The organism is Paraburkholderia nemoris (assembly GCF_905221015.1).
Lineage (GTDB): Bacteria > Pseudomonadota > Gammaproteobacteria > Burkholderiales > Burkholderiaceae > Paraburkholderia > Paraburkholderia nemoris.
Genome location: NZ_CAJNBO010000019.1, coordinates 110,959 through 167,139, shown reverse-complemented (window position 1 = coordinate 167,139; position 56,181 = coordinate 110,959). Strand labels below are relative to the sequence as shown.

Genomic DNA, 56,181 nt, shown 5'->3' with positions numbered 1-56,181 from the left:
TCCGGCGACAAGCTGATGCTCGTCGCGGGCGTATTGTTGGTCTTGGCCGGGTTCGTGGGGTTCTTCTGGCTCAGTGGCCAGGAATGGTACGTCCGCGGAGCCGCCTTGGCTGTTGGCGCTATCGCGGGTGTTGCAGTCGGTCTTCTCTCCGCGCCTGGCAAGGGTTTCATCGCTTTCGCCAAAGACTCGTACAAAGAAGTTCGCAAGGTTGTCTGGCCGACTCGTAAAGAGGCCACCCAGACAACGCTCGTAGTGTTCGGCTTCGTGTTCGTCATGGCGATCTTTCTTTGGATTAGCGATAAATCCATCGAATGGGCGATTTTCTCGGTGATTCTGGGTTGGAAATGATATGAGTGATACTCCGGCATCCCCGAGCGGCAAACGTTGGTACGTGGTGCACGCCTACTCCGGCATGGAGAAGAGCGTGCAACGTGCGCTTCAAGAGCGCATCGAACGTGCTGGCATGCAAGACCAGTTTGGTCAAATCCTCGTTCCGACTGAAGAAGTGGTCGAGGTGAAAGGCGGTCACAAATCGGTGACCGAACGTCGTTTCTTCCCGGGCTACGTCCTTGTGGAAATGGAAATGACAGACGAAACGTGGCACCTCGTGAAGAACACGGCAAAGGTGACGGGTTTCGTAGGCGGTGCGCGTAATCGTCCGAGCCCGATTTCCCCGCGGGAAGTCGAGAAGATCATGTCGCAAATGCAGGAAGGCGTGGAAAAGCCGCGTCCGAAGACCCTGTTCGAAGTAGGCGAGATGGTGCGGGTGAAGGACGGTCCGTTCACGGATTTCAACGGCAGCGTCGAAGAAGTGAATTACGAAAAGTCGCGCGTCCGTGTTTCCGTTACAATCTTCGGCCGCGCAACGCCGGTCGAGCTGGAATTCGGCCAGGTCGAAAAGTTGTAATCCAGAATTCTACGGGGCGCACCAGTCGGTGCGTTCCGTATTTCGCGCTTACGGTCCGCGTAATGGCCGTTGAGGAGCGTAAGTAGTCTGTTTTTCGGCGAACGCGCGCTACTACTCACTGAATGTCCGCTTGCACTAGGGCGGCGTTCCTAAGAGGTTTTCAAAATGGCAAAGAAAATCATCGGCTTTATCAAGCTGCAGATTCCTGCAGGTAAAGCCAACCCGTCGCCGCCGGTCGGTCCGGCACTGGGCCAACGCGGCCTGAACATCATGGAGTTCTGCAAGGCGTTCAACGCGCAGACTCAAGCTATGGAACCGGGTCTGCCGATTCCGGTCGTGATCACCGCGTTTGCGGACAAGAGCTTCACGTTCGTTCTGAAGACGCCGCCGGCTACGGTTCTGATCAAGAAGGCAGCGAAGATCGACAAGGGTTCGGCCAAGCCGCATACCGACAAGGTCGGCAAGATCACCCGCGCTCAAGCTGAAGACATCGCCAAGACCAAGATGCCCGATCTGACGGCAGCTGATCTGGACGCAGCGGTTCGTACGATCGCTGGTAGCGCCCGCTCGATGGGCATCACCGTGGAGGGCGTGTAAATGGCTAAGCTTTCAAAACGTCTGCAAGCATTTGCAGCCAAGGTTGATCGTCAAAAGCTGTACGCGATCGACGAAGCTCTGTCGCTCGTGAAGGAATGCGCAAGCGCGAAGTTCGACGAGTCGATCGACGTTGCAGTGCAACTCGGCATCGACGCGAAGAAGTCGGACCAAGTGGTTCGTGGCTCGGTCGTGCTGCCGGCAGGTACCGGTAAGTCGGTTCGCGTGGCTGTGTTCGCACAAGGCGAAAAGGCTGAGCAAGCTCGCGCAGCCGGCGCAGAAGTCGTCGGTATGGAAGACCTGGCTGAACAAGTCAAGGCCGGCAAGCTGGACTTCGACATCGTGATCGCTTCGCCGGACACGATGCGCGTTGTCGGTACGCTCGGTCAGATCCTCGGCCCGCGCGGCCTGATGCCGAACCCGAAGGTTGGCACGGTTACGCCGGACGTCGCGACTGCAGTCAAGAACGCCAAGGCTGGTCAGGTGCAATTCCGTGTCGACAAGGCCGGTATCATCCACGCCACGATTGGCCGTGCTTCGTTCGAGCCGACGGCTCTGCGTAGCAATCTGAACGCTCTCGTCGACGCGCTGCAAAAGGCGAAGCCGGCAACGAGCAAGGGTGTGTACCTGCGTAAGGTTGCACTGTCGAGCACGATGGGCGTTGGCGTTCGCGTCGACCAGGCATCGCTCGCAGCACAGTAATAAATTTCATCGCCTCGATGTGAGTCGAGGCGGTTTTATGGGCTTTGGGCGGTCGCAAGATGGCAGTCTGCATCGAGCGGCCGGTTGTCAAAGACCGTTGGCGGGAACGCAGCAGGTGGGCGAACCCTTAATGCAAAAGCCAACGCAGATGGCGAACCCGAAAAGGTTTTGTAGTGATGAAGCCGGTTGAAGTCCGCAGCAATGTGGGGTTCAGGCGGTCGAAATACTCCTGACTGGTCGGACGCCGTTATTGAACGCGGTACACAAGGCGCACGCTGCGTGTATCGAATCTGGAGGTTAACCGTGCCACTCAATAAAGAAAGCAAGCAGGCCGTCGTCGCTGAGGTTGCCGCGCAAGTCGCGAAAGCTCAGACCGTGGTTCTGGCTGAGTATCGTGGGATCACGGTTGGCGATCTGACCAAGCTGCGCGCGAAAGCGCGTGAGCAACAGGTTTACCTTCGCGTGTTGAAAAACACGCTGGCGCGTCGCGCTGTTGAAGGTACCCCGTTTGCTTCTTTGGCAGAGCAGATGACCGGTCCCCTGATCTACGGCATCTCGGAAGATGCCATTGCCGCTGCTAAGGTCGTCAACGACTTCGGCAAGAGCAATGACAAGTTGATCATCAAGGCTGGTTCCTACGAAGGCAAGGTGATGGACAAGGCTGGCGTGCAAGCGCTGGCAAACATCCCGAGCCGCGAAGAACTGCTCTCCAAGCTGTTGTACGTTATGCAAGCACCTGTTTCCGGCTTTGCGCGCGCTCTGGCCGCGCTGGCAGAAAAGAAACAAGGCGAAGAAGCTGCTGCGTAACGCACTTCAGTCGAGCGTGATTGATCGCTGGCTGTATCCGAATTCAATTTAGGAGTATTTCAAATGGCAATCGCAAAAGATGACATCCTCGAGGCAGTAAGCTCGATGTCGGTTCTGGAACTGAACGAGCTGGTCAAGGCGTTCGAAGAAAAGTTTGGCGTGTCGGCAGCTGCTGTTGCAGTGGCAGGCCCGGCAGGCGGCGGCGCTGCTGCTGCTGCTGAAGAGCAAACCGAATTCACGGTCAACCTGACGGAAGTCGGCGCGAACAAGGTTTCGGTCATTAAGGCTGTTCGTGAACTGACGGGTCTCGGCCTGAAGGAAGCGAAGGACCTGGTCGACGGTGCACCGAAGCCTGTTAAGGAATCGGTACCGAAGGCTGCTGCTGAAGAAGCCAAGAAGAAGTTGGAAGAAGCCGGCGCGAAGGCTGAAATCAAGTAAGTTTCGGCGCGTTGTGCGAAGGCTGGCGGTTTTCCACCGCCGGCCTTTTTGTGCTTTGTGGGAACCATGTTTTTGTCAGCCGGTTTCGGCAAGAACAGGGATCCCAGAAGCCAAAGAAAATCGCCTATCGGCAATATTGACCGGCGCTTCTCTTTGTCTTCTGAAGCGACTGCAGAAGGCAAGTTTGGTCGGGTAGCGGGCAACATAGGCATCCGCTGCCGTCAGCCAGCGGTTGGTAGCGGCCAACCACCAAGCTTCTAGGCTCGTTCAAGCCATCGGACGGCCATCGGGTCTCAGTCGGTGAACACTCGGGTTGTCTCATCAAGGTATCCTGCCTCGACAACAATGCCCGCCGTGATTCGGAGATCGTATGCAATATTCCTTCACCGAGAAGAAGCGCATTCGCAAGAGTTTTGCGAAGCGCCCCATCGTTCACCAAGTACCTTTCCTGCTGGCTACCCAGCTTGAATCATTCAGCACGTTTCTGCAAGCAGACACGTCATCCACGCAGCGCAAGCCGGAAGGCCTGCAGGCTGCGTTTACATCCGTTTTTCCGATCGTTTCGCACAACGGCTTCGCGCGTCTCGAGTTCGTCAGCTACATGCTGTCGCCGCCGGCATTCAACATCAAGGAATGTCAGCAGCGCGGTTTGACGTACTGCTCAGCACTGCGCGCGAAAGTACGCCTGGTGCTGCTCGACAAGGAATCGCCGAGCAAGCCGGTCGTCAAGGAAGTGAAGGAACAGGAAGTGTACATGGGCGAAATTCCGCTCATGACGCCGACGGGTTCGTTCGTCATCAACGGCACGGAACGTGTGATCGTTTCGCAGCTGCATCGTTCGCCGGGCGTGTTCTTCGAACACGACAAGGGCAAGACGCACAGCTCGGGCAAGCTCCTGTTTTCGGCACGTATCATTCCTTACCGCGGTTCGTGGCTCGACTTCGAATTCGATCCGAAGGACGTGCTGTACTTCCGCGTTGACCGCCGTCGCAAGATGCCGGTCACGATCCTGCTGAAGGCAATTGGCCTGACGCCGGAACAGATCCTCGCAAACTTTTTCGTGTTCGACAATTTCACGCTGATGCCGGAAGGCGCGCAGATGGAATTCGTGCCGGAGCGTCTGCGTGGTGAAGTCGCACGTTTCGACATCACGGACCGTGATGGCAACGTGATCGTCCAGAAGGACAAGCGGATCAACGCCAAGCACATTCGCGATCTCGACAACGCGAAGACGAAGTTCATCTCGGTGCCGGAAGACTATCTGCTCGGCCGCGTGCTCGCGAAGAACGTCGTCGACGGCGACACGGGTGAAGTCATCGCTAACGCGAACGACGAAATCACCGAAACCGTTCTCGAAAAGCTCCGCGAATCGAAGATCAAAGACATCCAGACGCTTTACACGAACGATCTGGATCAAGGTCCGTACATCTCGTCGACGTTGCGTATCGACGAAACCGCGGACAAGATGGCTGCACGCATTGCGATCTACCGCATGATGCGTCCGGGCGAACCGCCGACCGAAGAAGCGGTCGAGGCGCTGTTCAACCGTCTGTTCTACAGCGAAGACGCATACGACCTGTCCAAGGTGGGTCGTATGAAGTTCAACCGCCGTGTCGGTCGCGACGAAATCGTCGGTCCGATGACGCTGCAAGACGACGACATCCTCGCCACGATCAAGATCCTGGTCGAACTGCGTAACGGCAAGGGCGAAGTGGACGACATCGACCACTTGGGCAATCGTCGTGTGCGTTGCGTCGGCGAACTGGCGGAAAACCAGTTCCGCGCAGGTCTCGTGCGTGTCGAACGTGCTGTGAAGGAACGCCTCGGCCAGGCCGAAAGCGAAAACCTGATGCCGCACGACCTGATCAACTCGAAGCCGATTTCGTCGGCGATTCGCGAGTTCTTCGGTTCGTCGCAGCTGTCGCAGTTTATGGACCAGACCAACCCGCTGTCGGAAATCACCCACAAGCGCCGTGTTTCGGCACTTGGCCCGGGCGGTTTGACGCGTGAGCGCGCTGGCTTTGAAGTCCGCGACGTGCACCCGACCCACTATGGCCGTGTGTGCCCGATTGAAACGCCGGAAGGTCCGAACATCGGCCTGATCAACTCGCTGGCACTGTACGCGCACCTGAACGAATATGGCTTCCTCGAAACGCCGTATCGCAAGGTGGTGGACAGCAAGGTGACCGATCAGATCGACTATCTGTCGGCGATCGAAGAAGGCCGTTACGTGATCGCTCAGGCGAACGCGGCGGTTGCTGCTGACGGCTCGCTGACCGACGAACTGGTGTCGTCGCGTGAAGCAGGCGAAACGCTGATGGTTACGCCGGACCGCATCCAGTACATGGACGTAGCGCCGTCGCAGATCGTCTCGGTGGCAGCTTCGCTGATTCCGTTCCTCGAGCACGATGACGCGAACCGCGCATTGATGGGTTCGAACATGCAGCGTCAGGCTGTGCCGTGTCTGCGTCCTGAAAAGGCCGTGGTCGGTACGGGTATCGAACGCACGGTGGCAGTCGACTCGGGTACGACGGTTCAGGCATTCCGCGGTGGTGTGGTCGATTACGTCGACGCAGGCCGTATGGTGATCCGCGTGAACGACGATGAAGCCGTTGCTGGCGACGTCGGCGTGGACATTTACAACCTGATCAAGTACACGCGTTCGAATCAGAACACGAACATCAACCAGCGCCCGATCGTGAAGGTCGGCGACATCGTGTCGCGTGGCGACGTGCTGGCTGACGGCGCATCGACCGACCTCGGCGAACTGGCTCTCGGCCAGAACATGCTGGTCGCGTTCATGCCGTGGAACGGCTACAACTTCGAAGATTCGATCTTGATCTCGGAGAAGGTGGTTGCTGACGACCGTTACACGTCGATCCACATCGAAGAACTGAACGTCGTAGCTCGCGATACGAAGCTCGGACCGGAAGAAATCACGCGCGACATCTCGAACCTGGCTGAAGTGCAACTCGGCCGTCTCGATGAGTCGGGCATCGTCTACATCGGCGCTGAAGTCGAAGCAGGCGACGTGCTGGTCGGTAAGGTCACGCCGAAGGGCGAAACCCAGCTGACGCCGGAAGAAAAGCTGCTGCGCGCGATCTTCGGTGAAAAGGCTTCGGACGTGAAGGACACGTCGCTGCGCGTGCCGTCGGGCATGAGCGGTACGGTCATCGACGTGCAAGTGTTCACGCGTGAAGGTATTCAGCGCGACAAGCGTGCGCAACAGATCATCGACGATGAACTGAAGCGTTATCGCCTCGACCTGAACGACCAGCTACGTATCGTGGAAGGCGATGCATTCCAGCGTCTCGCACGTATGTTGACCGGCAAGGTCGCAAACGGTGGTCCGAAGAAGCTCGCGAAGGGTACGAAGATCGAACAGGCTTACCTGGAAGATCTCGACCACTACCACTGGTTCGACATCCGCCTTGCGGACGAAGAAGCAGCGGCACAGCTCGAAGCTATCAAGGACTCGATCGAACAGAAGCGTCATCAGTTCGATCTGGCGTTCGAAGAAAAGCGCAAGAAGCTTACGCAAGGCGACGAACTGCCGCCGGGCGTGCTGAAGATGGTCAAGGTGTATCTGGCTGTGAAGCGTCGTCTGCAGCCTGGCGACAAGATGGCCGGCCGTCACGGTAACAAGGGTGTGGTGTCGAAGATCGTTCCGATCGAAGACATGCCGTACATGGCCGATGGCCGTCCGGCTGACGTCGTTCTGAACCCGCTCGGCGTGCCGTCGCGGATGAACGTGGGTCAGGTTCTCGAAGTGCATCTGGGTTGGGCCGCGAAGGGTCTCGGCTGGCGTATTGCAGAAATGCTGCAACGTCAGGCGAAGATCGCTGAACTGCGCGAATTCCTGACCAAGATCTACAACGAGTCGGGCCGCGCTGAAGAGCTGGACAGCTTCACGGACGACGAAATCGTCGAACTGGCGAAGAACCTGCGCGAAGGCGTTCCGTTTGCCACGCCGGTGTTCGACGGTGCGACGGAAGAAGAAATGTCGCGCGCGCTGGATCTGGCATTCCCGGACGACATCGCGAAGAACCTCGGCATGACGCCGTCGAAGAACCAGGTGCGTCTGTATGACGGCCGCACGGGTGAGATGTTCGAACGTACGGTGACTGTCGGCTATATGCACTACCTGAAGCTGCACCACTTGGTCGACGACAAGATGCACGCGCGTTCCACGGGCCCGTACTCGCTCGTGACGCAGCAGCCGTTGGGCGGTAAGGCGCAGTTCGGTGGCCAGCGTTTCGGTGAAATGGAAGTGTGGGCGCTCGAAGCGTACGGCGCATCGTACGTGTTGCAAGAAATGCTGACGGTGAAGTCGGATGACGTGGCGGGCCGGACTAAGGTGTATGAGAACCTGGTCAAGGGCGATCACGTAATCGACGCCGGCATGCCGGAATCCTTCAACGTGCTCGTGAAGGAAATCCGCTCGCTCGGTATCGATATCGACCTCGACCGCAACTAATCGGACTACGGAGAGAAAGCAATGAAAGCTCTGCTCGATCTATTCAAGCAAGTCCAACAGCCTGAAGTTTTTGACGCGATCAAGATCGGTCTGGCCTCGCCAGACAAGATCCGTTCGTGGTCGTTCGGTGAAGTCAAGAAGCCGGAAACCATCAACTACCGGACGTTCAAGCCGGAACGTGATGGTCTGTTCTGCGCGAAGATTTTCGGGCCGATCAAAGACTACGAATGCCTTTGCGGCAAGTACAAGCGCCTGAAGCACCGTGGCGTGATCTGTGAAAAGTGCGGCGTCGAAGTGACGCTCGCGAAGGTGCGTCGCGAACGGATGGGCCACATTGAGCTGGCCTCGCCGGTCGCTCACATCTGGTTCCTGAAGTCGCTGCCGTCGCGTCTGGGCATGGTGCTCGATATGACGCTGCGCGACATCGAACGCGTGCTGTACTTCGAAGCATACGTGGTGATCGATCCGGGCATGACGCCGCTGAAAGCGCGGCAGATCATGACGGAAGAGGATTACTACAACAAGGTCGAAGAGTACGGTGACGAATTCCGTGCCGAGATGGGCGCGGAAGGCGTTCGCGAACTGCTGCGCGCGATCAACATCGACGAACAGGTCGAGATGCTGCGCACCGAACTCAAGAACACGGGTTCGGAAGCGAAGATCAAGAAGTATGCGAAGCGCCTGAAGGTGCTCGAGGCTTTCCAACGTTCGGGCATCAAGCCTGACTGGATGGTGCTCGAAGTGCTGCCGGTGCTGCCGCCGGAACTGCGTCCGCTGGTGCCGCTGGATGGCGGCCGCTTCGCGACGTCGGACCTGAACGACCTGTATCGCCGCGTGATCAACCGTAACAACCGGTTGAAGCGTCTGCTCGAACTGAAGGCGCCTGAAATCATCGTCCGCAACGAAAAGCGGATGCTGCAGGAAGCCGTCGATTCGCTGCTCGACAACGGTCGTCGCGGTAAGGCAATGACCGGCGCGAACAAGCGTCCGCTGAAGTCGCTCGCTGACATGATCAAGGGTAAGGGCGGTCGTTTCCGTCAGAACTTGCTCGGTAAGCGCGTTGACTACTCGGGCCGTTCGGTGATCGTGGTCGGCCCGACGCTCAAGCTGCATCAGTGCGGTCTGCCGAAGCTGATGGCGCTCGAACTGTTCAAGCCGTTCATCTTCAACAAGCTCGAAGTGATGGGTGTCGCTACCACCATCAAGGCAGCGAAGAAGGAAGTCGAGAATCAGACGCCGGTGGTGTGGGACATCTTGGAAGAGGTGATCCGCGAACATCCGGTCATGCTGAACCGTGCGCCTACGCTTCATCGTCTTGGCATTCAGGCTTTCGAGCCGGTGCTGATCGAAGGTAAGGCTATCCAGCTGCACCCGCTCGTTTGCGCGGCGTTCAACGCCGACTTCGACGGTGACCAGATGGCTGTGCACGTGCCGCTGTCGCTCGAAGCGCAGATGGAAGCGCGTACGCTGATGCTGGCGTCGAACAACATCCTGTTCCCGGCCAACGGCGATCCGTCGATCGTGCCGTCGCAGGATATCGTGCTCGGCCTGTACTACGCGACGCGTGAAGCAGTGAACGCCAAGGGCGAAGGCCTGACGTTCACCGGCGTGTCGGAAGCACTGCGTGCTTACGAGAACAAGGAAGTCGAGCTGGCCTCGCGCGTCAACGTGCGGATCACGGAAATGGTCCACAACGAAGACAAGTCGGAAGGTGCGCCGGCATTCGTGCCGAAGATCACGCTGTACGCGACGACCGTCGGCCGTTCGATCCTGTCGGAGATTCTGCCGCCGGGTCTGCCGTTCTCGGTGCTGAATAAGCCGCTGAAGAAGAAGGAAATCTCGCGTCTGATCAACACCGCATTCCGCAAGTGCGGTCTGCGCGAAACGGTGATTTTCGCCGACCAGTTGATGCAGTCGGGTTTCCGTCTGGCAACGCGCGCCGGTATTTCGATTTGCGTCGACGACATGCTCGTGCCGCCGCAGAAAGAACAGATCGTCGGCGATGCAGCCAAGAAGGTGAAGGAATACGACCGTCAGTACATGTCGGGTCTCGTCACGTCGCAAGAGCGCTACAACAACGTGGTCGACATCTGGTCGGCAACGTCGGAAGCGGTCGGCAAGGCGATGATGGAACAGCTGTCGACGGAACCGGTGGTCGATCGCGACGGCAACGAAACGCGTCAGGAGTCGTTCAACTCCATCTACATGATGGCTGACTCGGGTGCTCGTGGTTCCGCAGTTCAGATTCGTCAACTGGCCGGTATGCGTGGCCTGATGGCGAAGCCGGACGGCTCGATCATCGAAACGCCGATTACGGCGAACTTCCGTGAAGGCCTGAACGTGTTGCAGTACTTCATCTCGACCCACGGTGCACGTAAGGGGCTGGCTGATACGGCACTGAAGACGGCAAACTCGGGTTACCTGACGCGTCGTCTCGTCGACGTGACGCAGGATCTGGTGGTGGTCGAGGACGATTGCGGTACGTCCAACGGCGTCGCCATGAAGGCGTTGGTCGAAGGCGGTGAAGTCGTCGAAGCGTTGCGTGACCGTATCCTCGGTCGCGTGACGGTGGCTGACGTCGTCAATCCGGAAACGCAGGAAACGCTGTACGAAACGGGCACGTTGCTCGACGAAGACGCGGTCGAAGAAATCGAACGCCTCGGCATCGACGAAGTGCGCGTGCGTACGCCGCTGACTTGCGAAACGCGTTACGGCCTGTGCGCAGCCTGCTATGGCCGCGACCTGGGTCGTGGCTCGTCGGTCAACGTCGGTGAAGCAGTTGGCGTGATCGCTGCTCAGTCGATCGGTGAACCGGGCACTCAGCTGACGATGCGTACGTTCCACATCGGTGGTGCGGCATCGCGTGCAGCAGTGGCTTCGTCGGTTGAAGCCAAGTCGAACGGTACGGTGCGTTTCACGGCGACCATGCGTTACGTCACCAACGCGAAGGGCGAGCAGATCGTCATCTCGCGTTCGGGCGAAGCGATGATCACCGACGACCACGGCCGTGAGCGCGAACGTCACAAGGTGCCGTACGGCGCGACGCTGTTGCAACTGGACGGCGCGCAGATCAAGGCCGGCACGCAACTGGCGACGTGGGATCCGATGACGCGTCCGATCATCACCGAGTATGGTGGTACGGTGAAGTTCGAAAACGTCGAAGAAGGCGTGACGGTTGCCAAGCAGATCGACGATGTGACGGGTCTCTCGACGCTGGTCGTGATCGACGTGAAGCGCCGCGGTTCGCAAGCGTCGAAGACGGTCCGTCCGCAGGTCAAGCTGCTCGACGCGAACGGCGAAGAAGTCAAGATCCCGAACACCGAGCACTCGGTGCAGATCGGCTTCCAGGTCGGCGCTCTGATCACCGTGAAGGACGGTCAGCAAGTGCAGGTCGGTGAAGTGCTGGCACGTATCCCGGTTGAATCGCAGAAAACGCGTGACATTACCGGTGGTCTGCCGCGTGTGGCCGAACTGTTCGAAGCGCGCTCGCCGAAGGACGCCGGTATTCTGGCGGAAGTCACGGGCACGACGTCGTTCGGTAAGGACACGAAGGGCAAGCAACGTCTCGTTATCACGGACCTCGAAGGCAATCAGCACGAGTTCCTGATCGCGAAGGAAAAGCAGGTTCTGGTGCACGATGGTCAGGTCGTCAACAAGGGCGAAATGATTGTCGACGGGCCGGCTGATCCGCACGACATTCTGCGTTTGCAGGGCGTCGAAGCGCTGGCGCGCTACATCGTTGACGAAGTGCAGGACGTGTATCGTCTGCAGGGCGTGAAGATCAATGACAAGCACATTGAAGTGATCGTCCGTCAGATGCTGCGCCGCGTGCAGATCGTCGATAACGGTGACACGCGCTTCATCATGGGCGAACAGGTCGAGCGCTCGGATATGCTCGACGAGAACGACCGGATGGCTGCGGAAGGCAAGATCCCGGCAACCTACGACAACGTGCTGCTCGGTATTACGAAGGCATCGCTGTCGACCGATTCGTTCATCTCGGCGGCGTCGTTCCAGGAAACGACCCGTGTGCTGACCGAAGCGGCGATCATGGGCAAGCGCGACGATTTGCGCGGGCTGAAGGAAAACGTGATCGTTGGTCGTCTGATTCCGGCTGGTACGGGTCTCGCGTTCCACAAGGCACGCAAGAGCAAGGAACTGTCCGACCGCGAGCGTTTCGATCAGATCGCAGCGGAAGAGTCGTTCGAATTCGGTACGCCGGAAACCCCGGCCGCCGAACAGCAGCACTCAGGCGAGTAAGTCCGGGCGGCGCAAGCCGCTTGGGCTCACCAGCCAGCGAAGCCGCTCAGTTTCGACTGAGCGGTTTTTTTTTGCCGACAGGAGTTAGTGCTTTAGCACTTACTCCTCTCCCACGCACCGCGGGTGTCTCATTTTTGTGCGTTTTTTGTGGATTCGTAGGCCGAACGGCTAACGTTGTCGCAAAGCGCGGGCGCAGCACGAATGCGTTGGTAAAATTCGTGTCACCGGCATCACGCTGCTTCTCTCCAATTCATGTCCCGTTCGCTCGAAATCCTCAACGAAGTTTTTGGCTACCCCGCATTCCGAGGACAGCAGGGCGAAATTGTCGAACACGTCGCCGGCGGCGGCGATTGTCTCGTGCTGATGCCAACGGGCGGCGGCAAATCGTTGTGCTATCAGATCCCGTCGCTGGTGCGGCGCGAAGCGGGCTGCGGAGCGGGGATCGTCGTGTCCCCGCTGATCGCATTGATGCAGGACCAGGTCGCTGCGCTGAAGGAAGTGGGCGTTAGGGCCGCGTATCTGAATTCGACGCTGTCGAGTGCCGAAGCGATGGCCACAGAGCGCGCGCTGCGCGAGGGCGAAATCGATCTACTGTACGTGGCGCCGGAACGGTTGATGACGCCCCGTTTCCAGGAATTGCTCGAGCGTACGCGCATTGGCCTCTTCGCCATCGACGAAGCGCATTGCGTGTCGCAATGGGGTCACGATTTCCGTCCTGAGTATATTCAGCTGTCGGTGCTGCACGAGCGCTTTCCGAACGTGCCGCGTATCGCGCTCACCGCGACCGCCGACGCGATCACGCGCGACGAAATCATTCACCGTCTTGCGCTCGATGACGCGCGCATCTTCGTATCAAGCTTCGATCGCCCGAACATCCGCTATCGCATCGTCGAAAAGGACAATGCGCGCACGCAATTGCTCGACTTTATTCGCGCTGAACACTCGAAACCGGACGGTACGACAGACGCCGGCGTTGTCTATTGCCTGTCGCGTCGCAAGGTCGAAGAAACGGCTGAATGGCTGAAAGAGAAGGGGATGCGCGCGTTGCCGTACCACGCCGGCATGGAGTTCGAAATTCGCCAGAAGCATCAGGAGATGTTCCAGCGCGAGGAGGGCATCGTGATGTGCGCGACGATCGCGTTCGGCATGGGGATCGACAAGCCGGACGTACGCTTCGTGGCTCACCTTGATTTGCCGAAGAGTGTCGAAGGTTACTACCAGGAAACCGGGCGTGCCGGTCGCGACGGCATGCCGGCGAACGCCTGGATGGCGTACGGTCTGGGCGACGTCGTGCAGCAGCGCAAGATGATTGACGAGTCCGACGCTGACGACGCGCATAAACGCGTGCAGACCGGCAAACTCGACGCGTTGCTCGGGCTGTGCGAAGCGGCGACCTGTCGCCGGGTGCGGCTGCTCGCATATTTCGGCGAATCGAGCAAGCCGTGCGGCAACTGCGATAACTGCATCGAACCGCCCGACACCTGGAACGCGACGCGCGAAGCACAGATGGCGCTGTCATGTGTGTTCCGCGCGCAGCGGGCAAGTGGATTTCACTTCGGCGCCGGACATCTGATCGATATTCTGCGTGGCAACCGCAGCGAGAAAATCCTGCAACGCGGCCACGAGAAGCTCACCACCTTTGGGATCGGGGCGGCGCTCGGCGAGCCGGAGTGGCGCGCCATTTTTCGCCAACTCGTCGCTTTCGGCTACCTCGCTGTCGACCACGAAGGCTTCGGCTCGCTGGTGCTGACCGAAGCTGCCAAAGCAGTGTTGAAGAGCGAGCAGAACGTAACAATGCGCCGCTACGTGAAGCCGACGCGTACCCGCCAGTCTTCCAGCCGCACCAGCGAACGCGCCGACCCGACGATCGGCATGGGCCCACGCGAGCGAGCTCGCTGGGAGCGCCTGCGCGCCTGGCGCACGGAGACTGCGAAAAGCGACGGCGTGCCGGCCTACGTCATCTTCCACGACGCCACGTTGGCCGAAATTGCCCGCAACGGCCCTGATTCCATTGAGGATTTGCGCGGCATTCCAGGCATGGGCGCCCGCAAGCTGGACCGTTTCGGCGACGAGTTGCTGGAAGTCGTCGGCGCCGACTGAGCGCCGGCGAGCGCAGTTTCAGGTCGACAGGCATGCGAAACATCGCAACCTGTTGACTCCCTTAGCATTTTCGGAATATTATGCTAGGTTCCGGTTCTTGGAATGCCTGTGCGCGAAGTCAATTCGTGCGCAGATCCCTCGGTCCGGAAGTTCGATGCGCAATAGTTTCTGCTTTGCCCGGAAACAGATGCGTCGATTTTGTTCAATTTCAGGAATAAACAATGCCAACCATCAATCAACTGGTTCGCAAAGGCCGCGCGTCGGAAACGACGAAGAGCAAGAGCCCGGCTTTGCAGGACTGCCCCCAGCGTCGCGGCGTGTGCACCCGTGTGTACACCACGACGCCGAAGAAGCCTAACTCGGCACTCCGTAAGGTTGCCAAGGTTCGTCTGACGAACGGCTTCGAAGTTATTTCGTACATCGGTGGTGAAGGCCACAACCTGCAGGAACACTCGGTCGTGCTGATTCGCGGCGGCCGTGTTAAGGACTTGCCGGGTGTGCGTTACCACATGGTTCGTGGCTCGCTGGATACCCAGGGCGTCAAGGATCGTAAGCAGGCTCGCTCGAAGTACGGTGCAAAGCGTGCCAAGGCTGGCAAGTAATTAGCCGGTCAGTGTAGTTTCAGGTCGCCTTTAAAGGCGGTAATAGCGGTGGTGCCGGAATTGCCGGTGCTGTCGAGTAAGTGGTCACCCGACCAGGCTGGTAAGTCGTTAGAGATGAATCGGGTTAGTTGGTGGCCGCGGGGCTAAAAAATAGCTCCAACTGAAAAGTTAAAGGAAGAAACATGCCGCGTCGTCGCGAAGTCCCCAAGCGGGAAGTGTTGCCGGATCCGAAGTTCGGTAACGTAGATGTAGCTAAGTTCATGAACGTGCTGATGCTCTCCGGCAAGAAGTCGGTTGCTGAGCGCATCGTGTACGGCGCTTTCGAACAGATCCAGACCAAGGGTGGCAAGGACCCGCTGGAAGTGTTCACGGTAGCGCTCAACAACGTCAAGCCGGTGGTCGAAGTTAAGAGCCGCCGCGTTGGTGGTGCGAACTATCAGGTTCCGGTCGAAGTGCGTCCGTCGCGTCGTATGGCATTGGCGATGCGTTGGTTGCGTGAAGCCGCGAAGAAGCGCAGCGAGAAGTCGATGGCCCTGCGTCTGGCAGGTGAACTCTCCGAAGCGGCTGAAGGCCGTGGCGGCGCGATGAAGAAGCGCGACGAAGTTCACCGGATGGCAGAAGCCAACAAGGCGTTCTCGCACTTCCGTTTCTAAGCTTCCCGAACCCGGGTTTAGCAGAAAAAACGGAAAGAAATTCCGGGCGGGTGCGCTTACAAAGCGCCTCGCCCGTTTGTATTACAGCGCGATGGGTATTTTCTCGCATCGCGTCATCCCAATAGAGGATCAAAGTGGCTCGCAAGACACCTATCGAGCGCTACCGTAACATCGGTATTAGCGCTCACATCGACGCCGGCAAAACGACGACGACCGAGCGCATCCTGTTTTACACCGGCGTGAACCACAAGATTGGTGAAGTTCACGACGGCGCTGCCACCATGGACTGGATGGAGCAGGAGCAGGAACGCGGCATCACGATCACGTCCGCTGCTACCACGGCATTCTGGAAAGGCATGGCCGGCGACCGCGCTGAGCACCGCATCAACATCATCGACACCCCGGGCCACGTTGACTTCACGATTGAAGTTGAGCGCTCGATGCGCGTGCTCGACGGCGCATGCATGGTGTACTGCGCAGTGGGCGGCGTGCAGCCCCAGTCGGAAACCGTGTGGCGTCAGGCCAACAAGTACAAGGTTCCCCGTCTGGCGTTCATCAACAAGATGGACCGTACCGGCGCGAACTTCTTCAAGGTCTACGACCAGCTCAAGCTGCGTTTGAAGGCGAACCCGGTTCCGGTCGTGGTGCCTATCGGCGCTGAAGAATCGTTCACGGGCGTGGTCGATCTGCTGAAGATGAAAGCGATCATTTGGGACGAAGCGTCCCAAGGCACCAAGTTCTCGTACGAAGAAATCCCGGCAGAACTCGTCGACACGTGCAATGAATGGCGCGAGAAGATGGTTGAAGCTGCGGCTGAATCGAGCGAAGACTTGATGAACAAGTACCTCGAAGAAGGCGAGTTGACGGAAGCAGAAATCGTCAAGGGTCTGCGCGACCGTACGATCGCTTGCGAAATCCAGCCGATGCTGTGCGGTACCGCGTTCAAGAACAAGGGCGTGCAACGCATGCTCGACGCCGTGCTCGACTTCCTGCCGTCGCCGATCGACATTCCGCCGGTTACGGGCGAACTCGAAAACGGTGAAAAAGCTGAGCGTCGCGCGGCTGACGACGAGAAGTTCTCGTCCCTCGCATTCAAGATCATGACCGACCCGTTTGTCGGCCAGCTCATCTTCTTCCGTGTGTACTCGGGCACGACGAAGTCGGGCGACACGCTGCTGAACGCGACCAAGGACAAGAAGGAACGTCTGGGTCGTATTCTGCTGATGCACGCAAACCAGCGTGAAGAAATCAAGGAAGTGCACGCAGGCGACATCGCTGCGGCTGTTGGCCTGAAAGATGCAACGACGGGCGACACGCTGTGCGATCCGCTGCACCCGATCGTGCTCGAACGCATGATTTTCCCGGAGCCGGTGATTTCGCAGGCTGTTGAGCCGAAGACGAAGCCGGACCAGGAAAAGATGGGTTTGGCCCTGAACCGTCTGGCTCAGGAAGATCCGTCGTTCCGCGTTCAAACGGACGAAGAATCGGGTCAAACCATTATTTCGGGCATGGGCGAGCTCCACCTGGAAATTCTGGTCGACCGGATGAAGCGTGAATTCGGCGTCGAAGCAACCGTCGGCAAGCCGCAAGTGGCGTATCGTGAAACGATCCGCGGCAAGGCGGAAGACGTTGACGGTAAGTTCGTCAAGCAGTCGGGTGGTCGCGGCCAGTACGGTCACGCGGTCATTACGCTCGAGCCGAATGAGCAGGGCAAGGGCTACGAGTTCCTGGACGAGATCAAGGGCGGTGTGATTCCGCGTGAATACATTCCGGCAGTCGACAAGGGTATCCAGGAAACGCTGAAGGCTGGCGTGCTGGCAGGCTTCCCGGTCGTTGACGTGAAGGTTCACCTGACGTTCGGTTCGTACCACGACGTCGACTCGAACGAAAATGCGTTCCGCATGGCCGGTTCGATGGCGTTCAAGGAAGCAATGCGCAAGGCTCAACCAGTCATCCTCGAACCGATGATGGCTGTGGAAGTCGAAACGCCTGAAGATTACATGGGCAACGTGATGGGCGATCTGTCGGGTCGTCGCGGCATCGTTCAGGGCATGGACGACATGGTTGGCGGCGGCAAGATCGTTCGCGCCGAAGTCCCGCTGTCGGAAATGTTCGGTTACTCGACCTCGCTGCGTTCGCTGACCCAAGGTCGTGCAACGTACACGATGGAGTTCAAGCACTACTCCGAAGCACCGCGTAACGTGTCGGAAGCGATCATCAACGCCAAGTCGAAGTAATCGCGCGGCAAGTCATTCAACGATTAACTTTTTGAAAGAAGAGAAACATGGCTAAAGGTAAATTCGAACGGACCAAGCCGCACGTGAACGTCGGCACGATCGGTCACGTTGACCACGGCAAGACCACGCTGACGGCAGCGATCACGACGGTGCTGACCAAGAAGTTTGGCGGCGAAGCGAAGGCATACGACCAGATCGACGCGGCGCCGGAAGAAAAGGCACGTGGTATCACGATCAACACGGCACACGTCGAGTACGAAACGGCTAACCGCCACTACGCCCACGTCGACTGCCCGGGCCACGCTGACTATGTGAAGAACATGATCACGGGCGCAGCGCAGATGGACGGCGCGATCCTGGTGTGCTCGGCTGCAGACGGCCCGATGCCGCAAACGCGTGAGCACATCCTGCTGGCGCGTCAGGTTGGCGTTCCGTACATCATCGTGTTCCTGAACAAGTGCGACATGGTGGACGACGCTGAGCTGCTGGAACTCGTCGAGATGGAGGTTCGCGAACTTCTGTCGAAGTACGACTTCCCGGGCGACGACACGCCGATCATCAAGGGTTCGGCCAAGCTGGCGCTGGAAGGCGACACGGGCGAGCTGGGCGAAGTGGCGATCATGAACCTGGCCGACGCGCTGGACACGTACATCCCGACGCCGGAGCGCGCAGTTGACGGTGCGTTCCTGATGCCGGTGGAAGACGTGTTCTCGATCTCGGGTCGCGGCACGGTGGTGACGGGTCGCGTTGAGCGCGGCGTGGTGAAGGTTGGCGAGGAAATCGAAATCGTCGGTATCAAGCCGACGGTGAAGACGACCTGCACGGGCGTGGAAATGTTCCGCAAGCTGCTCGACCAGGGTCAGGCAGGCGACAACGTGGGTATCCTGCTGCGCGGCACGAAGCGTGAAGACGTGGAGCGTGGCCAGGTTCTGGCGAAGCCGGGTTCGATCAACCCGCACACGCATTTCACGGCTGAAGTGTACGTGCTGAGCAAGGACGAAGGCGGCCGCCACACGCCGTTCTTCAACAACTATCGTCCGCAGTTCTACTTCCGTACGACGGACGTGACGGGCTCGATCGAGTTGCCGAAGGACAAGGAAATGGTCATGCCGGGCGACAACGTGTCGATCACGGTGAAGCTGATCAACCCGATCGCGATGGAAGAAGGTCTGCGCTTCGCAATCCGCGAAGGTGGCCGTACGGTCGGCGCAGGTGTGGTTGCTAAGATTCTCGAGTAAAATCGAGGGCTGAAGTTGCAGTAAGTGGTGCCCGGAGCCGGGCACCAGCACCACAGCAGGTGCCCGGCTCTACGTTCTTTTACTATCTGGCGGCGCAATACCGCCTCGCTCTTTCCAAGGAATTGTCATGCAGAACCAGAAAATCCGCATTCGCCTGAAGGCTTTCGACTATCGCCTGATCGATCAATCGGCAGCTGAAATCGTCGACACGGCAAAGCGGACTGGCGCAATCGTTCGTGGTCCGGTGCCCCTGCCGACCCGCATTCAACGTTTCGACATCCTGCGTTCGCCGCACGTCAACAAGACGTCGCGCGATCAGCTCGAAATCCGTACGCACCAACGTCTGATGGACATCGTCGATCCGACGGACAAGACCGTCGACGCACTGATGAAGCTGGACCTGCCGGCTGGCGTGGACGTGGAAATCAAGCTCCAATAAGGCGTGTAGCGGTTGCCTGGCGTGCCGGGCAGCGCTAAGTCATTGATTGCTTGCGGAAAACGAAAAGCCTCGCTATAATAGTGGGCTTTTCGCGCATTTGCGCAAAAAAGTCGGTGTGCTGCAGCGTGGCTTCATCCGAAGCGCACGCCCGAAACGGCACCGGCATTTTGTAAATTAGCCCCGACCAATCGCAGTCGGGAATGGAGAAAACGATGAGCCTTGGACTCGTAGGTCGCAAGGTTGGCATGACCCGTATCTTCACGGCAGAAGGGGATTCGATTCCCGTTACCGTGCTGGACGTGTCCGACAACCGTGTGACGCAGATCAAGACTGTTGAAACCGACGGCTACACCGCCGTGCAGGTTGCATTCGGTACGCGCCGTGCATCGCGTGTGACGAAGCCGTTGGCCGGTCATCTTGCCAAAGCCGGTGTTCAAGCCGGTGAAATCCTCAAAGAATTCCAGATCGATGCTGCCAAGGCTGCCGAGTTGTCGAACGGCACCGTGGTCGGTCCCGACCTGTTCGAAGTAGGCCAGAAGGTCGACGTGCAAGGCGTGTCGATCGGTAAGGGCTACGCCGGTACCATCAAGCGTTACAACTTCGCATCCGGCCGTGCATCGCACGGTAACTCGCGCTCGCACAACGTGCCGGGTTCGATCGGTATGGCGCAGGATCCGGGTCGTGTTTTCCCGGGTAAGCGCATGACCGGTCACATGGGTGACGATACGGTAACCGTGCAAAACCTCGAAATCGCTCGTATCGACGCTGACCGCAAGCTGTTGCTGGTCAAGGGCGCCGTTCCGGGTGCGAAGGGTGGCAAGGTATTCGTTACGCCGGCCGTGAAGACGCGTGCCGTGAAAGGAGCGAAATAATGGAACTTAAGCTCCTGAATGCCAATGGTCAGGAAGGTGCAGGCGTTAGCGCGTCGGACGTAGTGTTCGGTCGCGATTACAACGAAGCCCTGATTCACCAGGTAGTGGTGGCGTATCAAGCGAATGCCCGTAGCGGTAACCGCGCGCAGAAGGACCGTGAGCAAGTCAAGCACACGACCAAGAAGCCGTGGCGCCAGAAGGGTACGGGCCGCGCCCGTGCCGGTATGTCGTCGAGCCCGTTGTGGCGCGGCGGTGGCCGGATCTTCCCGAATTCGCCGGAAGAAAACTTTTCGCACAAGGTTAACAAGAAGATGCATCGCGCAGGCCTCTGCTCGATCTTCTCGCAGCTGGCCCGCGAAGGCCGCATCTCGGTGGTCGACGAGCTGACGCTCGAAGCGCCGAAGACGAAGCTGCTGGCCGAAAAATTCAAGGCGATGGGTCTCGACTCCGTGCTGGTGATTACCGACACGGTTGACGAAAACCTGTACCTCGCGTCGCGCAACCTCGCCCATGTGGCAGTTGTCGAGCCGCGTTACGCCGACCCGCTGTCGCTGATCTACTTCAAGAAGATCCTGATCACGAAGGCTGCGGTCGCCCAGATCGAGGAGTTGCTGTCATGAGCGAGATTCGCAAGAACGATCATCGTTTGATGCAGGTCCTGCTCGCGCCGGTGATCTCCGAAAAGGCGACGCTGGTGGCCGACAAGAACGAGCAAGTTGTGTTCGAAGTCGCGCCCGATGCCACGAAGCAGGAAGTGAAAGCTGCAGTCGAGCTGCTGTTCAAGGTGGAAGTCAATTCCGTCAACGTGCTGGTCTCGAAGGGCAAAGCCAAGCGCTTTGGCCGCTTCATGGGCAAGCGCAAGGACGTGAAGAAGGCGTACGTCTGCCTGAAGCCCGGCCAGGAAATCAACTTTGAAGCGGAGGCCAAGTAATCATGGCAATCGTTAAAGTTAAGCCGACTTCGCCGGGTCGCCGTGCGATGGTCAAGGTGGTCAACAAGGATCTGCATAAGGGCAAGCCGTTCGCACCGCTGCTCGACTCGCAATCCACGACCGCCGGCCGTAATAACAACGGTCACATCACCACGCGTCATAAGGGTGGTGGTCACAAGCATCATTACCGTGTCGTCGATTTCCGTCGCAACAAGGACGGCATTCCGGCAAAGGTCGAACGTCTTGAGTACGATCCGAACCGTAGCGCGAACATCGCGCTGGTTCTGTACGCAGACGGCGAGCGCAAGTACATCATCGCTCCGAAGGGTGTGACGGTTGGCCAGCAACTGATATCGGGTTCGGAAGCTCCGATCCGCGCAGGTAACGCGCTGCCGATCCGCAACATTCCGGTCGGTACGACGATCCACTGCATCGAAATGCTGCCGGGCAAGGGCGCGCAAATGGCGCGTTCGGCTGGTACGTCGGCGATGTTGCTGGCTCGTGAAGGCATCTACGCACAGGTCCGCCTGCGCTCTGGTGAAATCCGCCGCGTTCACGTTGAATGCCGCGCGACGATTGGTGAAGTTGGCAACGAAGAGCACAGCCTCCGTCAAATCGGTAAGGCTGGCGCGAACCGCTGGCGCGGTATCCGCCCGACGGTGCGTGGCGTTGCAATGAACCCGGTCGATCACCCGCACGGTGGTGGTGAAGGCAAGACGGCTGCAGGTCGCGATCCGGTGAGCCCGTGGGGCACGCCTGCTAAGGGTTATCGCACCCGCAGCAACAAGCGCACGACGAGCATGATCGTCCAGCGCCGTCACAAGCGTTAAGGAGTAGGCAATGGCACGTTCTGTAAAAAAAGGTCCGTTCTGCGACGCCCATTTGCTGAAGAAAGTTGAGTCGGCAGCCGCTGCGCGTGACAAGAAGCCGATCAAAACCTGGTCGCGTCGTTCGACGATTCTGCCGGATTTCATCGGTTTGACGATTGCTGTGCACAACGGCCGTCAACACGTTCCGGTGTACATCTCGGAAAACATGGTCGGCCACAAGCTTGGCGAGTTTGCATTGACCCGGACGTTCAAGGGTCACGCAGCCGACAAGAAGGCTAAGAAATAAGGGGCTCATGATGGAAGTGAAAGCAATTCATCGCGGTGCCCGCATCTCGGCGCAGAAAACGCGCCTTGTGGCTGACCAGATCCGCGGTTTGCCGGTCGACAAGGCGCTGAACGTTCTGACGTTCTCGCCGAAGAAGGCTGCGGGAATCGTGAAAAAGGTCGTGCTGTCGGCGATCGCGAATGCGGAGCATAACGAAGGCGCCGATATCGACGAGCTCAAGGTAACGAGCATCATGGTCGACAAGGCTGCATCGCTCAAGCGTTTTACTGCGCGCGCTAAAGGCCGCGGTAACCGCATCGAGAAGCAATCCTGTCACATCACTGTGACGGTCGGGAATTAAGGGGTCATACGATGGGACAGAAAATTCATCCGACTGGCTTCCGTTTGGCCGTCAGCCGCAATTGGGCGTCGCGTTGGTACGCGAACAACAACAATTTCGCGGCGATGTTGCAGGAAGACATCGGTGTTCGTGAATACCTGAAGAAGAAGCTGAAAAACGCTTCGGTTGGTCGCGTCGTTATTGAGCGTCCGGCGAAAAACGCGCGCATCACGATTTATAGCTCGCGTCCGGGTGTCGTCATCGGTAAGAAGGGCGAGGATATCGAGCTGCTGAAGTCGGAACTGCAACGCCGCATGGGCGTTCCGGTCCACGTCAACATCGAAGAAATCCGCAAGCCGGAAACCGATGCGCAACTGATCGCTGACTCGATCACGCAACAACTCGAGCGTCGGATTATGTTCCGCCGCGCGATGAAGCGTGCGATGCAAAACGCAATGCGTCTGGGTGCTCAAGGCATCAAGATCATGAGCGCTGGCCGCCTGAACGGTATCGAAATCGCTCGTACGGAATGGTATCGCGAAGGTCGCGTGCCCCTTCATACGCTGCGTGCTGATATCGACTACGCAACTTCGGAAGCGAAGACGACGTACGGCATCATCGGCGTGAAGGTGTGGGTCTACAAGGGCGACACGCTCGGCCGCAACGACGCACCGGTGGTTGAAGAAGTCGCCGAAGAAAAGCGTCCGCGCCGTAACGCACGTCCGGGTGGCGATCGCCGTCCGCGTCGCGATGGTGAAGGTGGTGGCCCGGCAGGTGCACGCCGTGGCGCTCCTCGTCGTGCTGGCGGTGCCGGCGACGGCGGGAAGACTGGAGAATAACGATGCTGCAACCGAAACGCAGAAAGTATCGCAAAGAGCAGAAGGGTCGTAACACCGGTATCGCTACCCGCGGCAACGCGGTGTCGTTCGGTGAGTTCGGCCTGAAGGCTATCGGTCGTGGTCGTCTGACCGCGCGCCAGATTGAAGCGGCACGTCGTGCAATGACGCGTCACATCAAGCGTGGTGGCCGCATCTGGATCCGCATCTTCCCGGACAAGCCGATCTCGCACAAGCCGGCTGAAGTACGTATGGGTAACGGTAAAGGTAACCCTGAGTACTACGTCGCAGAGATTCAACCGGGCAAGATGCTGTACGAAATGGACGGCGTAACCGAAGAGCTGGCACGCGAAGCGTTCCGTCTGGCTGCAGCTAAGCTGCCGCTCAAGACGACGTTTATCGTGCGTCAGCTCGGCGCCTAAGGAGCAAATGATGAAGGCTTCCGAACTTCACCAGAAAGATCAGGCCGCGCTCAACAAGGAGCTGTCGGACCTGTTGAAGGCGCAATTCGGCCTGCGCATGCAACTCGCGACCCAGCAACTCACGAACACGAGCCAGCTGAAGAAGGTTCGTCGCGACATCGCACGTGTGCGGACCGTCCTGACTGAGAAGGCGAACCAGAAATGAACGATAGCGTAAAAACCTCGCTCAAGCGGACGCTGGTCGGCAAGGTCGTCAGCAACAAGATGGACAAGACGGTCACCGTGCTGGTTGAGCACCGCGTGAAGCACCCGATCTACGGCAAGTACGTTGTGCGTTCGAAGAAGTACCACGCGCACGACGATGCGAACACGTACAACGAGGGTGACCTCGTTGAAATCCAGGAAACGCGTCCGATTTCGAAGACGAAAGCTTGGGTTGTGGCTCGCCTGGTCGAGGCTGCTCGCGTCATCTGACGCCGCAAAGTTGTAGAAGTAATTGAAATCGCAGTAAGTTTCGCTTGCAAGACCGAGATTATTTGTTATAATCTCGGTCTTCCCTCTTTTATGGGAGCCCCGTCGCGGGCGAAGTTGGTGGGGGAAGCGGTTCAGGCGCCAGTCTGTTCCGAAGGATTCACCGGATTGCGATGGCGGGTTTCGTTTGCCGTCGCTGCTGTTCATACCCAAGCAGCCGATTGGCTGACGGGACCAAGACTGACCGGGTACGCCATGGTGGTGTGACCGGATTAAGTTGGGATAGATAAACCATGATCCAGACCGAAACTCGGCTTGAAGTGGCCGACAACACCGGTGCGCGTGAAGTCATGTGCATCAAGGTTCTCGGCGGCTCGAAGCGTCGTTATGCCAGCATTGGCGACATCATCAAGGTGACCGTCAAAGAAGCAACGCCGCGCGGGCGCGTGAAGAAAGGCGAAATTTACAACGCCGTGGTGGTTCGCACCGCCAAGGGCGTGCGCCGTCAGGACGGCTCGCTGATCAAGTTCGATGGCAATGCTGCAGTGCTGTTGAATGCCAAGCTCGAACCTATTGGCACCCGTATTTTCGGGCCTGTTACGCGCGAGTTGCGCAGCGAACGATTCATGAAGATCGTTTCGTTGGCACCTGAAGTGCTGTAAGGAGTCGCGATGAACAAGATTCGCAAAGGTGACGAAGTTATCGTCATCACCGGCAAAGATAAAGGCAAGCGCGGCGTCGTGCTGTCCGTTGGCGAAGACAAGGTAATTGTCGAGGGTATCAACCTCGTCAAGAAGCACGTCAAGCCGAACCCGATGAAGGGTACGACGGGTGGCGTGGAAGCCAAGACGATGCCGCTGCAAATTTCGAACGTCGCATTGGTCGACGCGAATGGCAAGGCGTCGCGTGTAGGCATCAAGGTCGAGGGAGACAAGAAAGTCCGTTTCCTTAAGACGACCGGTGCCGTGCTGAGCGCCTGACGCTGCGGAGTAAAAAAATGGCTCGTTTGCAAGAGTTTTACAAAGAGAAGGTTGTACCCGGCCTCATCGAGAAGTTCGGTTACAAGTCCGTGATGGAAGTGCCGCGCATCACCAAGATCACCCTGAACATGGGCCTTGGCGAAGCGGTTGCTGATAAGAAGATCATCGAAAACGCCGTCGGCGACCTGACGAAGATCGCAGGCCAGAAGCCGGTGATCACGAAGGCACGCAAGGCAATCGCTGGCTTCAAGATCCGTCAGGGCTATCCGATCGGTGCAATGGTCACGTTGCGTGGTCAGGCAATGTACGAATTTCTGGACCGTTTCGTGACGGTTGCGCTCCCCCGTGTGCGCGACTTCCGTGGCGTGTCGGGTCGTGCGTTCGATGGTCGCGGCAACTACAACATCGGTGTGAAAGAGCAGATCATTTTCCCCGAAATCGACTACGACAAGATCGACGCACTGCGTGGGCTGAACATCAGCATCACGACAACTGCGAAGACCGACGACGAAGCAAAGGCTCTGCTCGCCAGCTTCAAGTTCCCGTTCAGAAACTGAGGTTACCGTGGCTAAACTGGCACTGATCGAACGTGAAAAGAAGCGTGCTCGCCTGGCCGCTAAGTACGCTCCCAAGCGTGCTGAGCTGAAAGCGATTATCGGCGATATGAGCAAGTCGGACGAAGAGCATTACGCAGCACGTCTGGAACTGCAACAACTGCCGCGCAACTCTAACCCGACCCGTAAGCGCAATCGTTGCGCAATTACCGGTCGCCCGCGTGGCACGTTCCGTAAATTCGGGCTGGCGCGTAACAAGATTCGCGAAATCGCGTTCCGCGGCGAGATCCCTGGCCTGACCAAGGCGAGCTGGTAATAGGAGAAACGTAAATGAGCATGAGTGATCCTATCGCCGATATGCTGACTCGCATCCGCAATGCGCAGATGGTTGAGAAAGTTTCGGTGACAATGCCCTCGTCGAAAGTCAAGGTTGCGATTGCGCAGGTCCTGAAGGACGAAGGCTATATCGATGATTTCGCAGTGAAGTCCGAAGGTGCGAAGTCTGAATTGAACATCGTGTTGAAGTACTACGCTGGCCGTCCGGTGATCGAGCGCATTGAACGCGTTTCGAAGCCTGGTCTGCGTGTGTACCGCGGCCGTAACGACATCCCCGTGGTCATGAATGGCCTCGGCGTGGCAATCGTGTCGACGCCGAAGGGCGTGATGACGGACCGCAAGGCGCGTGCAACGGGCGTTGGCGGCGAAGTCATCTGCTACGTCGCTTAAGGCCGAAAGGAGAGAAACATGTCTCGAGTAGGTAAAAGCCCGATCGCGCTGCAAGGCGCAGAAGTGGCCCTGAGCGACGAACGCATTACCGTCAAGGGCCCGCTGGGTACGATTTCGCAGGCTGCAAACAGCCTCGTGAAGGTGGTGAACGACAACGGCACGCTGAAATTCGAGCCGGTGGACGAGAGCCGCGAAGCGAATGCGATGTCGGGCACGATGCGCGCACTGGTTGCGAACATGGTGAACGGCGTGACGAAGGGTTTCGAGCGCAAGCTGACGCTGGTTGGCGTCGGTTACCGCGCACAGGCGCAAGGCGACAAGCTGAACCTGTCGCTGGGTTTCTCGCACCCCGTGGTGCACCAGATGCCGGAAGGCGTCAAGGCTGAAACCCCGACGCAAACCGAAATCGTGATCAAGGGGATCAATAAGCAACAAGTTGGCCAGGTCGCTGCAGAAGTGCGCGGCTATCGCCCGCCGGAGCCCTACAAGGGCAAGGGTGTGCGTTACGCCAACGAGGTTGTGATCCTCAAAGAAACGAAGAAGAAGTAAGGGTGCGCAATCATGGATAAGACTCAATCTCGCCTGCGCCGCGCTCGTCAGACGCGTATCAAGATCGCTGAGCTGCAGGTCGCGCGTCTCGCCGTGCATCGCACGAACACGCACATCTATGCGCAAGTGTTCTCGCCGTGCGGCACCAAGGTGCTCGCCAGCGCGTCGACGCTCGAAGCCGAAGTGCGTGCGCAACTGGCTGATCAGACTGGCAAGGGCGGCAACGTCGCCGCTGCGACCCTGATCGGTAAGCGCATTGCAGAAAAGGCTAAGGCTGCCGGCATCGAATCCGTCGCCTTCGACCGTTCGGGTTTCCGTTACCACGGCCGCGTGAAAGCGCTGGCTGATGCGGCGCGCGAAGCCGGACTCAAGTTCTAAGGGAAGAATTCGTCATGGCAAAGATGCAAGCGAAAGTTCAGGCTGACGAACGCGACGACGGCCTGCGCGAAAAGATGATTTCGGTCAACCGCGTGACCAAGGTTGTGAAGGGCGGCCGGATTCTCGGTTTTGCCGCACTGACCGTGGTCGGCGACGGTGATGGCCGCGTCGGTATGGGCAAGGGCAAGGCGAAGGAAGTGCCGGTCGCTGTTCAGAAGGCGATGGAACAGGCTCGCCGCAACATGTTCAAGGTGCCGCTTAAGAACGGTACCCTGCAACACGAAGTGCACGGTAAGCACGGCGCATCGATGGTCCTCCTGGCTCCGGCCAAGGACGGTACCGGTGTGATCGCTGGCGGCCCGATGCGCGCAGTGTTCGACGTGATGGGCGTGCAGAACGTTGTGGCCAAGAGCCACGGTTCGACGAACCCGTACAACCTCGTTCGTGCAACGCTCGACGGTCTGCGCAAGCAGTCGACGCCGGGTGATATCGCGGCGAAGCGCGGCAAGTCCGTCGAAGATATTCTGGGCTAAGGTGGACACCATGTCTGATAAAACTGTCAAGGTCCAGCTCGTCAAGAGCCTGATCGGCACCCGTGAAACGCACCGTGCAACGGTGCGTGGCTTGGGCCTGCGCCGACTCAACTCGGTTAGCGAGTTGCAGGACACGCCGGCTGTGCGCGGCATGATCAACAAGGTTTCGTACCTCGTTAAGGTCATCAGCTAAGCGGCTGACCAGGACTCAAGGAGTTGATAATGGAATTGAATAACCTGAAGCCGGCTGAAGGTTCGAAGCACGCTAAGCGTCGCGTCGGCCGTGGCATCGGCTCCGGTCTGGGCAAGACGGCTGGCCGCGGTCACAAGGGTCAGAAGTCGCGTTCGGGCGGCTTTCACAAGGTTGGCTTCGAAGGCGGTCAAATGCCGCTGCAACGTCGCCTGCCGAAGCGTGGCTTCACCTCGCTGACGAAGGAATTCGTCGGTGAAGTGCGTCTCTCTGATCTGGAAAAGCTGCCGGTCGACGAAATCGATCTGTTGGCTCTGAAGCAAGCCGGCCTGCTCGGCGAGCTGATCAAGAGCGCCAAGATCATCGCGACGGGCGAGCTTAAGCGCAAGATCGTTGTGAAGGGTCTGGGTGCGACGAAGGGTGCGCGCGCTGCTATTGAAGCAGCCGGCGGCTCTTTTGCCGAGTAACGCGCAAGTTATTTGCCGTCACTAGCATTTGCATCGGAGAAGGTACTTGGCTAACAGTCCGAGTCTCGCAAAACCCGGTCGCAGCGCGGCGAAGTTCGGCGATCTGCGTCGGCGTGCAGTATTCCTGCTGCTGGCGTTGATCGTCTACCGAATCGGCGCGCACATTCCGGTGCCGGGTATTGACCCGGACCAGCTGGCAAAGTTGTTCCAAAGCCAGTCGGGCGGCATCCTTGGCATGTTCAACATGTTCTCGGGTGGTGCACTTTCGCGGTTCACGATTTTTGCGCTGGGGATCATGCCGTACATTTCGGCGTCGATCATCATGCAGTTGCTGGCGATTGTCTCGCCGCAGCTGGAAGCGTTGAAAAAGGAAGGGCAGGCGGGTCAACGGAAGATTACGCAGTACACGCGTATCTTTACGGTCCTGCTGGCGACATTCCAGGCGTTCGGCATTGCCGTCGCACTGGAAAATCAGCCAGGCCTGGTGATCGATCCGGGGATGGTATTTCGGCTGACGACGGTCGTGACGCTGGTGACCGGCACGATGTTCCTGATGTGGCTGGGTGAGCAGATCACGGAACGCGGGCTTGGTAACGGTATCTCGATCATCATTTTCGGCGGTATTGCGGCGGGTTTCCCGAACGCAATCGGTGGTCTTTTTGAACTGGTGCGAACCGGCTCGATGAGCATCATCTCGGCGATTATCGTGGTCGCGCTGATTGCCGGTGTGACGTATCTGGTGGTGTTCATCGAACGCGGCCAGCGCAAGATTCTTGTGAATTACGCCAAGCGGCAGGTCGGTAACAAGATTTACGGCGGACAGTCTTCACATCTGCCGCTGAAGTTGAATATGTCGGGCGTGATTCCGCCGATCTTTGCATCGTCGATCATTCTCTTCCCGGCAACCATCCTGAACTGGTTTAGTTCGGGGTCGCGTACCAGCTGGTTCGCAGACACGTTGCACAACGTGGCCGAAGCCCTTAAGCCCGGTCAACCCGTGTACGTGTTGCTGTACGCGTTGGCGATCGTCTTCTTCTGCTTCTTCTACACCGCACTGGTGTTCAACAGCAGAGAAACGGCCGACAACCTGAAAAAGAGTGGCGCTTTCGTCCCAGGCATCCGCCCGGGCGATCAAACGGCGCGATACATCGACCGTATCCTGACGCGTCTGACGCTGGCTGGTGCGATCTACATCGTGTTTGTTTGTCTGCTGCCTGAATTTTTGGTACTGCGCTGGAACGTGCCGTTTTATTTTGGTGGAACGTCGCTGCTGATCATTGTCGTCGTCACAATGGATTTCATGGCGCAGGTGCAGTCGTACGTTATGTCGCAACAGTATGAATCGCTGCTGAAGAAAGCTAATTTCAAAGGCGGCGGCGTCCCGATGCGTTGAAAGGACTTATGGCCAAAGACGATGTTATCCAGATGCAGGGTGAAGTCATCGAAAACCTGCCTAACGCTACCTTTAGGGTGAAGCTGGAAAACGGCCATGTCGTATTGGGACACATATCCGGCAAGATGCGGATGCACTACATCCGAATCTTGCCGGGCGACAAGGTAACGGTTGAATTGACGCCTTACGATCTGTCGCGTGCGCGGATCGTGTTCCGGGCGAAGTGATTTGAAAAAAGGGTAATATCATGAAAGTGATGGCATCGGTTAAGCGCATTTGCCGCAATTGCAAGATCATCAAGCGCAAAGGCGTTGTGCGCGTGATTTGCAGCTCTGATCCGCGCCACAAACAGCGTCAAGGCTGAACGCCGCGCTTTTTGCTGCGCTTTTTGTTTGAGGAAAAACAATGGCTCGTATCGCAGGGGTTAACATCCCGAATCACCAGCATACCGAAATCGGCCTGACGGCAATTTACGGTATCGGCCGCACGCGCTCGCGCGACATCTGCGTCGCTGCTGGTGTGGCATTTTCGAAGAAGGTCAAGGACCTGAACGACGCAGACCTCGAAAAGCTGCGTGAAGAAGTCGGCAAGTTCATCGTTGAAGGCGATCTGCGCCGTGAAACGACGATGAACATCAAGCGCCTGATGGATCTCGGCTGCTACCGTGGCGTGCGTCATCGCAAGGGCCTGCCCCTGCGTGGCCAACGCACGCGTACGAATGCCCGTACGCGCAAGGGTCCGCGTCGTGCAGCGCAATCGCTGAAGAAGTAAGCGGAACTGACAGTTACAGGAAAACGTAATGGCTAAGGCTTCGAACAACTCCGCGGCGCAACGCGTTCGCAAGAAGGTCAAGAAGAACGTCGCCGAGGGCGTGGTTCACGTTCACGCGTCGTTCAACAACACCATCATCACGATCACCGATCGTCAAGGCAATGCACTTGCCTGGGCAACGTCGGGTGGTCAGGGCTTCAAGGGTTCGCGTAAATCGACCCCGTTTGCAGCCCAGGTGGCAGCTGAATCGGCTGGCCGCGTGGCGATGGAATACGGCGTGAAGAACCTCGAAGTGCGTATCAAGGGCCCCGGTCCTGGCCGCGAATCGGCGGTGCGCGCGTTGCATGGTCTTGGCATCAAGATCACCGCGATCTCCGACGTGACGCCGGTCCCGCACAACGGCTGCCGTCCGCCGAAGCGTCGTCGTATCTAAGACGCTGTTTTCGCTAGCGCCTGTTGCCGCCGGTGTTCAAGCCGGCGACCACAGGCTGCTTGCGCTATTGAATTGACTAAGCCCACCGTTCGACCCAAAGGGTTCGGACTAGCGCGAGTGCATGCATTCGTGTGATCAATCATAGAAGGAATCAACGTGGCACGTTATATCGGCCCTAAGGCCAAGCTGTCCCGCCGTGAAGGCACTGACCTCTTCCTGAAGAGCGCCCGTCGTTCGCTCGCTGACAAGTGCAAGCTTGACAGCAAGCCTGGCCAACACGGCCGCACGTCGGGTGCACGTACGTCCGACTACGGCACGCAGCTGCGCGAAAAGCAAAAAGTGAAGCGCATCTACGGTGTCCTCGAGCGTCAATTCCGCCGTTACTTCGCTGAAGCCGACCGCCTGAAGGGCAACACGGGTGAAAACCTGCTGCAATTGCTCGAATCGCGTCTCGACAACGTCGTGTATCGCATGGGCTTCGGCTCGACGCGCGCTGAAGCGCGTCAGCTCGTGAGCCACAAGGCGATCACGGTGAACGGCGTGGTGTCGAACATCCCGTCGATGCAAGTGAAGGCAGGCGACGTCGTCGCAGTCCGCGAACAAAAGAAGAAGCAGGCGCGTATTCTCGAAGCGCTGTCGCTGGCCGAGCAAGGCGGTCTGCCGAGCTGGGTCGCTGTCGATTCGAAGAAGTTCGAAGGCACGTTCAAGAGCAAGCCGGAACGCAGCGACATCGCTGGCGATATCAACGAAAGCCTGATCGTCGAATTGTATTCGCGGTAATCGGATTAACGGCCGGGGCACCCCGATTGCGTTGCGCAAGGGGGCGTCTCGGCTGTTTATTTTCAGGTTGTTACCGGTCAGCCTTATCGGTGTAACGAGCCGAGGGTATTGAAAAGGAAAACCTATGCAAACCAGTTTGTTGAAGCCCAAGATCATCGCTGTTGAATCGCTTGGTGAGAGCCACGCGAAAGTGGTCATGGAACCGTTTGAACGCGGTTACGGCCACACCTTGGGTAACGCGCTTCGGCGCGTGTTGCTGTCGTCGATGATCGGCTACGCGCCGACCGAAGTGACGATCGCAGGCGTCGTACATGAGTATTCGACGCTCGACGGTGTGCAAGAGGATGTGGTCAACCTGTTGTTGAACCTGAAGGGCGTAGTGTTCAAGCTGCATAACCGTGACGAAGTGACGGTTACGCTGCGCAAGGAAGGCGAAGGCGTTGTCACCGCTGGCGACATCGAACTCGCGCACGATTGCGAAGTGATCAACCCGGATCACGTGATTGCGCATCTGTCGAAGGGCGGTAAGCTCGACGTGCAGATCAAGGTCGAAAAGGGCCGTGGCTATGTGCCGGGCAATGTGCGTCGTTACGGCGAAGAGTCGGCCAAGATCATCGGCCGTATCGTGCTGGACGCGTCGTTCTCGCCGGTTCGCCGCGTGAGCTACGCCGTTGAAAGCGCGCGCGTCGAACAGCGTACCGACCTCGACAAGCTCGTGATGAACATCGAGACCAACGGTGTGATCTCGCCGGAAGAAGCGATCCGTCAATCGGCTCGTATTCTGGTTGATCAGCTGTCGGTGTTCGCTGCACTGGAAGGCACCGAAGCAACGGCGGAAGCGCCGTCGCGTGCGCCGCAGATCGATCCGATCCTGCTGCGTCCAGTTGATGATCTCGAACTGACGGTTCGTTCCGCGAACTGCCTGAAGGCCGAGAACATTTACTACATCGGCGACCTGATCCAGCGCACGGAAAACGAGTTGCTCAAGACCCCGAATCTGGGTCGCAAGTCGTTGAACGAAATCAAGGAAGTACTGGCGTCGCGTGGTTTGACGCTCGGCATGAAACTCGAAAACTGGCCGCCGGCAGGTTTGGACAAGTAAATCGAGTAGTAGTCTCGGGATAAGACCCGCCGCTGCACTGGCAAAGACGCGGATTTTCCTTTAAAATCCGCGTCTTGTCTTTTTTCACTACCGGCCCGTGCACTCGTCACCGTTGGGAAACCGAGGGTAGACCGAGCGCGATAGAAGAGCTGGACCAAAACTTTGAATCAAAGGAATTAACATGCGTCACCGTCATGGTTTGCGGAAACTGAACCGCACGAGCAGCCACCGTCTGGCAATGCTCCGTAACATGTCCAACTCGTTGATCGAGCACGAAGTCATCAAGACGACGCTGCCGAAGGCGAAAGAACTCCGTAAAGTCGTCGAGCCGCTGATCACGCTCGGCAAGAAGCCGTCGCTGGCAAATCGTCGTCTGGCGTTCAACCGCCTGCGCGATCGTGACTCGGTCACGAAGCTGTTCGAAGTCCTCGGCCCGCGTTACGCCACCCGTCCGGGCGGCTACCTGCGCGTCCTGAAGTTCGGTTTCCGCGTCGGCGACAACGCACCGATGGCACTGGTCGAATTGCTGGACCGTCCGGAAGTCGAAGAAGTTGAAGTGCAAGAAGCTGAGTAAGCTTTTTAGCATCGAAGAAAAAGCCAGGCGCCAAGCCTGGCTTTTTTGTTTATAGCGGCGAATTTCACTGCGGCATGTCGATCGCGGCGGCCAAATGCCGCATGCTTGCTGCGTGGGCGTCTGCGGCGCCGCAAGGCTAGGTGATACGATATTGGCACTTGAATTGTGCCTGTCTGGAGCCTTCGTGAGCGTGAGCTTGAATGTGACCTTGATTCTGACCACGGTACCGGATGCCGCCGTTGCTCAGAAGCTCGCCGCAGATGCGTTGGCCGCGCGGCTATGCGCCTGTGTCACGCAATTGGGCACGGTGCAGTCCAGCTATCACTGGCAGGGCGCGGTCGAAACGGCGCAAGAGATCCAGTTGCTGTTCAAGACCAGCGCGGCACGCGCGCTCGAGCTCGAGCAGTACATTCAGGCGCACCATCCCTACGACACGCCGGAAATTCTCTCCTGGCAAGCCACGGCATCGGTCGCGTACGGCCAGTGGATCACTGCTGAAACCAAACGTCCTCTCCATGTCTAACGGTCTCAATCGACGTGCGCGCCATGCGTTGCGCGCGGTCTTCTTCCTGTTCGGCTGCCTGATCTTCGCGCAGTTCAGCACGCTTGCGCGCGCTGCGGACGACTTCCTCGATCCCGCCGTCGCCTTCAAATTCAGCGCGAGCGAGAAGCCTGGCGAAGTCGACGTCACGTACAAGATCGCGGAAGGTTACTACATGTACCGTGAGCGTTTCGCGTTTGCGACCCGCAACGGCACGACTATGATTGGCGAGCCCCAATTGCCGGCCGGGCATGTCAAGTTCGATCAGACCTTCAACAAGAACGTCGAGACGTATCGCAATGAGCTGACGATCCGCATTCCGGTAAAGCAAGCCCAGGGGCCGTTTGACCTGGCCGTCACGTCTCAGGGCTGTGCCGATGCCGGCATTTGCTATCCGCCGATGGAGCGCGTGTACCACGTGAGCGGCGAGGCTTTGCAGCCGGCCGGTAGCGCCGCGGCGACTACCGCCGCCACACAGCAATCCGCAGCTGCCGGCGCGCCGTGGTATGAGCGCGCCACCAGCGCCGACTATGCGCAATCGCTGCTGCAAGGCGGCGGTTTCTTCGCGATCATCGGGCTCTATTTCGTGGCCGGCGCCGTGCTCAGCTTGCTGCCGTGCTCCTATCCGATGATCCCGATCCTGTCGGCAATCATCATCGGCGAAGGGGCACGCGTGACGCGTGCCCGCGGCTTTGCTTTGTCGCTGGCCTATGTGATCGGCATGGCGCTCGTGTACACGGCGCTTGGTATTGCGGCCGCGCTCGTTGGGCAGAGCCTTGGCGCGTGGCTGCAGAACCCGTGGGTGCTCGGTACATTCGGTGTATTGCTGACCGTTTTCGCCGTGACGCTGATCGCGGGCTTCGACATCGCGTTGCCGCAGCGCTGGCAGGATGGCGTGTCGCGCGCGTCGACTGGACGTTCCGGCGGCAAGTTTGCCGCTGTCGCTGTTATGGGGGCGTTGTCCGCGCTGGTGGTCGGGGCCTGCATGACGGCGCCGCTTTTTGCCGTGCTGGCATTTATTGCGCATACGGGCGACGCGTTGCTCGGTGGCGCGGCGCTATTCTCGATGGGGCTAGGGCTCGGCGTGCCGCTCCTGATCATCGGTCTTGGCGCCGGCACTTTGCTGCCGCGCGCTGGCGCATGGATGGACGGCGTTAAGGTGTTTTTCGGCGTGGTGCTGCTTGCGGCGGCCCTCTGGATCGTCTGGCCGGTGCTCGGTGCGACCGCGACCATGCTGTTGAGCGCGTTGTGGCTGCTGATTGCCGCAGCCGGGCTTGGTCTTTTCTCGGCCCCAGCCGCGGGCGCTTCGGTGTGGCGTCGGCTCGGTCGTGGTATTGGCGCAGCGCTGGCAATCTGGGCCGCGGTGCTGCTGGTCGGCCTGGCAGCAGGCTCGTCCGATCCTCTGCGTCCGCTAGCGGTCCTGGCCGCGCGTGGCAGTGAAGACGCAAGCGTGGCAAACGCCTCCAGCAAGCCCAATACAGCGTCACAGAGCGATCTGACGTTCGCCTCGGTTCGTTCCTCGACCGAGCTCGACGAGGCCGTCAAAACGGCTGCGCAGCCCGCTATGCTCGATTTTTACGCAGACTGGTGCGTGAGCTGCAAGGAGATGGAGAAGTTCACGTTCAGCGATCCGCGCGTTCAGGCGAAGTTGAAGCAGATGAACCTGCTGCGCGCCGACGTCACCGCGAATAACGCCGACGATCAGATGCTGCTCAAGCGCTTCAGCCTGTTCGGCCCGCCGGGCATTATCTTTTTCGACCAGGGCGGCAAGGAAGTGCTGCGCGTCGTCGGCTACGAGTCCGCGGACAAGTTTTTGCGTACCCTCGATCGCGCGAGTGCGCCCGGGGCGTAACGCAAAGCAGCTAGGCTGCCCGAGAGCGCAAAGAAACCCGCACCCCCGACGCGCCCGCAAAAAGGCGCACGCCAGAACATGCATAAAAAAACGGAGGCACGACTTAAAGTCGGCCTCCGTTTTTTTTGCGCGCTGTCAGAAGACTAGCGTCGCCGGTAAAGCAACACGTCAAATCACTTCTGCGAGCGCAAAATCCGCGCGGCATCCAGCGCGAAGTAGGTCAGCACGCCATCCGCGCCTGCCCGCTTGAACGCCAGCAGCGATTCCATCATCGCCTTGTCGTGATCGAGCCAGCCATTTTGCGCGGCCGCCTTCAGCATCGCGTATTCGCCGCTGACCTGATACACGTAGGTCGGGAACTTGAACTCGTCCTTCACACGACGCACGATGTCCAGATACGGCATGCCCGGCTTGACCATCACCATATCCGCGCCTTCTTCGATGTCCGCCTGCACTTCGCGCAGTGCTTCATCCGAGTTGGCCGGGTCCATCTGGTAGGTCATTTTGTTGCCCTTGCCGAGGTTCGTCGCGGAACCGACGGCATCGCGGAACGGGCCGTAAAACGCCGACGCGAACTTGGCTGCATAAGCCATGATGCGCGTGTGGATATGTCCCTCGCTCTCGAGCATTTCGCGGATCGCGCCGATACGTCCGTCCATCATGTCCGAGGGCGCGACGATATCGACGCCCGCTTCAGCTTGCACACGCGCCTGTTCCACGAGGATCTCGACGGTCTCGTCGTTGATCACGTAGCCCGCTTCGTCCAGAACGCCGTCCTGGCCGTGGCTCGTGTACGGATCGAGCGCGACGTCGGTCAGCACACCGAGGTCGGGAAAATTCTTTTTCAGTTCGCGAACCGCGCGCGGAATCAGGCCAGCCGGGTTGGTCGCCTCGCGGCCATCAGGCGTCTTCAAGGAAGGGTCGATGGCCGGAAAGAGCGCCAGTACCGGCACGCCCAGCTCGACGCATTGCTCGGCCACGCCCATCAGCAGATCCACCGACACACGTTCGACGCCTGGCATTGACGGTACGGCTTGCCGCACGTTGGCGCCTTCGACGATAAATACGGGGTAGATCAGATCGTTGGTGGTGAGGATGTTTTCTCGCATCAGGCGGCGCGAGAAGTCGTCACGGCGCATGCGGCGCGGACGGTAGTGCGGAAAGAAGCTCATAACCGAATCGAGGAAACGTGGATGTGTGGAGTGGGCGAGTAACGCGTGCCTCCGCTCCCGGAAACTTTTCGAGACAATGGTATATCATACCGATCGAGCAAGGCGCCCTGCGCTGACCTCCCCGCTTCTCCTCCCTGAGCGGGTGCCTGTCGTTTTTTCGATTAGGCTGTTTGACCCGCCGTTAAAGCGGCGGGTTTTTTTATGGGCGGCCGGAATGGCGTTTTTTGCCTGGGTTCGTACCCGCCGCGCGATTACTGCGGCGCGTCCGTTTCGCCCTTCGCCTCGGGGATCAGCCAGCCTTCGATCAGTTCGTGCGCTTCGTCGATTCCGACGCGCTTGAGCGCCGAGAACAGCTGCGCGGTCAGTTCGCCTTGGTAGCCAGCGGCGCGATATTCGGCCAAACCTTTCTGCGTCGCGCGCAAGGCGTTGACGCTTTCCTGACGCGTCAATTTGTCGCACTTCGTCAGCAGCGTGTGGATCGGCTTGCCGGTCGGCGCGAACCACTCGATCATGCGTCGGTCCAGGTCAGTCAACGGGCGGCGCGAGTCCATCATCAGGATCATGCCGCGCAGTTGCGAGCGCGATTGCAGGTAGGTGGAGAGCAGCGCTTCCCAGTGGGCCTTGGCTGCGCCCGGCACTTCCGCATAACCGTAGCCCGGCAGGTCGACCAGATGCGCAGTCGGCTCGTCCTCCTTGCCCACCGAGAAATAATTGATGTGCTGGGTGCGGCCAGGCGTCTTACTGGCGAACGCCAAACGCTTCTGATTGCACAGAATATTGATGGCCGTGGACTTGCCCGCATTCGAGCGTCCCGCAAAGCAGATCTCGGGTTGCGCGGTGGCCGGCAGATCACGCAAGTGATTGACGGTCGTGAAAAAGCGGGATTGGTGGAGCAGGAAGGACATGATCAGGCCGGTATTCGAGACGCCGGGGAACCCGGAGTGGGGACGGGTCAAGCCCGACTGGCGTCTTAGCGATTAGCGAGTTATTGTACAATACGATGGTTTACTGAAAACCTGAGGGGGCCAGCCCGCGTGCCTTGGCGGCTCTTTGCGGTCACTCAGTCGCTGTCGTATCTTGCAAAACCTCTAAAATCCCACAAGACGAGACAGGGTGTGCGAATGAATCGACTGTGCAAGACTCTGATGGTGCTTCAAGTAGCGGCAGGTCTTTCAGGTTTGGCAATTCAGGCACGAGCAGCAGATCCGGCAAAGCCGGACGTCAATCGGGGGCAGGCAATCGCAGTGCAGGTTTGCGCGACATGTCACGGTGCAGACGGCAACAGTGCTGGCGGTGCGTATCCAAAACTGGCAGGTCAGCATCCCGAGTATCTCGTCAAGCAGCTGATGGATTTCAAAACGCAGCCGGGCGCCAAGCAGCCCGCGCGCAACAATGCGATCATGGCGGGCATGGCCGCGGCGCTGTCCGATCAGGACGTGGTCAACGTGGCTGCTTATTTTTCGACGCAGACCCCGAAGCCAGGCTACGCGCATAACAAGGACACCGTCCCGCTCGGCCAGAAGATTTACCGCGGCGGTATCGCGGACAAGGGAGTACCGGCGTGCGCAAGCTGCCACGGGCCGACCGGTCAGGGAATTCCGTCGCAGTATCCGCGTCTGTCGGGCCAGTGGGCCGAATACACGGTGGCGCAGTTGACCGCGTTCACGCAGGGCCCGGGCGCACGTAACAACAATGAGGCGATGCACGCTATTGCATCGCGTCTGTCGGACAGCGAGATCAAGGCTGTAGCCGATTACATCGCGGGCTTGCACTAAGAAGTCCGCACGCAAGCAACCGGCCCGGCGAGGCCGGTACAAAACAAGAAAAGGGTGAGGGCGTCGTGTCTACGACAGCCCTTCACCCTTTTTTGCTGTTCAGTCGGAGTATGAATGAGCGTCACCACGTCGGGTTTGCAGTCGAAGTCGGGCAATCGCATCACGCGCAGCATCATCGAAGTATTGAGTTCGATGCGTTTCGCCATTGCGCTGCTCGTGATCCTGTCGATCGCCAGCATCATCGGCACCGTCCTCACGCAGGACGATCCGTATCCCAACTACGTCAATCAGTTCGGCCCGTTCTGGGCGGACATCTTCCGCTCGCTGAGCCTGTACACGGTGTACAGCTCGTGGTGGTTCATGCTGATTCTCGGCTTCCTGATGGTGTCGGTGTCGCTGTGCGTGATCCGCAACGCGCCGAAGATGCTCGCGGACGCGAAGAGCTGGAAGGACAAGGTCCGCGAAGGCAGCCTGCGCGCGTTTCACCATAAGGGCGAGTTCGCGGTGCACGGCACGCGCGCGCAGACCTCGGCGGTGCTCGCCAGACTCTCGGCCAAGCTCGGCTACAAGTTCGTCACGCGCGAGTCGGACGGCGCAACGCTGATCGCCGCGAAGCGCGGCGCGCTGACCAAGTTCGGCTACATCTCGGCGCACATTGCGATTGTGGTGATCTGTCTGGGCGGCCTGCTCGACAGCAATCTGCCGATCAAGCTGCAAATGTGGCTGTTCGACAAGTCGCCGATCCGCGCCAATACGGTGATCAACGACATTCCGCCGGAACATCGCCTGTCGCAATCGAACCCGACTTTCCGCGGCTATGCGTGGGTGCCGGAAGGACAGCATGTGTCGACGGCGATCCTTAACCAGCCGGACGGCTCGCTGATCCAGGACCTGCCGTTCTCGATCGAGCTGAACAAATTCATCGTCGATTACTACTCGACGGGCATGCCGAAGCTGTTCGCGAGCGATATCGTCGTGGTCGACCATAAAACGGGCGCACGCGTGCCGGCACGCGTCGAAGTGAACAAGCCGTTCACCTACGACGGCGTGTCGATCTACCAGTCGAGCTTCCAGGACGGCGGCTCGCAGATGCAGATGACCGCGTACCCGATGTCCGGTGCGAGCGCGAAGACCGCGCCGTTCGGCGGCACGATCGGCGGCAATGCGCCGTTGAGCATGGCCACGCCGTTGGCTGACGGCCAGACCGTCGAATTCACCGATTTTCGCGCGATCAACGTCGAAAACGTCTCCAATGGCAGCGGCCAGAACGATGCACGTGGCGTCGCTGCGCATCGATCGCTGAAAGAAGCGTTCGATGAGCGTCTCGGCTCCGGCGCCAAGAGTTCGAAGCCGCTCGATCTGCATAACGTCGGTCCGTCGGTGCAGTACAAGGTGCGCGACAAGGACGGCCAGGCGCGCGAGTACAACAACTACATGCTGCCGGTGGATGTCGCGGGCGAAAAGATGTTCCTCGCCGGCATGCGCCTGAATCCGGACGATCCCTTCCGCTACCTGCGGATTCCCGCCGACACCGGTGGGACCGTCAAGGAATGGATGAATTTGCGAGCCACGCTTGAAGATCCGGCCATGCGCGCGGCGGCCGCTCACCGTTTCGCGCTGCGCTCGGTGCCGGGTTCGAATACCGAACTGCAACAGCACCTGGAAGAAAGCGCATTGCGCGTCCTGACCCTGTTTGCCGGTGCGGACAACAGTATCAAGATGCCGAACGGCCAGACGGTTGGCGGCTTCCAGGCGGTCGCCGGTTTCATCGACCATTCCGTGCCGAAGGGTGAGCAGGAAAAAGCCGCCGGCCTGCTGCTGCGCATGCTGGAAGGCGCGACGTGGGACCTGTGGCAACTGTCGCGTGAGCAGCTGGGCGAGCCGGATGCACAGCCCAATGCGGACGCCAGCCGCTTCGTCCAGAGCTCGATCAACGCAATATCCGACAGCTTTTTGTATGGTTCGCCGGTCTATTTACAGCTCGACTCATTCAAGCAGGTGCAAGCTTCGGTATTTCAGTTGACGCGCGCGCCGGGCAAAAAAGTCGTGTATCTTGGCAGCCTGCTCCTCGTATTGGGCATCTTTTCGATGTTCTACGTCCGCGAACGGCGCCTCTGGTTCTGGCTCAAAGACACCGATCACGGCACGAATGTCGTGATGGCGATGTCGAGCGCACGCAAAACGCTCGATTTCGAAAAGGAGTTCGTTCAAACGCGCGACGCTGTCGGCGCCGCGTTGGGCGCCAAACTCACTGAAGCATCCGATGCCGCCGGCGCCTCCGACAAACCCGGCCTGGCCGGCGCGCCGTCCGCACGCTCACAAGATTCGACCCGGTAAGATCATGGACTTGACTCAGGTTTCCTCATCCTCCTCTTCAGCCTCGCGGCCGCAGAAGTCGTTCGCGAACGAGGCACTCAACGTTGCCCAGTACGACGAGCGGCCGTTTCTGAAACGGCTCGGCGTCGTCGACTGGCTGTTCGCCGTCGTGATGGTCGCGGGCGCGGGGTTTGCGCTGTCGCGCTATCACCCGTTCATGAATTACTACGACAAACTGGTGCTGTGCCTCGCGGTGCCGGTGTTCGTCGTACTCGGCTGGCGCTGGAAGCCGGTGCGTCCGCTGATGGTGGGCATCGCCGCGCTGTCGCTGCTGGCGATCCAGATCTATCACGGCGATCTGACGCGTGCGGATAACGCGTTCTTCCTCAAATACTTCCTGTCGAGCCAATCCGCGATTCTGTGGATGAGCGCGCTCTTCGTCTTCGCGACCGTTTTCTACTGGATCGGCCTGCTGTCGCGTTCACCGACCGGCGCCGCGATCGGTTCGAAAATGACGTGGGCTGCGGTGGTGATGGGCTTCGTCGGCCTGATGGTGCGCTGGTACGAGTCGTATCTGATCGGCGCGGACGTCGGTCATATTCCAATCTCGAACCTGTACGAAGTGTTCGTGCTGTTCAGCCTGATTACGGCGCTGTTCTATCTGTACTACGAGCAGCACTACAACACGCGTGCGCTCGGCGCATTCGTGCTCCTGGTGATCAGCGCGGCGGTCGGCTTCCTGATGTGGTACTCGGTCGCGCGTGACGCCCAGCAGATCCAGCCGCTCGTGCCGGCGCTGCAGAGCTGGTGGATGAAGATCCACGTGCCGGCTAACTTCATCGGCTATGGCAGCTTCGCGCTGTCGGCCATGGTCGGCGTCGCGTATCTGGCGAAAGAGCGCGGCGTGCTGGCAGACCGCCTGCCGCCGCTCGATGTGCTCGACGACCTGATGTACAAGTCGATCGCCGTCGGCTTCGCGTTCTTCACGATTGCGACGATTCTGGGCGCGCTGTGGGCCGCGGAAGCATGGGGCGGTTACTGGAGCTGGGACCCGAAGGAAACGTGGGCGCTGATTGTGTGGCTGAACTACGCGGCCTGGCTGCATATGCGCCTGATGAAGGGCCTGCGCGGTGCGGTGGCGGCATGGTGGGCGCTGACCGGCCTGCTGGTGACGACCTTCGCGTTCCTCGGCGTCAACATGTTCCTGTCGGGGCTGCATAGCTACGGCAAGCTGTAAGATCTGCCGTTCTGAGCCGACTAAAAACCGCCGCGTGTTTCGCACCGGCGGTTTTTTTACGTCCGGCGGAATATTTGCTGCATCCAGTGTGTTTGTTAGATCAGCACCCAAGGATGGCTGGGCGAGTGGCTAAACGAGCCGATCATCAATATGGCCCCGTAAGATAGACAACCCGATGGGCCGGCAAGGAGCAGCACGATGTGGATCAAGCGAAACGACAGAACTCAACTCGTCGGCGATGACATCGCACGCAGCGAAATCACGCCTCAGCATGTCTTCGAGAACCGGCGGCGCGTGCTGCAGGCTGCGGGCGCGTTGGCGCTCGGCAGTCTGATTGGCGTGAATGGCGAGGCGCTGGCCGCGTATTCGTCGCCGGATCCGAAGGCGCAGAAGCTCGCGGCGAAGACCAACCCGAAGTTCGTCGCGCCCGACAAGATCACGCCGTACAAGGACATCACCACGTACAACAACTACTACGAGTTCGGCACTGACAAGGCGGATCCCGCGCACAACGCCGGTACGTTGCGTCCGCACCCGTGGAAGGTGAGCGTCGAGGGCGAAATCAAGAATCCGAAGGTGTACGACATCGACGAATTGCTGAAACTCGCGCCGCTCGAGGAACGCGTGTACCGGTTGCGTTGTGTCGAAGGCTGGTCGATGGTGATTCCGTGGATCGGCGTGCCGCTCGCGGAGTTGATCAAGCGCGTGCAGCCGACCGGCAACGCCAAATACGTGCAATTCATCACGCTCGCCGATCCGTCGCAAATGCCTGGCCTGTCGACGCCGGTACTCGACTGGCCGTACACCGAAGGTCTGCGAATGGACGAAGCAATGAACCCGCTGACGTTCCTGACAATGGGTCTCTACGGGCAGGTGTTGCCGAATCAGAACGGCGCGCCGATCCGTGTGGTGGTGCCGTGGAAGTATGGCTTCAAGAGCGCGAAGTCGCTGGTGAAAATCCGCTTCCTCGACAAGCAGCCGCCGACCAGCTGGAACACGTATGCTTCGAACGAATACGGTTTCTATTCGAACGTGAATCCGAACGTCGATCACCCGCGCTGGAGCCAGGCCACCGAGCGGCGCATCGGCGAAGATGGTTTCTTCACGCCCAAGCGCAAGACGTTGATGTTCAACGGCTACGGCGATCAGGTCGCGTCGCTGTATCAGGGCATGGACCTGAAGAAGAACTTTTGAGCGGCGTCATCATGGCTTCCTCCGATACGCAACCTGTTGCCGAAACTCCACGCGCAACGCCGCATCCCAAGGCGCCGATGTCGGCGACGACGCGGCGCCCCGCAAGCGGCGCACGCTGGATCGTGCCGACCAAGATTCTGGTATTTATCGCGGCGTGGTATCCGCTTGCGCGCATCGTGCTGTTCGGCATGACAGATCGGCTGGGCGCGAATCCGATCGAGTTCATCACGCGCTCGACGGGCCTGTGGACGCTCGTCTTTCTTTGCATCACGCTGGCGGTGACGCCGTTGCGTCGACTGACCGGCATCACTGCATTGGCCAGGTTCCGCCGGATGCTAGGTCTCTATGCATTCTTCTACGCGACGCTGCACTTCACGACGTACCTGTGGTTCGACAAGTGGTTCGACGTTGCCGCGATTCTCAAGGACATCGGCAAACGGCCTTTCATCACTGTGGGTTTCGCGGCGTTCGTGCTGCTGATTGCATTGGCCGTTACATCGCCGCGCGCGATGGTGCGCAAACTTGGACGCCGCTGGCAGACATTGCATCGCGCGATCTATGCGATCGGCGGGCTCGCGATCCTGCACTTCTGGTGGATGAAGGCGGGCAAGCACGATCTGATCTTGCCGAAGATCTACGGCGCGATCATGGTCGCGTTGCTGGGGTGGCGTTTGCTCGTATGGCTGCGCGAGCGGAGGGTAAAGGCACGCTGACCATCAGGTACAAGCGCGCAAATAAAAAGGCGATGCCGCAGTGGCATCGCCTTTCTTATTGAGGGGTTTTAAGCTCTGACGTTTACGCCGGCAAGATCGTCTCACCCGCAAATAGCTGCTTCACTTCTTCACGAGCGCGGACCACATACGCTTGTGTACCATCAACCATCACCTCGGCCGCACGCGGACGGGTGTTGTAGTTCGAGCTCATCACAAAGCCATAGGCGCCAGCCGAGCGAATCGCCAGCAGATCGCCCGGTTCGACCGCTAGCAAACGCTCGCGACCCAGCCAATCGCCGCTTTCGCAAACCGGGCCAACCACGTCGTACACGTGGGCGGGCACGTCGCGCTTAACGACAGGCTCGATCGCGTGATACGCCTCGTACATCGCTGGGCGCGCGAGATCGGTCATTGCCGCATCGACGATGGCGAAGTTCTTTTCCGCGCCGGGCTTCAAAAACTCGACGCGCGTGAGCAGTACACCGGCATTGCCGACCAGCGAGCGGCCCGGCTCGAAATACACTTCACGATGCCCATGACCGCGCGCTTCGATGCGATCGAGCACCGTGCGCACGAAGTCGCCGATTTCCGGCGGGGTTTCGTCGTCGTACGTGATACCGAGACCGCCGCCTACGTCGATGTGGCGAATCTTCACGCCGTCCTGTTCGATCTGTTCGACCAGTTCGAGAACCTTGTCGACTGCGTCCAGATACGGTGCGACTTCAGTGATCTGCGAGCCGATATGGCAGTCGATGCCGACCACGTCGAGATGCGTCATCGCCGCGGCGGCGCGATACGTAGCGCGTGCATCTTCGAACGCGACACCGAATTTGTTCGACTTCAGGCCGGTGGAAATATACGGATGCGTTTTCGCGTCGACGTCCGGATTCACGCGCAACGAGACGGGGGCCTTTTTGCCCATTTCCGCCGCCACCGCATTCAGACGGTCGAGTTCGGGAATCGATTCGACGTTGAAGCATTTGACGCCGGCTGCGAGCGCTTGACGCATCTCGTCCGCATGCTTGCCGACGCCGGAGAACACGGTGTTTTCCGCTTTGCCGCCGGCGGCCAGCACACGCGCCAGCTCACCGCCCGACACGATGTCGAAGCCCGCGCCGAGACGCGCGAACACGTTCAGCACCGCGAGATTGCTATTGGCCTTGACGGCGACGTGCACGGTCGCACGGCGGCCGGCACAAGCGCCGGCGTAGGCATTCCACGCTTCGGTCAGCGCGGCGCGCGAATAGACGTACAGCGGCGTGCCGAACTGTTCGGCGAGTGAGGCGGCGGACACGCCCTCGGCGTGCAACACGCCGTCGACGTAGTCAAATGCGGATCGAGTCATGCGAAAGTCTTATTGAGCGGGGGTGACGGCGGAGGCAGCTTGCGCAGGCGTAGCAGCAGATGCGGGCGGCGCGGAGAGTTCGCTTTCCGGCGCCAACGAGAGCGGCGCGCCGGAAGTATCCGGTACTTCACCCATCGTGGAGGGGGTTGCCGCGCCCGATTTCACTGTATCCGGCGACGGCGGTTGCGTGCGATCGATCGGCTTGGCCGGCAGCGGCGGCACGGTGGGCAAATAGAGCGAACCGCGTTGCCCGCAGCCGGCAAGTGCACAACCTGCGAGAATGGCTAAACCCGCTACAATCGCGCGGCCGGGCGCCGCCGCGCGCATCCGAGATACGACTCGCATGACTGTCCCTGAATAAATAATCGATGGAGTTTAGCATGTCCGATAGTGATTACCTGACCCGCGCGGAAGCCGCGCTAGCCGCCATCGAACGCGCGCTCGACGACACGGAAGCCGACATCGAACTCGAGCGCAGCGGCAATGTCCTGACCCTCGAATTCGAGAACCGCACGAAGATCATCGTCAACCTGCAGCCGCCGATGAGCGAGATCTGGATCGCCGCGAAAGCGGGTGGTTTCCACTTCCGTTTCATCGACGGTGAATGGCGCGATACGCGCAGCGGCACGGAGTTTTTCGCCGCGCTGTCGGAGTACGCGACGCAGCAGGCCGGCGAGCCGGTTCACTTCGAAGCGTAAAGCGTTTGGTAAAAACCGCCGCGCATCGAGCGCGGCGGTTTTTTCTGGCGAACGTTGCCACCTCTTCTGAGCGCGTCTTTAGTGCCCGCGGAACAGATTCATGATGTCCTGCTTTTCCTGTTCGCCGACCTGCTCTGGCGCAGCCGCGGACGCGCCGCTCGCCTCGGCATCCAGCGCTGCTTGACTGATACCGACCGTCGAGACGAAACCGTGGCCCGGCGTGAAGTCGTCGAAATACAGTTCTGAGCCGAGCTCGGTCACACCGTCGGGCATCGGCATCTTGTAGTCCGGCACGCCTTTGAGCGCTCGCGCCATGTATTCGATCCATACCGGCAGCGCAAGGCCGCCGCCTGTTTCCTTATCGCCGAGACTGCGCGGGTTGTCGTAACCGATCCACGCAATCGCCGTGAGCGTGTGCTGATAGCCGGCGAACCACGCATCGCGCGAGTCGTTGGTCGTGCCGGTCTTGCCGCCGAGATCGGTACGTTTCAGCACGTTGCTCTTCGCGCCCGTGCCCCGTTGCGCGACGCTTTGCAGCAGGCTGTTCATCACATACGCATTGCGCGGTTCGATCGCGTGCGGCGCGCTCTGCTCGGCGACCAGCGGTTGCGCGTGCGCCACGACGATGCCGCGCTGATCGGTGACTTCCGCGATCAGATACGGGTTGATGCGATAGCCGCCGTTAGCAAACACCGAGAACGCGCCGGCCATCTGCAAGGGCGTAACGAGTCCCGCGCCGAGCGCCATCGGCAGATAAGCCGGGTGACGATCCGCGTCGAAGCCGAAACGCGTGATGTATTGCTGCGCGTACTTGGTGCCGATGTGGTTCAGGATGCGAATCGACACGAGGTTCTTCGACTTCTGCAGCGCGGTGCGCATGGTCATCGGACCATCGAAACCACCGCCGTAGTTCTTTGGCTCCCACGCCTGGCCGCCCGTCTCCGCAGCGCTGAAAAAGAGCGGCGCATCGTTGATCACCGTAGCCGGTCCGAGCCCCTTTTCGAGCGAGGCCGAATAGATGAACGGCTTGAAGCTCGAACCCGGCTGACGCCACGCCTGGGTCACGTGGTTGAACTTGTTCTTGTTGAAGTCGAAACCGCCGACCAGCGCGCGAATCGCGCCATCCTGCGGCACCACCGAAACGAATGCGCCTTCCACTTGCGGCAACTGCGTGATCGACCAGTTGCCGTCGTCATCCTTCACGACGCGAATGATCGCGCCAGGCCGCACGCGTTGATTCGGCTGTGCGCGCGTGCCGAGCGCGAACTGCGCGAAGCGCAGGCCGTCGCCCTGAATGGTCGCGACGTTGCCGTCGATGAAGGTGGCCTGCACCTGCTTCGGGCTCGCCGCCGTGACCACCGCGGCGATGATTTCACCGTTGTCGGGATGTTCGAGCAACGCGTCGTCGATAGCCTGTTCGCGGTCGTCCGCATCGGACGGCAAATCGATGAACGCTTCCGGCCCGCGATAGCCGTGGCGCCGTTCGTAGTCCATCAGACCTTTGCGCAGCGCCCGGTAAGCAACGTCCTGATCGGCCGAGTCGATGGTGGTTACCACGTTCAGGCCGCGTGTATACGCCTCTTCGCGATACTGCGCGTACATCATCTGCCGCACCATTTCCGCGACGTATTCCGCGTGCACGCTGAATTCCTTGCCCGCGCCCTTGACGATCAGCGGCTGCCTGCTTGCCTCGTCGTATTGTTCCTGAGTGATGTAGTGCAGTTCGTACATGCGCTGCAGGATGTACTCCTGGCGGATCTTCGCGCGCTTCGGATTGACCACCGGGTTATACGCGGACGGCGCCTTCGGCAAACCCGCCAGCATGGCGGATTCCGCCAGGGTCAGGTCCTTCAGATCTTTGCCGAAGTACACCCGTGCCGCGCTCGCGAAGCCATACGCACGCTGACCGAGGTAGATCTGATTCATGTACACCTCGAGAATCTGATCTTTCGACAGCTTCGACTCGATCTTGTACGCGAGCAGCATCTCGTAGATCTTGCGCGTGTAGGTCTTTTCACTCGACAGGAAGAAGTTGCGCGCCACCTGCATGGTGATGGTGCTGGCGCCTTGCGTGGCGTGGCCGTTGGTCAGTGCGACGAAGCCGGCTCGCGCAATGCCTGTGAGGTCGACGCCGCCGTGATCGTAGAAGCGCGCGTCTTCGATTGCCAGCACGGCTTTCTTCAGGCTGTCGGGCACGTCCTGGATATGGACGATGTCGCGCCGCTCTTCACCGAATTCGCCGATCAGCACGTGGTCGGCCGTATAGATGCGCAATGGCACCTTCGGCCGGTAGTCGGTCAGCGCATCGAGCGACGGCAGGTTCGGCGTTGCTACCACCAGCGCATAACCGAGCACCAGCAGCACGCACAGGATGCCTGCGACGATCAGACCCACCAGCCCGATGATGAGCTTGAGCCACAGGGGGCGTTTGCGCTTCTGCGGCGCGGGCGGCGGAGACGTGGGAGACGTGGATTGCATATGGGCACCAAAAAACAGTCCCGCGATTATAGCCGCCTCGCTTTTCAGCTTTCGGCATGCTTACTGACAGTTCTTGACAAGTCTGCGCGCCGCACGCGGGAATGACTTCACTGTAGACGCTTTGATGGCCGGGAGGGCGCGCGTCGCGCAACGTTAGCCATTCGGCTGAGTGTCGCGCGGCGGCGCGGCTAAGCACAATCCTCACTCGTTTCTCGCGTTCGAATGGTTCGTCGCGTGAGTCTGAGGGAGGGCGTGATGACGTTCAAAAGTTCGTGGCTTCAAGGTGTGCAACTCGGCGCGCAGCGTTTTGCCGCGGGAATCGATGTGGGTTCGCAGGCGGTGCGGCTGGTCGTGGTGAGTCAGCATTCGCGCGCACGTGCCGCGCTGCATATCGAACATGCGATCTCCGTGCCGCTCGGCGCAGGCGCCATGGCCGGCACGGAGATCGCCGACCGGCATGCGGTGGCGCGTGCGTTGCGCGACGCATTCGCGGGGCTGCCGCGCGCGTGTGCGACGCATGCATTGCGCTGCGCGATGGCGCTGCCCGCCTCGGCCACGTTGACTACTACCGTGCCGCTCACACGGCTCGCCGCGCTCGCCGGTTGCGTGGCAGACGGCGGGCATGAACTCGCCGAACTCGAACCGGCGGTGATGAGCGAAGTCGAGCGCATCGCAGGCCTCGAGCGGCACGCGTTGGCGGTCGACTGGTTCGTCGACGAAACGCGTTCGCCAATCCGTTCGGTGACGATCGCCGCAACCGCACGCCAGCATCTCGAAGCGCGTATCGAATGCGCTGCGACCGCCGGCATCTCGCTCACCGCGATCGATGGCGAGCCGCATGCGGCTTTGCGCGCCATGCGCTACGCGGCGAGTCACGAACTCGATCCGCACGAGCCCTATGTCGCGCTCTGGATCGGCACGGACGGCGTATACGGCTGGCGCATCGTCGACGACTGCCTGGTCGGTGAAATGCGCTACCCGGCGCCCGAACACGCCGATCTCGCCGACGCGTTGCGTGATCTTGTCCATGGCCCCGTACTCGATTGTGCGTTGTTGAGCGGCGAAGTCGATCTGCTCAACAGCGTGGGTTTCTCGATCGCGGATATCGCCGACGTGTTGGGCTGCACCGTGATGCCGTTCGAGTGTGCGGCGCTGGGTGGGCGCGCACGTCAACTACACGATCCGTTGTTGCATGAGCCGGCCGCCGCGGTCGCATTCGGACTTGCGTTGCGCGGGGTGCTCGAATGATGCGCGGCCTGCAGCTTCATTTGGATCCGGCGGGCCCGGACACGCGTACTTCCACGCGTGGCGCGCGCTTCGCACAGCCGTGGCTCGGCGGCTTCAACCTGCTGCCATACAGGCAACGCAACGCTCGGCTCGCTCGCCGGCGGCGTCTGCTCGAATGGTTCGCCGCCGCGCTCGCCGGATTTGCGGCCGTGTTCGCGCTAATCGGATGGCAGGGATTCGAAAGGGCGCGCCTGGATGCGCAGCGCGAGTCGATCGAGCAATCGCTCGCGCAACTGGCCGAGCCGCTCGCCGAGCACGCCAGATTGCTGCGGGTGCAGGACGAACAACGCAAAGGCGTGGCGCGTGCGATGAACCTGTCCGAGCCTCTTACGCATTTGCGCGATCTGCTGGATGCATTGAGTTTTGAACCCGGTGACGGCGTGGTGTTGCAGCAGATGCGGCAGCGCGAGCATGAGACGGAGTTGCTCGCAACCTCGCGCGGACATCTCGCATCGGCCGAGTGGCTCAAACGCTTGAGCGCGATCCGCGGCGTGAAGGGCGCCGAGGTGAGCGATCTGCGTCGCTCGGCGCCGCGCAGCAGTTCGGTGGCGGCGGCCAGTGTCAGCGGCCCGATCGAATTCGGAGCGCATCTGCGCTGGGGCGACCCGCCGAAGAAAACGGCCCATACGTCGGGCCTTGCCGCACAACGTCACATGAAATCTGAACCATCAGGAGATACGAAATGAGTACGACTTTTGTCGGGTTCGGCGGCGCGGCAAGCGCGCGGCCCGCGTTTTCCCAGTGGATGAAGCGCGCGCGCCTGCCGCTCGCTGCCTGGAGTCGCCGGCGCCGTTGGGTGGTTGCGTTGCTGATCGCTGCAGTGGTGTTCGGACTTGGCACGCATGGCTGGGCTGTGGCCGATCTCGGCGGTGTCGAGGCGAGCCGTGCGGCATTGGAGGCGGCCACGCGGCACCTCACTGACGCGCACCGTGCGCTGACGCAATTGCCAGCGCTGCGTCGGGACGTTGCCGCCATGCCGGGCGCACAGTTGCCTGCGCCGTGGACCTCCGCGGACGACGTGCGGATCGTATCCGAACTCGCGGCGCAGAATAGCGTCTCGTTGCTCTCAGTGGAACCGGGCGCGGCCAGTGGCTCAGGTGCGGAAAGCATGCGTCCTGTACAGCTCACCGCGCATACCGATTTCGTTCACCTGATGGCATTTCTGCGTGGCCTGTCGGATCTGCCGGTGCTGATCGTGCCCGTCGACGTGACGGTCAAGCGCGATGCCGATTCGTTAGCGGTGAAGGCAACGCTGCACGTATTCAGCGCGCTGAGGCCGCTGCCTTCAACTGCGACTGCGGACGCGTTTGCCGACGAAAGCCTCGATTCGGATGACGAAGAAAACATCGTGTTCTTCGATCCGTTCTCGCTTCCGCAGATGCTTGCGTCCGGTGAGCCGCCGCCTGATGCTTCGCAGCTGCGCCTCGTCGGCTTGCTGCACGATCGCACGCGCGGACTCGCCTTGCTAGATACGCCGGATGGTGCGACCACCGTCGTGTCCGGGCAGCAACTCGGCACCGAGCGCGTCACGCGGCTCGACGCGCTCAGCATCACGCTGGCAAATGGCGGCGTGACACGCACGCTGGCACTGACGGGGACGTCCTGATGAGGTTGATGAAGACGTTCGGTTTTGCGGAGTCGCGCGTCGGCGTTCGTGTGTGGTTTGGTTCGGGCGTGTGTCGCGGCTTGTCTGGAAGGATGCGTGCGAGCCCAGTTTGCAACTTGGTTCGCAGCTCGATTCACAATCCGCTTTTCAGCCTGCTTCGCAATCCGATTCGCAGCCTGATCGCATGCATGGCGATAAGCGTCGGCATCGCGCATGCTTCGACGCCACCGTTGCCGCCGCTGCCCGCATACATGCCGCTCGACGACGCCATTACGGCGCCCGAAGCCCGATACGATGTACCGCCCTTACCGCGCGGCATCGCTGCCGAAGTACCCAACCCGTTCCGCGACAATTCCGTCGCCGACTCTGGCGTATCGCGAGGGACGGCACCCGCTGACATCGGACGCGCTGACGACCTTGCCGACGACGCAGACGGTTCGGTGCCACTACGGAGGCAATCCGCGATGTCGGCGCACAACGACGCCAAGGGAACCTCGGCGCTCGAAGGGCCGCCGGTGCCGCTGCCTCCGCTTGCGCGCCTGAGCAACGCACCGAAATCGCCCGACGACGCCAAGCTCGCCGCCGACGACAAACCAATCTCGCTCAACTTCCAGCGCGCGGAACTCGGCGCGGTGCTCAACGCGTTCGCCCAGTTCACCGGCCTGAACATCGTCGCGAGCGAGAAAGTGCGCGGCGCCGTCTCACTACGACTCGACAAGGTGCCGTGGCGCACCGCGTTCGATACGTTGCTCGACGTCAACGGGCTCGCCATGGAGCGCCACGGCAACGTGATCTGGGTCGCACCGATCGCGGAGCTGGCCGCGCGCGAACGGCAGCGTTTCGAAGCGCACGCGAGAGCCGCCGATCTCGAGCCGCTCGCAAGCCGCACGTTCGAGCTGCACTACGCGCGGGCCGAAGACGTGCGGCGCCTGCTGACCGGCGCCGGTAACCAGCGCGTGCTGTCCAAACGCGGCGCCGCGACGGCCGATCCGCGCACCAATCTGCTGTTCGTCACCGATCTCGAAGGACGCCTCGCGCAAATCACGGCGCTGCTTGCTTCCGTCGACCGGCCGACCCGGCAGGTGTTGATCGAAGCACGCATCGTCGAGGGAGAGCACGGTTTTTCGCGCAATCTCGGCGTACGGCTCTCAATGGCGGCCACCAGCGCCGACGGCACCGCCCGAGGCCTGACCGGCGGCGCGGACGGCACCGTGTACGATCTGTCAGCGCGTCCGATTTCCGGTTTCGACGCCGCCACCGCCGGGCTGACCTTGTTCGCAGCCGGCGCGACGCGGCTTTTGAACATCGAGCTGAGCGCGCTGGAGGCCGAAGGGCGCGGCGAAATCGTCTCGAGCCCCCGGGTCGTGACGGCGGACCGGATGAAAGCGGTCGTCGAGCAGGGCACCGAGCTGCCCTATCAGGCGAAAGTGGGGCAGGGCGTGTCGGGCGTGCAGTTTCGCCGCGCCACGCTCAAACTGGAGGTCGAGCCGCAAATCATGCCGGACGGCAGGGTGGTGCTGGATCTCGACATCGCCAAAGACAGCGTCGGCGAGCAGACCGACGCCGGGCCCGCGATCAACACCAAACACGTGCAAACGCGCGTCGAAGTCGAAGATGGTGGTACGGTGTCGATCGGCGGAATTTACGCGACCGACAACCGGGACGATGTGACGCGGGTGCCGGTCCTGGGCAAAATACCGGTTTTAGGCGCGCTTTTCCGCCATCGGGCCCATCGGGACCAGCGCAGTGAACTGGCTGTTTTCATCACGCCGCGCGTCGTTCAGACAAATTAGGGGCACGCTGCCGCCGCTCTCCCGCGGCGGCCTGCAGGCTCGACAAGGCAGTCACTTTGCCAGTAAGCTGCGGCACGAACCATACCGGATTAGCCAGAGGGACACCGTTGCAAGCGCGGGACGCACACGCCAATGTATTTTTTGTAGGGCTCATGGGGGCAGGCAAAACCACCGTGGGCCGGGCCATTGCGCGCCGTCTCGATCGCCCGTTCTTCGATTCCGACCATGAAATCGAGGCGCGTACGGGCGCGCGCATCCCGGTGATCTTCGAACTGGAAGGCGAAGCGGGCTTTCGCGATCGCGAAGCGCACGTGATTTCCGACCTGACCGGGCGCGACAATATCGTGCTGGCCACAGGCGGCGGCGCGGTGCTGCGGCCGGAAAACCGCGAAGCGCTGCAAAATCGGGGTGTGGTGATCTATTTGCGCGCCAATCCGCACGATCTGTGGCTGCGCACCCGACGCGACAAGAATCGCCCGCTTTTGCAGACTGAAGACCCCAAAGCGCGCCTCGAGGCGCTCTACGAAGTACGCGATCCGCTATACCGGGAATGCGCGCACTTCGTGATCGAAACTGGCCGGCCTTCGGTCAACGGACTCGTCAACATGGTTCTGATGCAGCTCGAGATGGCCGGCGTCGCCAAACATCCTGCGCCATAATGGACCGTATGATTACCGTCAATGTCGAACTGGGCGAGCGCGCCTACCCCATCCATATCGGTGCCGATCTGATCGGCCAGACCGCGTTGTTCGCGCCGCATATCGCCGGCAGTTCGGTCACCATCGTCACGAATACCACGGTCGACCCGCTTTACGGTGACAAGCTGCGCGCCGCGTTGGCGCCGCTTGGCAAGCAGGTCTCCACGGTCGTTTTGCCGGACGGCGAAGCGTACAAGAACCTCGAAACGCTGAACCTGATTTTCGACGCGCTGCTGGGCTCGCGCGCCGATCGCAAGACCACGTTGATTGCCTTGGGCGGTGGCGTGATCGGCGACATGACGGGGTTTGCCGCGGCCTGCTACATGCGCGGCGTGCCGTTCATCCAGGTGCCGACTACCTTGCTGTCGCAGGTGGATTCGTCCGTGGGCGGCAAGACGGGTATCAACCACCCGCTCGGCAAGAACATGATCGGTGCGTTCTACCAGCCGCAGGCCGTGATCGCCGACATCGGCGCGCTGCGCACGCTGCCGGCGCGCGAACTGGCAGCGGGCGTCGCTGAAGTCATCAAGACCGGCGCGATTGCCGACGCCGGTTTCTTCAGCTGGATCGAAGCGAACGTCGAGGCGCTCAATCGCTGCGAGCCCGAGGCGCTGGCCGGGGCGGTCAAGCGCTCGTGTGAGATCAAGGCGTCGGTCGTGGCGCAGGACGAGCGCGAAGGCGGATTGCGTGCGATCCTCAATTTCGGCCACACGTTCGGCCATGCGATCGAAGCCGGACTCGGCTATGGCGAATGGCTGCACGGTGAGGCGGTCGGCTGCGGCATGGTGATGGCGGCGGACCTGTCCGTGCGCATGGGTTATCTCGACGAAGCGGCGCGCAAGCGTCTGGTCGACGTAATCGTTGCCGCGCGTCTGCCCACCCGCGCGCCTGCGCTCGGCGAGTCGCGCTATGTCGACCTCATGCGGGTCGACAAGAAGGCGGAAGCCGGCGCGATCAAATTCATTCTGCTGAAGCGTTTCGGTGAGACGCTGATCACCCAGGCGCCCGACGCCGAGGTGCACGCCACGCTGGCTGCCGCCGTCTAAACCGACACGGCAGAGGCTTCGCAGCAAGGCAGCACGCACGCGCGTCACGAGGCGCCGCCCATGTTTCGGAGAATCCGGTGACTGACAGGCGCAGCGACGATGTAAAGCACGACCCGGCAGGCACGCCCGTGAGCGGCGTGCCGTCGCAGGAAGCACTCGAAGCGCACCTCGCGCCGTATGCGGCACGTTCCGCTCAATCGCGCGGCCGCCGCTATCCCGAAGCCGCGCCCAGCGCGCGCACTGAATTCCAGCGCGATCGCGACCGCATTGTCCATTCGACGGCGTTCCGCCGGCTCGAATACAAAACCCAGGTATTCGTGAATCACGAAGGCGATCTGTTTCGCACGCGACTCACGCATAGCCTGGAAGTCGCGCAGATCGCCCGTTCGGTGGCTCGCAATCTGCGCGTCAACGAAGACCTCGTCGAAGCCATTTCGCTTGCGCACGATCTCGGTCATACGCCGTTCGGCCACGCAGGCCAGGACGCGCTGAACGAATGTATGCGCGAGCATGGCGGCTTCGAGCACAACCTGCAAAGCCTCGCGGTGGTCGACGATCTGGAGGAGCATTACGGCGCGT

The 56,181-nt window shown here is 60.1% G+C and carries 62 protein-coding genes (2 of these 62 cut by a window edge); 57 read left to right on the top strand and 5 right to left on the bottom strand.

Annotation, left to right across the window (positions count from 1 at the left end):
* The 44 genes from secE to dsbD form a co-directional block, all read left to right on the top strand.
* On the top strand, positions 1-348 hold the 3' portion of the coding sequence (secE, locus tag KHO33_RS27515) for a preprotein translocase subunit SecE (protein ID WP_046567533.1). 33 nt of this gene lie to the left of the window's left edge; the window shows 348 of its 381 coding nt (coding positions 34-381); the start codon falls outside the window, past its left edge; the stop codon is at positions 346-348.
* 1 nt (position 349) lies between these two features.
* Positions 350-907 carry a transcription termination/antitermination protein NusG gene (nusG, locus tag KHO33_RS27510; RefSeq protein WP_007180147.1) on the top strand — a complete coding sequence of 186 codons (558 nt, stop codon included), beginning with the start codon at positions 350-352 and terminating at the stop codon, positions 905-907.
* A gap of 165 nt (positions 908-1,072) precedes the next feature.
* On the top strand, positions 1,073-1,504 hold the full coding sequence (gene rplK, locus KHO33_RS27505; protein WP_025496715.1) for a 50S ribosomal protein L11: 432 nt from the start codon (positions 1,073-1,075) through the stop codon (positions 1,502-1,504).
* Entirely contained in the window at positions 1,505-2,203 is a 699-nt protein-coding gene (gene rplA, locus KHO33_RS27500; protein ID WP_011490061.1) for a 50S ribosomal protein L1, read from the top strand. It begins immediately after the preceding gene.
* A 303-nt stretch (positions 2,204-2,506) separates the two neighbouring features.
* The gene (rplJ, locus tag KHO33_RS27495) at positions 2,507-3,010 is read left to right on the top strand and encodes a 50S ribosomal protein L10 (protein WP_054043370.1); all 504 of its coding nucleotides are present in this window, start codon (positions 2,507-2,509) and stop codon (positions 3,008-3,010) included.
* Between the two features lie 63 nt (positions 3,011-3,073).
* Positions 3,074-3,448, top strand: coding sequence for a 50S ribosomal protein L7/L12 (rplL, locus tag KHO33_RS27490; RefSeq protein WP_054043372.1), 375 nt, complete (start codon positions 3,074-3,076; stop codon positions 3,446-3,448).
* Positions 3,449-3,818: 370 nt separating this feature from the next.
* Positions 3,819-7,925 carry a DNA-directed RNA polymerase subunit beta gene (gene rpoB, locus KHO33_RS27485; RefSeq protein ID WP_054043374.1) on the top strand — a complete coding sequence of 1,369 codons (4,107 nt, stop codon included), beginning with the start codon at positions 3,819-3,821 and terminating at the stop codon, positions 7,923-7,925.
* A 21-nt stretch (positions 7,926-7,946) separates the two neighbouring features.
* Complete coding sequence (gene rpoC, locus KHO33_RS27480; protein ID WP_054043375.1) at positions 7,947-12,185, top strand: DNA-directed RNA polymerase subunit beta'; 4,239 nt, start codon at positions 7,947-7,949, stop codon at positions 12,183-12,185.
* Between the two features lie 252 nt (positions 12,186-12,437).
* Positions 12,438-14,285: a DNA helicase RecQ gene (recQ, locus tag KHO33_RS27475; protein ID WP_200566016.1), complete on the top strand. Its 1,848-nt coding sequence runs from the start codon at positions 12,438-12,440 to the stop codon at positions 14,283-14,285.
* A gap of 221 nt (positions 14,286-14,506) precedes the next feature.
* Positions 14,507-14,887, top strand: a complete 381-nt coding sequence (rpsL, locus tag KHO33_RS27470) for a 30S ribosomal protein S12 (protein WP_006998493.1) — start codon at positions 14,507-14,509, stop codon at positions 14,885-14,887.
* Positions 14,888-15,069: 182 nt separating this feature from the next.
* Positions 15,070-15,540 (top strand): 30S ribosomal protein S7, encoded by a 471-nt coding sequence (gene rpsG / locus KHO33_RS27465; RefSeq protein ID WP_006053291.1) that lies wholly within the window; start codon positions 15,070-15,072, stop codon positions 15,538-15,540.
* 134 nt (positions 15,541-15,674) lie between these two features.
* Positions 15,675-17,777, top strand: coding sequence for an elongation factor G (gene fusA, locus KHO33_RS27460; protein WP_054043378.1), 2,103 nt, complete (start codon positions 15,675-15,677; stop codon positions 17,775-17,777).
* 47 nt (positions 17,778-17,824) lie between these two features.
* On the top strand, positions 17,825-19,015 hold the full coding sequence (gene tuf / locus KHO33_RS27455) for an elongation factor Tu (protein WP_063497539.1): 1,191 nt from the start codon (positions 17,825-17,827) through the stop codon (positions 19,013-19,015).
* 127 nt (positions 19,016-19,142) lie between these two features.
* On the top strand, positions 19,143-19,454 hold the full coding sequence (rpsJ, locus tag KHO33_RS27450) for a 30S ribosomal protein S10 (RefSeq protein WP_006998489.1): 312 nt from the start codon (positions 19,143-19,145) through the stop codon (positions 19,452-19,454).
* 212 nt (positions 19,455-19,666) lie between these two features.
* Entirely contained in the window at positions 19,667-20,326 is a 660-nt protein-coding gene (rplC, locus tag KHO33_RS27445; protein ID WP_007180137.1) for a 50S ribosomal protein L3, read from the top strand.
* Positions 20,326-20,946, top strand: coding sequence for a 50S ribosomal protein L4 (rplD, locus tag KHO33_RS27440; protein WP_007180136.1), 621 nt, complete (start codon positions 20,326-20,328; stop codon positions 20,944-20,946). The genes rplC and rplD overlap by 1 nt, the downstream gene beginning before the upstream one ends.
* The gene (gene rplW / locus KHO33_RS27435; protein WP_007180135.1) at positions 20,943-21,257 is read left to right on the top strand and encodes a 50S ribosomal protein L23; all 315 of its coding nucleotides are present in this window, start codon (positions 20,943-20,945) and stop codon (positions 21,255-21,257) included. Before rplD ends, rplW begins: the two co-directional genes overlap by 4 nt.
* 2 nt (positions 21,258-21,259) lie before the next feature.
* Entirely contained in the window at positions 21,260-22,087 is an 828-nt protein-coding gene (gene rplB, locus KHO33_RS27430) for a 50S ribosomal protein L2 (RefSeq protein WP_200566017.1), read from the top strand.
* A gap of 10 nt (positions 22,088-22,097) precedes the next feature.
* The gene (gene rpsS / locus KHO33_RS27425) at positions 22,098-22,373 is read left to right on the top strand and encodes a 30S ribosomal protein S19 (RefSeq protein ID WP_054036552.1); all 276 of its coding nucleotides are present in this window, start codon (positions 22,098-22,100) and stop codon (positions 22,371-22,373) included.
* A gap of 7 nt (positions 22,374-22,380) precedes the next feature.
* Complete coding sequence (gene rplV / locus KHO33_RS27420; RefSeq protein ID WP_197070230.1) at positions 22,381-22,713, top strand: 50S ribosomal protein L22; 333 nt, start codon at positions 22,381-22,383, stop codon at positions 22,711-22,713.
* Between the two features lie 11 nt (positions 22,714-22,724).
* Entirely contained in the window at positions 22,725-23,531 is an 807-nt protein-coding gene (gene rpsC, locus KHO33_RS27415; RefSeq protein ID WP_011490053.1) for a 30S ribosomal protein S3, read from the top strand.
* 2 nt (positions 23,532-23,533) lie between these two features.
* Positions 23,534-23,950, top strand: a complete 417-nt coding sequence (gene rplP, locus KHO33_RS27410) for a 50S ribosomal protein L16 (RefSeq protein WP_007180131.1) — start codon at positions 23,534-23,536, stop codon at positions 23,948-23,950.
* 10 nt (positions 23,951-23,960) lie between these two features.
* Positions 23,961-24,155 carry a 50S ribosomal protein L29 gene (gene rpmC / locus KHO33_RS27405; RefSeq protein ID WP_007180130.1) on the top strand — a complete coding sequence of 65 codons (195 nt, stop codon included), beginning with the start codon at positions 23,961-23,963 and terminating at the stop codon, positions 24,153-24,155.
* Entirely contained in the window at positions 24,152-24,424 is a 273-nt protein-coding gene (rpsQ, locus tag KHO33_RS27400) for a 30S ribosomal protein S17 (protein ID WP_007180129.1), read from the top strand. The genes rpmC and rpsQ overlap by 4 nt, the downstream gene beginning before the upstream one ends.
* Before the next feature lie 290 nt (positions 24,425-24,714).
* The gene (gene rplN / locus KHO33_RS27395; protein ID WP_006052212.1) at positions 24,715-25,083 is read left to right on the top strand and encodes a 50S ribosomal protein L14; all 369 of its coding nucleotides are present in this window, start codon (positions 24,715-24,717) and stop codon (positions 25,081-25,083) included.
* Positions 25,084-25,092: 9 nt separating this feature from the next.
* On the top strand, positions 25,093-25,401 hold the full coding sequence (gene rplX / locus KHO33_RS27390) for a 50S ribosomal protein L24 (protein WP_028199569.1): 309 nt from the start codon (positions 25,093-25,095) through the stop codon (positions 25,399-25,401).
* Between the two features lie 17 nt (positions 25,402-25,418).
* Positions 25,419-25,958, top strand: a complete 540-nt coding sequence (gene rplE / locus KHO33_RS27385; RefSeq protein WP_006052214.1) for a 50S ribosomal protein L5 — start codon at positions 25,419-25,421, stop codon at positions 25,956-25,958.
* 7 nt (positions 25,959-25,965) lie between these two features.
* Positions 25,966-26,271 carry a 30S ribosomal protein S14 gene (gene rpsN / locus KHO33_RS27380; RefSeq protein WP_006052215.1) on the top strand — a complete coding sequence of 102 codons (306 nt, stop codon included), beginning with the start codon at positions 25,966-25,968 and terminating at the stop codon, positions 26,269-26,271.
* 14 nt (positions 26,272-26,285) lie between these two features.
* Positions 26,286-26,681 carry a 30S ribosomal protein S8 gene (gene rpsH / locus KHO33_RS27375; RefSeq protein WP_006052216.1) on the top strand — a complete coding sequence of 132 codons (396 nt, stop codon included), beginning with the start codon at positions 26,286-26,288 and terminating at the stop codon, positions 26,679-26,681.
* A gap of 18 nt (positions 26,682-26,699) precedes the next feature.
* A complete protein-coding gene (rplF, locus tag KHO33_RS27370; protein WP_028199570.1) occupies positions 26,700-27,230 on the top strand; it encodes a 50S ribosomal protein L6 in 531 nt (176 codons plus the stop codon).
* Positions 27,231-27,242: 12 nt separating this feature from the next.
* The gene (gene rplR, locus KHO33_RS27365; protein ID WP_006052218.1) at positions 27,243-27,608 is read left to right on the top strand and encodes a 50S ribosomal protein L18; all 366 of its coding nucleotides are present in this window, start codon (positions 27,243-27,245) and stop codon (positions 27,606-27,608) included.
* A gap of 14 nt (positions 27,609-27,622) precedes the next feature.
* Complete coding sequence (gene rpsE, locus KHO33_RS27360; protein ID WP_006052219.1) at positions 27,623-28,141, top strand: 30S ribosomal protein S5; 519 nt, start codon at positions 27,623-27,625, stop codon at positions 28,139-28,141.
* A 10-nt stretch (positions 28,142-28,151) separates the two neighbouring features.
* Positions 28,152-28,334 (top strand): 50S ribosomal protein L30, encoded by a 183-nt coding sequence (gene rpmD, locus KHO33_RS27355; RefSeq protein WP_007180126.1) that lies wholly within the window; start codon positions 28,152-28,154, stop codon positions 28,332-28,334.
* A 29-nt stretch (positions 28,335-28,363) separates the two neighbouring features.
* Positions 28,364-28,798 (top strand): 50S ribosomal protein L15, encoded by a 435-nt coding sequence (gene rplO / locus KHO33_RS27350; RefSeq protein WP_054036556.1) that lies wholly within the window; start codon positions 28,364-28,366, stop codon positions 28,796-28,798.
* A 46-nt stretch (positions 28,799-28,844) separates the two neighbouring features.
* Positions 28,845-30,191 (top strand): preprotein translocase subunit SecY, encoded by a 1,347-nt coding sequence (gene secY / locus KHO33_RS27345; protein WP_063497536.1) that lies wholly within the window; start codon positions 28,845-28,847, stop codon positions 30,189-30,191.
* 8 nt (positions 30,192-30,199) lie between these two features.
* Positions 30,200-30,418, top strand: a complete 219-nt coding sequence (gene infA / locus KHO33_RS27340; RefSeq protein ID WP_004521905.1) for a translation initiation factor IF-1 — start codon at positions 30,200-30,202, stop codon at positions 30,416-30,418.
* Between the two features lie 20 nt (positions 30,419-30,438).
* Positions 30,439-30,555 (top strand): 50S ribosomal protein L36, encoded by a 117-nt coding sequence (gene rpmJ, locus KHO33_RS27335; RefSeq protein ID WP_004199844.1) that lies wholly within the window; start codon positions 30,439-30,441, stop codon positions 30,553-30,555.
* Positions 30,556-30,596: 41 nt separating this feature from the next.
* Positions 30,597-30,962, top strand: coding sequence for a 30S ribosomal protein S13 (gene rpsM, locus KHO33_RS27330; RefSeq protein WP_006052223.1), 366 nt, complete (start codon positions 30,597-30,599; stop codon positions 30,960-30,962).
* Positions 30,963-30,990: 28 nt separating this feature from the next.
* Complete coding sequence (rpsK, locus tag KHO33_RS27325) at positions 30,991-31,395, top strand: 30S ribosomal protein S11 (RefSeq protein ID WP_006052224.1); 405 nt, start codon at positions 30,991-30,993, stop codon at positions 31,393-31,395.
* A gap of 156 nt (positions 31,396-31,551) precedes the next feature.
* Positions 31,552-32,175 carry a 30S ribosomal protein S4 gene (gene rpsD / locus KHO33_RS27320; RefSeq protein ID WP_027800372.1) on the top strand — a complete coding sequence of 208 codons (624 nt, stop codon included), beginning with the start codon at positions 31,552-31,554 and terminating at the stop codon, positions 32,173-32,175.
* A gap of 124 nt (positions 32,176-32,299) precedes the next feature.
* Complete coding sequence (locus KHO33_RS27315; protein ID WP_006052226.1) at positions 32,300-33,277, top strand: DNA-directed RNA polymerase subunit alpha; 978 nt, start codon at positions 32,300-32,302, stop codon at positions 33,275-33,277.
* A gap of 181 nt (positions 33,278-33,458) precedes the next feature.
* Positions 33,459-33,851 (top strand): 50S ribosomal protein L17, encoded by a 393-nt coding sequence (rplQ, locus tag KHO33_RS27310; protein ID WP_006052227.1) that lies wholly within the window; start codon positions 33,459-33,461, stop codon positions 33,849-33,851.
* Between the two features lie 190 nt (positions 33,852-34,041).
* Entirely contained in the window at positions 34,042-34,374 is a 333-nt protein-coding gene (gene cutA / locus KHO33_RS27305; RefSeq protein ID WP_407946200.1) for a divalent-cation tolerance protein CutA, read from the top strand.
* A complete protein-coding gene (gene dsbD / locus KHO33_RS27300) occupies positions 34,367-36,244 on the top strand; it encodes a protein-disulfide reductase DsbD (protein ID WP_200566018.1) in 1,878 nt (625 codons plus the stop codon). The genes cutA and dsbD overlap by 8 nt, the downstream gene beginning before the upstream one ends.
* Positions 36,245-36,417: 173 nt before the next feature.
* On the opposite strand, the gene hemB is transcribed toward dsbD, so the two are convergent.
* Both hemB and yihA read right to left on the bottom strand, forming a co-directional pair.
* Positions 36,418-37,416, bottom strand: a complete 999-nt coding sequence (gene hemB, locus KHO33_RS27295) for a porphobilinogen synthase (RefSeq protein ID WP_200566019.1) — start codon at positions 37,414-37,416, stop codon at positions 36,418-36,420.
* 251 nt (positions 37,417-37,667) lie between these two features.
* On the bottom strand, positions 37,668-38,321 hold the full coding sequence (gene yihA / locus KHO33_RS27290; protein WP_054036561.1) for a ribosome biogenesis GTP-binding protein YihA/YsxC: 654 nt from the start codon (positions 38,319-38,321) through the stop codon (positions 37,668-37,670).
* A 216-nt stretch (positions 38,322-38,537) separates the two neighbouring features.
* Between yihA and KHO33_RS27285 the strand changes: the two genes are divergently transcribed.
* From KHO33_RS27285 to msrQ, 5 genes are all read left to right on the top strand, one after another.
* The gene (locus KHO33_RS27285; RefSeq protein WP_054036563.1) at positions 38,538-39,191 is read left to right on the top strand and encodes a c-type cytochrome; all 654 of its coding nucleotides are present in this window, start codon (positions 38,538-38,540) and stop codon (positions 39,189-39,191) included.
* A gap of 114 nt (positions 39,192-39,305) precedes the next feature.
* Entirely contained in the window at positions 39,306-41,528 is a 2,223-nt protein-coding gene (locus KHO33_RS27280; protein ID WP_200566020.1) for a cytochrome c biogenesis protein ResB, read from the top strand.
* A 4-nt stretch (positions 41,529-41,532) separates the two neighbouring features.
* Positions 41,533-42,744 carry a c-type cytochrome biogenesis protein CcsB gene (ccsB, locus tag KHO33_RS27275; protein ID WP_054036565.1) on the top strand — a complete coding sequence of 404 codons (1,212 nt, stop codon included), beginning with the start codon at positions 41,533-41,535 and terminating at the stop codon, positions 42,742-42,744.
* A gap of 198 nt (positions 42,745-42,942) precedes the next feature.
* Positions 42,943-43,938 carry a protein-methionine-sulfoxide reductase catalytic subunit MsrP gene (gene msrP, locus KHO33_RS27270; RefSeq protein WP_200566021.1) on the top strand — a complete coding sequence of 332 codons (996 nt, stop codon included), beginning with the start codon at positions 42,943-42,945 and terminating at the stop codon, positions 43,936-43,938.
* Between the two features lie 11 nt (positions 43,939-43,949).
* Positions 43,950-44,651: a protein-methionine-sulfoxide reductase heme-binding subunit MsrQ gene (gene msrQ, locus KHO33_RS27265; RefSeq protein ID WP_054036568.1), complete on the top strand. Its 702-nt coding sequence runs from the start codon at positions 43,950-43,952 to the stop codon at positions 44,649-44,651.
* Positions 44,652-44,733: 82 nt separating this feature from the next.
* On the opposite strand, the gene lysA is transcribed toward msrQ, so the two are convergent.
* Complete coding sequence (gene lysA / locus KHO33_RS27260) at positions 44,734-45,996, bottom strand: diaminopimelate decarboxylase (protein ID WP_054036570.1); 1,263 nt, start codon at positions 45,994-45,996, stop codon at positions 44,734-44,736.
* Between the two features lie 9 nt (positions 45,997-46,005).
* A complete protein-coding gene (gene lptM / locus KHO33_RS27255) occupies positions 46,006-46,341 on the bottom strand; it encodes an LPS translocon maturation chaperone LptM (protein ID WP_054036572.1) in 336 nt (111 codons plus the stop codon).
* A gap of 35 nt (positions 46,342-46,376) precedes the next feature.
* Here lptM and cyaY point away from each other — a divergent pair, with 35 nt between their 5' ends.
* On the top strand, positions 46,377-46,694 hold the full coding sequence (gene cyaY, locus KHO33_RS27250) for an iron donor protein CyaY (RefSeq protein WP_054036574.1): 318 nt from the start codon (positions 46,377-46,379) through the stop codon (positions 46,692-46,694).
* 78 nt (positions 46,695-46,772) lie between these two features.
* Here the strand turns inward: cyaY and KHO33_RS27245 are convergent, their stop codons facing one another.
* A complete protein-coding gene (locus KHO33_RS27245; RefSeq protein ID WP_200566022.1) occupies positions 46,773-49,172 on the bottom strand; it encodes a penicillin-binding protein 1A in 2,400 nt (799 codons plus the stop codon).
* Between the two features lie 255 nt (positions 49,173-49,427).
* On the opposite strand from KHO33_RS27245, the gene pilM reads away from it, so the two are divergent.
* From pilM to KHO33_RS27210, 7 genes are all read left to right on the top strand, one after another.
* Positions 49,428-50,420 (top strand): type IV pilus biogenesis protein PilM, encoded by a 993-nt coding sequence (gene pilM / locus KHO33_RS27240; protein WP_054036577.1) that lies wholly within the window; start codon positions 49,428-49,430, stop codon positions 50,418-50,420.
* Positions 50,420-51,145, top strand: a complete 726-nt coding sequence (locus KHO33_RS27235; RefSeq protein WP_200566073.1) for a fimbrial assembly protein — start codon at positions 50,420-50,422, stop codon at positions 51,143-51,145. Before pilM ends, KHO33_RS27235 begins: the two co-directional genes overlap by 1 nt.
* Complete coding sequence (locus tag KHO33_RS27230; RefSeq protein ID WP_200566023.1) at positions 51,142-52,065, top strand: hypothetical protein; 924 nt, start codon at positions 51,142-51,144, stop codon at positions 52,063-52,065. The genes KHO33_RS27235 and KHO33_RS27230 overlap by 4 nt, the downstream gene beginning before the upstream one ends.
* 188 nt (positions 52,066-52,253) lie before the next feature.
* Positions 52,254-53,858: a type IV pilus secretin PilQ gene (locus KHO33_RS27225; RefSeq protein ID WP_234480663.1), complete on the top strand. Its 1,605-nt coding sequence runs from the start codon at positions 52,254-52,256 to the stop codon at positions 53,856-53,858.
* A gap of 107 nt (positions 53,859-53,965) precedes the next feature.
* On the top strand, positions 53,966-54,517 hold the full coding sequence (locus KHO33_RS27220) for a shikimate kinase (RefSeq protein ID WP_128576414.1): 552 nt from the start codon (positions 53,966-53,968) through the stop codon (positions 54,515-54,517).
* Positions 54,517-55,602, top strand: a complete 1,086-nt coding sequence (aroB, locus tag KHO33_RS27215; protein WP_200566024.1) for a 3-dehydroquinate synthase — start codon at positions 54,517-54,519, stop codon at positions 55,600-55,602. Before KHO33_RS27220 ends, aroB begins: the two co-directional genes overlap by 1 nt.
* A 77-nt stretch (positions 55,603-55,679) precedes the next feature.
* Positions 55,680-56,181 carry the beginning of a deoxyguanosinetriphosphate triphosphohydrolase gene (locus KHO33_RS27210; RefSeq protein ID WP_200566025.1) on the top strand. The gene runs 701 nt beyond the window's last position, so 502 of the gene's 1,203 nt are visible here — the first part of the coding sequence; its start codon is at positions 55,680-55,682; its stop codon lies off the right edge, out of view.

Bases quoted from the DNA above. Each gene is read 5' to 3' on its own strand.
- nusG (WP_007180147.1), top strand. From the start codon at position 350: ATGAGTGATACTCCGGCATCCCCGAGCGGCAAACGTTGGTACGTGGTG.
- rplK (WP_025496715.1), top strand. From the start codon at position 1,073: ATGGCAAAGAAAATCATCGGCTTTATCAAGCTGCAGATTCCTGCAGGT.
- rplA (WP_011490061.1), top strand. From the start codon at position 1,505: ATGGCTAAGCTTTCAAAACGTCTGCAAGCATTTGCAGCCAAGGTTGAT.
- rplL (WP_054043372.1), top strand. From the start codon at position 3,074: ATGGCAATCGCAAAAGATGACATCCTCGAGGCAGTAAGCTCGATGTCG.
- rpoB (WP_054043374.1), top strand. From the start codon at position 3,819: ATGCAATATTCCTTCACCGAGAAGAAGCGCATTCGCAAGAGTTTTGCG.
- rpoC (WP_054043375.1), top strand. From the start codon at position 7,947: ATGAAAGCTCTGCTCGATCTATTCAAGCAAGTCCAACAGCCTGAAGTT.
- recQ (WP_200566016.1), top strand. From the start codon at position 12,438: ATGTCCCGTTCGCTCGAAATCCTCAACGAAGTTTTTGGCTACCCCGCA.
- rpsL (WP_006998493.1), top strand. From the start codon at position 14,507: ATGCCAACCATCAATCAACTGGTTCGCAAAGGCCGCGCGTCGGAAACG.
- rpsG (WP_006053291.1), top strand. From the start codon at position 15,070: ATGCCGCGTCGTCGCGAAGTCCCCAAGCGGGAAGTGTTGCCGGATCCG.
- tuf (WP_063497539.1), top strand. From the start codon at position 17,825: ATGGCTAAAGGTAAATTCGAACGGACCAAGCCGCACGTGAACGTCGGC.
- rpsJ (WP_006998489.1), top strand. From the start codon at position 19,143: ATGCAGAACCAGAAAATCCGCATTCGCCTGAAGGCTTTCGACTATCGC.
- rplC (WP_007180137.1), top strand. From the start codon at position 19,667: ATGAGCCTTGGACTCGTAGGTCGCAAGGTTGGCATGACCCGTATCTTC.
- rplD (WP_007180136.1), top strand. From the start codon at position 20,326: ATGGAACTTAAGCTCCTGAATGCCAATGGTCAGGAAGGTGCAGGCGTT.
- rplW (WP_007180135.1), top strand. From the start codon at position 20,943: ATGAGCGAGATTCGCAAGAACGATCATCGTTTGATGCAGGTCCTGCTC.
- rplB (WP_200566017.1), top strand. From the start codon at position 21,260: ATGGCAATCGTTAAAGTTAAGCCGACTTCGCCGGGTCGCCGTGCGATG.
- rpsS (WP_054036552.1), top strand. From the start codon at position 22,098: ATGGCACGTTCTGTAAAAAAAGGTCCGTTCTGCGACGCCCATTTGCTG.
- rplV (WP_197070230.1), top strand. From the start codon at position 22,381: ATGATGGAAGTGAAAGCAATTCATCGCGGTGCCCGCATCTCGGCGCAG.
- rpsC (WP_011490053.1), top strand. From the start codon at position 22,725: ATGGGACAGAAAATTCATCCGACTGGCTTCCGTTTGGCCGTCAGCCGC.
- rplP (WP_007180131.1), top strand. From the start codon at position 23,534: ATGCTGCAACCGAAACGCAGAAAGTATCGCAAAGAGCAGAAGGGTCGT.
- rpmC (WP_007180130.1), top strand. From the start codon at position 23,961: ATGAAGGCTTCCGAACTTCACCAGAAAGATCAGGCCGCGCTCAACAAG.
- rpsQ (WP_007180129.1), top strand. From the start codon at position 24,152: ATGAACGATAGCGTAAAAACCTCGCTCAAGCGGACGCTGGTCGGCAAG.
- rplN (WP_006052212.1), top strand. From the start codon at position 24,715: ATGATCCAGACCGAAACTCGGCTTGAAGTGGCCGACAACACCGGTGCG.
- rplX (WP_028199569.1), top strand. From the start codon at position 25,093: ATGAACAAGATTCGCAAAGGTGACGAAGTTATCGTCATCACCGGCAAA.
- rplE (WP_006052214.1), top strand. From the start codon at position 25,419: ATGGCTCGTTTGCAAGAGTTTTACAAAGAGAAGGTTGTACCCGGCCTC.
- rpsH (WP_006052216.1), top strand. From the start codon at position 26,286: ATGAGCATGAGTGATCCTATCGCCGATATGCTGACTCGCATCCGCAAT.
- rplF (WP_028199570.1), top strand. From the start codon at position 26,700: ATGTCTCGAGTAGGTAAAAGCCCGATCGCGCTGCAAGGCGCAGAAGTG.
- rplR (WP_006052218.1), top strand. From the start codon at position 27,243: ATGGATAAGACTCAATCTCGCCTGCGCCGCGCTCGTCAGACGCGTATC.
- rpsE (WP_006052219.1), top strand. From the start codon at position 27,623: ATGGCAAAGATGCAAGCGAAAGTTCAGGCTGACGAACGCGACGACGGC.
- rpmD (WP_007180126.1), top strand. From the start codon at position 28,152: ATGTCTGATAAAACTGTCAAGGTCCAGCTCGTCAAGAGCCTGATCGGC.
- rplO (WP_054036556.1), top strand. From the start codon at position 28,364: ATGGAATTGAATAACCTGAAGCCGGCTGAAGGTTCGAAGCACGCTAAG.
- infA (WP_004521905.1), top strand. From the start codon at position 30,200: ATGGCCAAAGACGATGTTATCCAGATGCAGGGTGAAGTCATCGAAAAC.
- rpmJ (WP_004199844.1), top strand. From the start codon at position 30,439: ATGAAAGTGATGGCATCGGTTAAGCGCATTTGCCGCAATTGCAAGATC.
- rpsM (WP_006052223.1), top strand. From the start codon at position 30,597: ATGGCTCGTATCGCAGGGGTTAACATCCCGAATCACCAGCATACCGAA.
- rpsK (WP_006052224.1), top strand. From the start codon at position 30,991: ATGGCTAAGGCTTCGAACAACTCCGCGGCGCAACGCGTTCGCAAGAAG.
- KHO33_RS27315 (WP_006052226.1), top strand. From the start codon at position 32,300: ATGCAAACCAGTTTGTTGAAGCCCAAGATCATCGCTGTTGAATCGCTT.
- rplQ (WP_006052227.1), top strand. From the start codon at position 33,459: ATGCGTCACCGTCATGGTTTGCGGAAACTGAACCGCACGAGCAGCCAC.
- dsbD (WP_200566018.1), top strand. From the start codon at position 34,367: ATGTCTAACGGTCTCAATCGACGTGCGCGCCATGCGTTGCGCGCGGTC.
- hemB (WP_200566019.1), bottom strand. From the start codon at position 37,416: ATGAGCTTCTTTCCGCACTACCGTCCGCGCCGCATGCGCCGTGACGAC.
- yihA (WP_054036561.1), bottom strand. From the start codon at position 38,321: ATGTCCTTCCTGCTCCACCAATCCCGCTTTTTCACGACCGTCAATCAC.
- KHO33_RS27285 (WP_054036563.1), top strand. From the start codon at position 38,538: ATGAATCGACTGTGCAAGACTCTGATGGTGCTTCAAGTAGCGGCAGGT.
- KHO33_RS27280 (WP_200566020.1), top strand. From the start codon at position 39,306: ATGAGCGTCACCACGTCGGGTTTGCAGTCGAAGTCGGGCAATCGCATC.
- ccsB (WP_054036565.1), top strand. From the start codon at position 41,533: ATGGACTTGACTCAGGTTTCCTCATCCTCCTCTTCAGCCTCGCGGCCG.
- msrP (WP_200566021.1), top strand. From the start codon at position 42,943: ATGTGGATCAAGCGAAACGACAGAACTCAACTCGTCGGCGATGACATC.
- msrQ (WP_054036568.1), top strand. From the start codon at position 43,950: ATGGCTTCCTCCGATACGCAACCTGTTGCCGAAACTCCACGCGCAACG.
- lysA (WP_054036570.1), bottom strand. From the start codon at position 45,996: ATGACTCGATCCGCATTTGACTACGTCGACGGCGTGTTGCACGCCGAG.
- lptM (WP_054036572.1), bottom strand. From the start codon at position 46,341: ATGCGAGTCGTATCTCGGATGCGCGCGGCGGCGCCCGGCCGCGCGATT.
- cyaY (WP_054036574.1), top strand. From the start codon at position 46,377: ATGTCCGATAGTGATTACCTGACCCGCGCGGAAGCCGCGCTAGCCGCC.
- KHO33_RS27245 (WP_200566022.1), bottom strand. From the start codon at position 49,172: ATGCAATCCACGTCTCCCACGTCTCCGCCGCCCGCGCCGCAGAAGCGC.
- pilM (WP_054036577.1), top strand. From the start codon at position 49,428: ATGACGTTCAAAAGTTCGTGGCTTCAAGGTGTGCAACTCGGCGCGCAG.
- KHO33_RS27235 (WP_200566073.1), top strand. From the start codon at position 50,420: ATGCGCGGCCTGCAGCTTCATTTGGATCCGGCGGGCCCGGACACGCGT.
- KHO33_RS27230 (WP_200566023.1), top strand. From the start codon at position 51,142: ATGAGTACGACTTTTGTCGGGTTCGGCGGCGCGGCAAGCGCGCGGCCC.
- KHO33_RS27225 (WP_234480663.1), top strand. From the start codon at position 52,254: ATGGCGATAAGCGTCGGCATCGCGCATGCTTCGACGCCACCGTTGCCG.
- aroB (WP_200566024.1), top strand. From the start codon at position 54,517: ATGGACCGTATGATTACCGTCAATGTCGAACTGGGCGAGCGCGCCTAC.